The 57,671-nt window shown below is 72.6% G+C and carries 46 protein-coding genes (1 of these 46 running past the window's edge); 19 read left to right on the forward strand and 27 right to left on the reverse strand.

From position 1 onward, the window contains the following. The first annotated feature begins 338 nt into the window (after window positions 1-338). The 3 genes from AB0J71_RS00005 (at window position 339) to AB0J71_RS00015 (ending at window position 3,432) form a co-directional block, all read left to right on the forward strand. Window positions 339-533, forward strand: a complete 195-nt coding sequence (locus AB0J71_RS00005; RefSeq protein WP_352329314.1) for a hypothetical protein — start codon at window positions 339-341, stop codon at window positions 531-533. Window positions 534-581: 48 nt separating this feature from the next. After that, window positions 582-1,583 (forward strand): non-homologous end-joining DNA ligase, encoded by a 1,002-nt coding sequence (gene ligD / locus AB0J71_RS00010; RefSeq protein WP_352329315.1) that lies wholly within the window; start codon window positions 582-584, stop codon window positions 1,581-1,583. A gap of 103 nt (window positions 1,584-1,686) precedes the next feature. Beyond that, window positions 1,687-3,432 (forward strand): trypsin-like peptidase domain-containing protein, encoded by a 1,746-nt coding sequence (locus AB0J71_RS00015; protein WP_364411659.1) that lies wholly within the window; start codon window positions 1,687-1,689, stop codon window positions 3,430-3,432. Here AB0J71_RS00015 and AB0J71_RS00020 read toward each other — a convergent pair. Next, window positions 3,359-4,585, reverse strand: coding sequence for an MFS transporter (locus AB0J71_RS00020; protein ID WP_352329318.1), 1,227 nt, complete (start codon window positions 4,583-4,585; stop codon window positions 3,359-3,361). The two genes, AB0J71_RS00015 and AB0J71_RS00020, sit on opposite strands and share 74 nt — an antisense overlap. A gap of 55 nt (window positions 4,586-4,640) precedes the next feature. Between AB0J71_RS00020 and AB0J71_RS00025 the strand changes: the two genes are divergently transcribed. Together AB0J71_RS00025 and ybaK are read left to right on the forward strand one after the other, a co-directional pair. Continuing rightward, window positions 4,641-5,378, forward strand: a complete 738-nt coding sequence (locus AB0J71_RS00025; protein WP_352329320.1) for a helix-turn-helix transcriptional regulator — start codon at window positions 4,641-4,643, stop codon at window positions 5,376-5,378. 62 nt (window positions 5,379-5,440) lie between these two features. Next, a complete protein-coding gene (ybaK, locus tag AB0J71_RS00030; protein WP_352329324.1) occupies window positions 5,441-5,896 on the forward strand; it encodes a Cys-tRNA(Pro) deacylase in 456 nt (151 codons plus the stop codon). 17 nt (window positions 5,897-5,913) lie between these two features. Here the strand turns inward: ybaK and AB0J71_RS00035 are convergent, their stop codons facing one another. Continuing rightward, the gene (locus tag AB0J71_RS00035; RefSeq protein ID WP_364411661.1) at window positions 5,914-8,154 is read right to left on the reverse strand and encodes a transglycosylase domain-containing protein; all 2,241 of its coding nucleotides are present in this window, start codon (window positions 8,152-8,154) and stop codon (window positions 5,914-5,916) included. Between the two features lie 37 nt (window positions 8,155-8,191). Next, window positions 8,192-9,502 (reverse strand): UDP-N-acetylglucosamine 1-carboxyvinyltransferase, encoded by a 1,311-nt coding sequence (gene murA, locus AB0J71_RS00040; RefSeq protein ID WP_352324923.1) that lies wholly within the window; start codon window positions 9,500-9,502, stop codon window positions 8,192-8,194. A 63-nt stretch (window positions 9,503-9,565) separates the two neighbouring features. On the opposite strand from murA, the gene AB0J71_RS00045 reads away from it, so the two are divergent. Beyond that, entirely contained in the window at window positions 9,566-10,078 is a 513-nt protein-coding gene (locus tag AB0J71_RS00045; protein WP_352324922.1) for a hypothetical protein, read from the forward strand. On the opposite strand, the gene AB0J71_RS00050 is transcribed toward AB0J71_RS00045, so the two are convergent. Continuing rightward, window positions 10,075-11,445 carry an amidase gene (locus tag AB0J71_RS00050; RefSeq protein WP_364411664.1) on the reverse strand — a complete coding sequence of 457 codons (1,371 nt, stop codon included), beginning with the start codon at window positions 11,443-11,445 and terminating at the stop codon, window positions 10,075-10,077. The two genes, AB0J71_RS00045 and AB0J71_RS00050, sit on opposite strands and share 4 nt — an antisense overlap. Before the next feature lie 180 nt (window positions 11,446-11,625). Beyond that, window positions 11,626-15,153 carry a DNA polymerase III subunit alpha gene (gene dnaE, locus AB0J71_RS00055; RefSeq protein ID WP_352324920.1) on the reverse strand — a complete coding sequence of 1,176 codons (3,528 nt, stop codon included), beginning with the start codon at window positions 15,151-15,153 and terminating at the stop codon, window positions 11,626-11,628. 169 nt (window positions 15,154-15,322) lie between these two features. Here dnaE and AB0J71_RS00060 point away from each other — a divergent pair, with 169 nt between their 5' ends. After that, the gene (locus AB0J71_RS00060) at window positions 15,323-16,684 is read left to right on the forward strand and encodes an amino acid permease (protein WP_352324919.1); all 1,362 of its coding nucleotides are present in this window, start codon (window positions 15,323-15,325) and stop codon (window positions 16,682-16,684) included. A 333-nt stretch (window positions 16,685-17,017) separates the two neighbouring features. Beyond that, window positions 17,018-18,028 (forward strand): SGNH/GDSL hydrolase family protein, encoded by a 1,011-nt coding sequence (locus AB0J71_RS00065; protein WP_364411667.1) that lies wholly within the window; start codon window positions 17,018-17,020, stop codon window positions 18,026-18,028. Between the two features lie 74 nt (window positions 18,029-18,102). On the opposite strand, the gene AB0J71_RS00070 is transcribed toward AB0J71_RS00065, so the two are convergent. Next, on the reverse strand, window positions 18,103-18,993 hold the full coding sequence (locus AB0J71_RS00070; RefSeq protein WP_364411669.1) for a chorismate mutase: 891 nt from the start codon (window positions 18,991-18,993) through the stop codon (window positions 18,103-18,105). A gap of 286 nt (window positions 18,994-19,279) precedes the next feature. Between AB0J71_RS00070 and AB0J71_RS00075 the strand changes: the two genes are divergently transcribed. From AB0J71_RS00075 to AB0J71_RS00100, 6 genes are read left to right on the forward strand one after another with little or no spacing between them, the layout of a single operon-like run. Then, window positions 19,280-21,118: a serine/threonine-protein kinase gene (locus tag AB0J71_RS00075; RefSeq protein ID WP_352324916.1), complete on the forward strand. Its 1,839-nt coding sequence runs from the start codon at window positions 19,280-19,282 to the stop codon at window positions 21,116-21,118. 10 nt (window positions 21,119-21,128) lie between these two features. Then, the gene (locus AB0J71_RS00080) at window positions 21,129-22,877 is read left to right on the forward strand and encodes a protein kinase (protein WP_364411672.1); all 1,749 of its coding nucleotides are present in this window, start codon (window positions 21,129-21,131) and stop codon (window positions 22,875-22,877) included. Continuing rightward, window positions 22,874-23,737, forward strand: a complete 864-nt coding sequence (locus tag AB0J71_RS00085; RefSeq protein ID WP_352324913.1) for an AraC family transcriptional regulator — start codon at window positions 22,874-22,876, stop codon at window positions 23,735-23,737. The genes AB0J71_RS00080 and AB0J71_RS00085 overlap by 4 nt, the downstream gene beginning before the upstream one ends. Before the next feature lie 10 nt (window positions 23,738-23,747). Then, window positions 23,748-24,410 carry an AzlC family ABC transporter permease gene (locus tag AB0J71_RS00090; RefSeq protein WP_352324912.1) on the forward strand — a complete coding sequence of 221 codons (663 nt, stop codon included), beginning with the start codon at window positions 23,748-23,750 and terminating at the stop codon, window positions 24,408-24,410. Beyond that, on the forward strand, window positions 24,407-24,718 hold the full coding sequence (locus tag AB0J71_RS00095; protein ID WP_352324911.1) for an AzlD domain-containing protein: 312 nt from the start codon (window positions 24,407-24,409) through the stop codon (window positions 24,716-24,718). The genes AB0J71_RS00090 and AB0J71_RS00095 overlap by 4 nt, the downstream gene beginning before the upstream one ends. A gap of 9 nt (window positions 24,719-24,727) precedes the next feature. Then, window positions 24,728-26,026, forward strand: a complete 1,299-nt coding sequence (locus tag AB0J71_RS00100) for a protein kinase (protein WP_352324910.1) — start codon at window positions 24,728-24,730, stop codon at window positions 26,024-26,026. Window positions 26,027-26,034: 8 nt separating this feature from the next. On the opposite strand, the gene AB0J71_RS00105 is transcribed toward AB0J71_RS00100, so the two are convergent. The 3 genes from AB0J71_RS00105 to AB0J71_RS00115 are packed head-to-tail and all read right to left on the reverse strand — an operon-like array spanning window position 26,035 to window position 27,942. Further along, window positions 26,035-26,964 (reverse strand): RluA family pseudouridine synthase, encoded by a 930-nt coding sequence (locus AB0J71_RS00105; RefSeq protein WP_352324908.1) that lies wholly within the window; start codon window positions 26,962-26,964, stop codon window positions 26,035-26,037. Then, complete coding sequence (gene lspA, locus AB0J71_RS00110) at window positions 26,957-27,514, reverse strand: signal peptidase II (RefSeq protein WP_364412163.1); 558 nt, start codon at window positions 27,512-27,514, stop codon at window positions 26,957-26,959. Before lspA ends, AB0J71_RS00105 begins: the two co-directional genes overlap by 8 nt. A gap of 26 nt (window positions 27,515-27,540) precedes the next feature. Next, window positions 27,541-27,942 (reverse strand): TraR/DksA C4-type zinc finger protein, encoded by a 402-nt coding sequence (locus AB0J71_RS00115; RefSeq protein WP_352324926.1) that lies wholly within the window; start codon window positions 27,940-27,942, stop codon window positions 27,541-27,543. Between the two features lie 428 nt (window positions 27,943-28,370). Between AB0J71_RS00115 and ileS the strand changes: the two genes are divergently transcribed. Next, entirely contained in the window at window positions 28,371-31,511 is a 3,141-nt protein-coding gene (gene ileS / locus AB0J71_RS00120; protein WP_364411675.1) for an isoleucine--tRNA ligase, read from the forward strand. Window positions 31,512-31,690: 179 nt separating this feature from the next. Next, the gene (locus tag AB0J71_RS00125; RefSeq protein WP_364411677.1) at window positions 31,691-32,197 is read left to right on the forward strand and encodes a hypothetical protein; all 507 of its coding nucleotides are present in this window, start codon (window positions 31,691-31,693) and stop codon (window positions 32,195-32,197) included. 140 nt (window positions 32,198-32,337) lie between these two features. Here the strand turns inward: AB0J71_RS00125 and AB0J71_RS00130 are convergent, their stop codons facing one another. The 18 genes from AB0J71_RS00130 to mraZ form a co-directional block, all read right to left on the reverse strand. Next, the gene (locus AB0J71_RS00130; RefSeq protein ID WP_364411680.1) at window positions 32,338-34,104 is read right to left on the reverse strand and encodes a hypothetical protein; all 1,767 of its coding nucleotides are present in this window, start codon (window positions 34,102-34,104) and stop codon (window positions 32,338-32,340) included. Between the two features lie 62 nt (window positions 34,105-34,166). Beyond that, window positions 34,167-35,042, reverse strand: a complete 876-nt coding sequence (locus tag AB0J71_RS00135; RefSeq protein WP_352325076.1) for a DivIVA domain-containing protein — start codon at window positions 35,040-35,042, stop codon at window positions 34,167-34,169. Window positions 35,043-35,150: 108 nt separating this feature from the next. Further along, window positions 35,151-35,444: a YggT family protein gene (locus AB0J71_RS00140; protein ID WP_125630468.1), complete on the reverse strand. Its 294-nt coding sequence runs from the start codon at window positions 35,442-35,444 to the stop codon at window positions 35,151-35,153. Between the two features lie 80 nt (window positions 35,445-35,524). Next, window positions 35,525-36,025: a cell division protein SepF gene (gene sepF, locus AB0J71_RS00145; protein ID WP_125630470.1), complete on the reverse strand. Its 501-nt coding sequence runs from the start codon at window positions 36,023-36,025 to the stop codon at window positions 35,525-35,527. 138 nt (window positions 36,026-36,163) lie between these two features. Then, window positions 36,164-36,856, reverse strand: coding sequence for a YggS family pyridoxal phosphate-dependent enzyme (locus tag AB0J71_RS00150; RefSeq protein WP_352325075.1), 693 nt, complete (start codon window positions 36,854-36,856; stop codon window positions 36,164-36,166). Window positions 36,857-37,007: 151 nt separating this feature from the next. Then, window positions 37,008-38,513 carry a cell division protein FtsZ gene (ftsZ, locus tag AB0J71_RS00155; protein ID WP_364411683.1) on the reverse strand — a complete coding sequence of 502 codons (1,506 nt, stop codon included), beginning with the start codon at window positions 38,511-38,513 and terminating at the stop codon, window positions 37,008-37,010. A 335-nt stretch (window positions 38,514-38,848) separates the two neighbouring features. Further along, on the reverse strand, window positions 38,849-39,511 hold the full coding sequence (locus AB0J71_RS00160) for an FtsQ-type POTRA domain-containing protein (protein ID WP_352325073.1): 663 nt from the start codon (window positions 39,509-39,511) through the stop codon (window positions 38,849-38,851). A 73-nt stretch (window positions 39,512-39,584) separates the two neighbouring features. Then, window positions 39,585-40,982, reverse strand: coding sequence for a UDP-N-acetylmuramate--L-alanine ligase (murC, locus tag AB0J71_RS00165; RefSeq protein ID WP_352325071.1), 1,398 nt, complete (start codon window positions 40,980-40,982; stop codon window positions 39,585-39,587). After that, window positions 40,979-42,055, reverse strand: coding sequence for an undecaprenyldiphospho-muramoylpentapeptide beta-N-acetylglucosaminyltransferase (murG, locus tag AB0J71_RS00170; protein ID WP_352325070.1), 1,077 nt, complete (start codon window positions 42,053-42,055; stop codon window positions 40,979-40,981). The genes murC and murG overlap by 4 nt, the downstream gene beginning before the upstream one ends. 12 nt (window positions 42,056-42,067) lie before the next feature. Further along, entirely contained in the window at window positions 42,068-43,273 is a 1,206-nt protein-coding gene (gene ftsW, locus AB0J71_RS00175; protein WP_352325082.1) for a putative lipid II flippase FtsW, read from the reverse strand. Between the two features lie 94 nt (window positions 43,274-43,367). Next, the gene (gene murD / locus AB0J71_RS00180; RefSeq protein ID WP_352325069.1) at window positions 43,368-44,738 is read right to left on the reverse strand and encodes a UDP-N-acetylmuramoyl-L-alanine--D-glutamate ligase; all 1,371 of its coding nucleotides are present in this window, start codon (window positions 44,736-44,738) and stop codon (window positions 43,368-43,370) included. Then, window positions 44,735-45,793, reverse strand: a complete 1,059-nt coding sequence (gene mraY / locus AB0J71_RS00185) for a phospho-N-acetylmuramoyl-pentapeptide-transferase (protein ID WP_352325068.1) — start codon at window positions 45,791-45,793, stop codon at window positions 44,735-44,737. The genes murD and mraY overlap by 4 nt, the downstream gene beginning before the upstream one ends. Continuing rightward, window positions 45,790-47,220 carry a UDP-N-acetylmuramoyl-tripeptide--D-alanyl-D-alanine ligase gene (gene murF / locus AB0J71_RS00190; RefSeq protein ID WP_352325067.1) on the reverse strand — a complete coding sequence of 477 codons (1,431 nt, stop codon included), beginning with the start codon at window positions 47,218-47,220 and terminating at the stop codon, window positions 45,790-45,792. The genes mraY and murF overlap by 4 nt, the downstream gene beginning before the upstream one ends. Next, window positions 47,217-48,749: a UDP-N-acetylmuramoyl-L-alanyl-D-glutamate--2,6-diaminopimelate ligase gene (locus AB0J71_RS00195; RefSeq protein WP_352325066.1), complete on the reverse strand. Its 1,533-nt coding sequence runs from the start codon at window positions 48,747-48,749 to the stop codon at window positions 47,217-47,219. Before AB0J71_RS00195 ends, murF begins: the two co-directional genes overlap by 4 nt. A 40-nt stretch (window positions 48,750-48,789) precedes the next feature. Continuing rightward, a complete protein-coding gene (locus AB0J71_RS00200; protein ID WP_364411685.1) occupies window positions 48,790-51,516 on the reverse strand; it encodes a penicillin-binding transpeptidase domain-containing protein in 2,727 nt (908 codons plus the stop codon). Then, window positions 51,513-52,004 (reverse strand): hypothetical protein, encoded by a 492-nt coding sequence (locus AB0J71_RS00205; protein ID WP_352326978.1) that lies wholly within the window; start codon window positions 52,002-52,004, stop codon window positions 51,513-51,515. The genes AB0J71_RS00200 and AB0J71_RS00205 overlap by 4 nt, the downstream gene beginning before the upstream one ends. Then, complete coding sequence (gene rsmH / locus AB0J71_RS00210) at window positions 51,994-52,959, reverse strand: 16S rRNA (cytosine(1402)-N(4))-methyltransferase RsmH (protein ID WP_364411687.1); 966 nt, start codon at window positions 52,957-52,959, stop codon at window positions 51,994-51,996. The genes AB0J71_RS00205 and rsmH overlap by 11 nt, the downstream gene beginning before the upstream one ends. Before the next feature lie 219 nt (window positions 52,960-53,178). Then, window positions 53,179-53,610 carry a division/cell wall cluster transcriptional repressor MraZ gene (gene mraZ, locus AB0J71_RS00215; protein ID WP_352326976.1) on the reverse strand — a complete coding sequence of 144 codons (432 nt, stop codon included), beginning with the start codon at window positions 53,608-53,610 and terminating at the stop codon, window positions 53,179-53,181. A 466-nt stretch (window positions 53,611-54,076) separates the two neighbouring features. Between mraZ and AB0J71_RS00220 the strand changes: the two genes are divergently transcribed. The 3 genes in view from AB0J71_RS00220 to AB0J71_RS00230 are tightly spaced (each overlapping or abutting the next) and all read left to right on the forward strand, a layout consistent with a single transcriptional unit that may run on beyond the window. Further along, window positions 54,077-55,054: a MoxR family ATPase gene (locus AB0J71_RS00220; RefSeq protein ID WP_352326975.1), complete on the forward strand. Its 978-nt coding sequence runs from the start codon at window positions 54,077-54,079 to the stop codon at window positions 55,052-55,054. Then, entirely contained in the window at window positions 55,051-56,313 is a 1,263-nt protein-coding gene (locus AB0J71_RS00225) for a DUF58 domain-containing protein (RefSeq protein ID WP_364411690.1), read from the forward strand. The genes AB0J71_RS00220 and AB0J71_RS00225 overlap by 4 nt, the downstream gene beginning before the upstream one ends. Beyond that, window positions 56,310-57,671, forward strand: partial view of a DUF3488 and transglutaminase-like domain-containing protein gene (locus AB0J71_RS00230; RefSeq protein ID WP_352326973.1) — the 5' portion only. 1,065 nt of this gene lie beyond the right edge of the window; only the first 1,362 of its 2,427 coding nucleotides appear in the window; it begins with the start codon at window positions 56,310-56,312; its stop codon lies off the right edge, out of view. The genes AB0J71_RS00225 and AB0J71_RS00230 overlap by 4 nt, the downstream gene beginning before the upstream one ends.

The raw sequence follows: 57,671 nt of genomic DNA on the forward strand, positions 1-57,671 counted from the left end.
TCTGGTTGTTGTTGGTCTCTTTCCCGGTGGGGAGCGGCTGGGGGGGCCCCGCGCGGGGGGCGCCCCCCCCCCCCCCCCCCCGGCCCCGCCAGAGCCCCGGACCGGGCCAAGCCGGGGCCGAGTGGCCGTGGCCGCCACGGGGGCGCGGTCACGGCCGGGAGAATGGCCTGGCCCCCTCCTGCCCGGCCCGCCAGGTGTCTAACACCCTGCGGCAAAGAAAACTCTCGGTGAGTTAAAAATAATCTTGCGGCTGTTTGCCCCGCTCGGCGCGGCGTAGGCAGTTCATAACGCCTTTCGCATTACATGTCCATTATGTCCACTCGCCTACCCTGGGCGGCATGGGACAGTGGCGAGCCCCCGGCGGCATCCTGGTGGAGGCGATCATCCTCGATGATCGCCCACTGCTGCGCGTCTCCCACCGCGTCAACGGCCGGACGTACCTGCGCGGCTACTGCAAGACGGTCTCCGAACTCGACGAACACGGCGTGGACCTCGGCGAACTGGTGGAAGACAGCCCGCTTGACCATTTGTAGACCCCGGCCCGCCACTGTCGATCAACCCCCCGGGGTACGGCATGGTCCATGGTGGGGCTGCCGGCCTACGCGCCGATGATGGCCCAGCTGGGCACCCTGACCTCCGTCCAGGGCGAGGGCTGGGCCGTGGAGATGAAATGGGACGGCGTACGCGCCCTCGCCTACGTCGAAGGCGGCTCGGTGCGCCTGATGTCCCGTAACAACAAGGACATCACCCCCGCCTACCCCGAGCTGCAGCTCATGGCCGGCTCCACCGGCCGGCACGCGGCCGTGATCGACGGCGAGATCGTCGCCTTCGACGAGACCGGACGCCCCAGCTTCGCCGCCCTCCAGCCCCGCATGCACCAGCGCAACCCCGCCACCGTCGCCGAGCTCACCCGGGCGGTGCCGGTGACGTTCATGGCCTTCGACATCCTGCACCTCGACGCCGACAGCCTGATCGGCCGCCCCTACCGCGAACGCCGCGAACTGCTGGAGGGCACCCTGCGGCCCGGCTTCCGCTGGGAGGTGCCCGTGTGGTTCGCCGACCACGCCGACCGCGCCTTCGACTCCTCCCGGCAGCTCGGGCTCGAAGGGATCGTCTGCAAGCGGCTCGGCTCCCCCTACCGGCCCGGCCGGCGCAGCGGCGAATGGACCAAGGTCAAGAACGTCAGCGCCGCCGAGGTCGTCATCGGCGGCTGGCACCCCGGCGGCGGACGGCGGTCCGGCATGATCGGCTCGCTGCTGCTCGGCGCCTACGACCCGCGCGGCCGCCTGCTGTACGTCGGGCACGTCGGCACCGGGTTCACCCAGCAGATGCTGCGCGACCTCCAGGACCTCCTCGCCCCCCTGGAACGCCCCGGCCCGCCCTTCGACGAGCCCGTCCCGCGCGAGCACGCCCGCCACGCCCGCTGGGTCGAGCCCCGCGTCGTCGGCGAGGTCCAGTACGCCGAGGTCACCGGCGACGGCCGCCTGCGCCACCCCTCCTGGCGCGGCCTGCGCCCCGACCGCGAACCCGGCGAGGCGAGCACCGCCGAGTTCCTCGCCCCGGGGGACGCCGCGGCGGGCTGACCGGGCGCAGGACATGGCGCGACACGTCCCCTTCGGCCACGTTGAGCGATGAAGTCATGACTTACAGTGATCGGAATCGCTTCGGACCGCTCAAGAGGACATCGTGTCGAAGACTCTGGTCACCACGCTGGCCGCGTTCGCCGGCGTCTCGCTCGCCACCACACTCGCCACCGTGCTCACCACGGCGCTCACCACGGCGCTCACCACTGCGCTCACCATCGCGCCCGCCACCGCCCTCGTCGCCGCGCCCGCCACCGCCGAACCGCCGCCGCTCAAAGCGCCCGCCGCGCAGGGCTCTGTGCAGAGCCCTGCCCAGCGTCCCGCCCAGAGCCCCGCTCAGCGCTCTGCTCAGCGTCCCGCCCCGAGCCCTGCGCGGAGCCGGGACCGCAGCCCCGGCGCCGCGTCGTCGCCGCTCATGCGCCCGGGGCGCGCCACCCGCTACTGGACGCCCGGCAAACAGGCCAAGGCCAAGGCCGCCGCCCTCCCCCTCAGCACGACCGGCCACGACACGGCCGCCCAGAACGCCACCGACCACAACGCGGCCGACCCCGGCGCCACCGCCCAGAGCACCACTGCCCCCAGCACCACCGGCCTCAGCACGGCCGACCCCAGCACGGCCGGCCCCAGCGCGGCCGAGCGGCGCAGCGTGCCCGGCGCCAAACGGCTCACCCCCGGCGGCGACGCCAACGGCTACGCCCCCGTGCGCCGGCCGTACACCGCCGACGGCACCAGCCGCGTCACCGGGCGCCTGTTCTTCGTCAACGCCACCGGCCGCGACGACTCCTGCAGCGCCTCCGTCGTCCGCTCGGCCAGCAGGCTGCTGGTCATCACCGCCGCCCACTGCGTCTACAGCAGCCCCGACGGCTCAGCGTCCGGCACCTGGCACACCAACTTCGCCTTCGTCCCCGCCTACGACGGCCGCGCCGCCACCGCCGCGCAGCGCGAGCCGTACGGCAGATGGGGCGGACGCCGCGCCTGGAAGCCCGACGCCTACACCGGACGCACCGGCGGCGACTGGAACTCCGTCTACGACGTCGCGCTCGTCGAGGTCGGCGGCCGCAACCGCACCCTGCAGGACACCGTCGGCGCCTTCACCCCCCTGCGCAACGAGGGCGGCCGCTTCACCATCGCCGCCCCCGGCTACCCCGGCGTGCTCGGCCGCCGGCCCTACGACGGCCGCGACCAGCTCTGGTGCCTCGGCCGCACCCAGCAGGCCCGCGGCGAGAACACCACCGGCGACCTGCTCGCCGCCCGGCTGGCCGGCGCCGCCGACCCGGCCGGACGGATGGAGACCTACAACTGCCACCTGGCCAAGGGCCACAGCGGCGGGCCGTGGGTCGTCCGCGGCAGCGACGACCTGGTCGGCGTGCTGTCGGCGGGCAAGGAGGACGGCGAGCCCGACGGCAACTCCGTCGCCACCGCGCTCAACGTGGAGGGCTACGGCGCGATCGTCCGCCAGGCCGACCCCAAGGGCGTCTACGACTCCCTCTCCCTCGACGCCGCCGGCCCCGGCGCGCCCGTCCGCCGCGGCGGCACCGCCACCGTCACCGCGACCGTCACCATGCGCGGGCTCATGGCCGCCGCCCAGGTGCCCGTCACCCTCACGCTCCCGACCGGCGCCACCCTGGCCTCCGTCGACGGCGCCACCTGCCGCCACGGCGACCACCGCGCCGAATGCGTGATCGACGTCATCCACCCCGGCCGGCCGGTCCGCATCTCCGCCAAGGTCGCCGTCGGCCGCGACGCCGACGCCGCCCTGCCGGTCACCATGCACGTCACCTCCACCCGCCTCGACCCCGCCCAGCGCGACAACTCCGCCGTCCTGCGCCTGCGCACCGCCGCCGGCTGAGCCAGGTCCTGCGCCTGCGCACCGCCACTGGCTGAGCCGGGTCCGGCGCCGGCTCCCGCAGCGTCCGCGCCAGCAGCCAGGCCAGCACCGGGAAGGCGATCAGGCAGGCCAGCGCCGTCCTGATCGAGGCGGCCTCGGCCACCGCGCCCACCAGCGGGCTGGTCAGGCCGCCCACGCTCACCGCCAGCCCCAGCGTGACGCCGCTCGCCGTGCCCACCCGGTTCGGCAGGAGATCCTGCCCCAGGGTCACGTGCAGCGAGAACGGGACGTACAGGGCGACCGACGACGCGGCGACGAAGACGTAGACCAGCGGGCCCGGCGCCAGCACCACCCCGGCCACCGCGGGCGCCGCCGCCGCGTACGCCGCCCGCATCGCCCGCACCCGCCCCCACCGGGCCGCCAGCCGGCCCCCCAGCACCGTGCCCGCCGCCCCGCCCGCGAACAGCACGAACAACGCCGCCGCGCCCGCCGCGCCGCCGCCCACGTACAGGGCCACGAACGCGCTCAGACCGACGTACACCACCGACCGGAAGACGATCACCGACGTCAGCCGGGCGAACCCCGGCCAGTCGTCACGGCCCGCCGCCCGCCCCGCCGGACGCGCCCCGCCCCGGCCGCCCGCCAGGGCCCGCACCGCCGGGAGCGTCAGCACGGCCCCCAGCACCGCCGGCCCGGCCAGCAGCGGCGAGGCCCCCAGCCCCCACGCCGACAACAGCGGCGTCACCAGCACCGGCGCCGAGGCGAACCCCAGAGTCCCGCCCAAGGAGAACCAGCTCATCCGCACATGGCCGCCCTCGCTGGCGATCCTGGCCAGCCGCGCCGACTCCGGATGGTAGGCCGCCACCCCCAGCCCCGACACCGCCGCCGCCAGCCACGTCACCGCGTACGACCCCGTCACCCCGGCGCACGCCACGCCCGCCCCCGCCACCACCGTGGCCGACGGGATCAGCCACGGCATCCGCCACCGGTCCGTCAGCAGCCCGAAGACCGGCTGCACGACCGACGACGACAACGTGGCCGCCAGCACGATCCCCGACACCGCCACATAGCCGTACCCCCGCCCCGACACCAGGAACGGCACCAGCGCGGGCACCGCGCCCTGGTAGAAGTCCACGCACGCGTGCCCCGCCGCCAGCGACCGGATCCTGTTCACGCCACCGATGATGTCCCCGGCCCGACCTGGCCTGCTTCCGATAAAGTGCCAACCTATGCCGAATATCCGCCACACCCCCGTGGCGCCCACCGGCCGCCGCCCCCTGGCCCCCGGCACGGGCATCGACGCCCACCGGCACGACACCCACCAGATCGCCTACGCCTGCGCCGGCATGCTCTCCGTCACCACCGACGCCGGCACCTGGGTCGCCCCCGCCAACCGCGCCATCTGGGTGCCCGCCGGCACCGTGCACGAACACCGCGCCCACGGCAGCACCGACCTGCGCCTGGTCGGGCTCACCGACAACCCGCTCGGCCTCGACCGGCCCGCCGTCCTCGCCGTCGGCCCGCTGCTGCGCGAGCTCGTCATGGCCTGCACCGACGACGACGCCCCCGTGGGCGAAGAGCGCGAACGGCTGCTCGCCGTCCTGCTCGACCGGCTCAGACGCGCCCCCGAGCAGCCCTTCCACGTGCCCGCCGCGCGCGACCCGCGCCTGGCCGCCGTCTGCGCCGTCCTGCACGACGACCCCGCCGACGGGCGCACCCTGGCCACCCTCGCCGCCCTGGCAGGCACCAGCGAGCGCACGCTGGCCCGGCTGTGCCGCCGCGAGCTGGGCATGAGCTTCCCCCAGTGGCGCACCCAGGTCCGCCTGCACCAGGCGCTGCTGCTGCTGGCCGACGGCCTGCCGGTGACCGTGGTCGCCCATCGCTGCGGCTGGGCCTCGGCCAGTGCGTTCATCGACGTCTTCCGGCGGGCGCTGGGGTACACGCCGGGCCGCGCCTTTACAATGTAGATTCGCTACACTTGTCAGACGTGAGCAAAACGAAAGGCAAGGGCGGCGGCACCCCGGCCACCATGGCGCTGACCAAGGCCAAGGCCGACTTCACGCTCCACCCCTACGACCACGACCCGAACGCCCAGGCCTACGGCGAGGAGGCCGCCGACGCGCTCGGCGTGCCCTACGACCGCATCTTCAAGACGCTGGTCGCCGAGACCGAGAGCGGCCTCGCGGTGGCGGTCGTGCCGGTGTCGGGCAAGCTCGACCTCAAGGCCCTGGCCTCGGCGCTGGGCGGCAAGCGGGCCGCCATGGCCGAGGCGGCCAAGGTCGAGCGGGTGACCGGCTACGTGGTGGGCGGCATCAGCCCGCTCGGCCAGCGCAAGCAGCTTCCCACCGTGGTCGACTCCTCGGCGCTCGACCACGAGACGATCTACTTCTCGGCCGGCCGGCGCGGGCTCCAGATCGAGACCGCCCCCGACAACCTGATCACCCTCACCCGCGCGGTCACCGCCCCCATCGGCAAGGCGGGCTGAGGCGTCCGGCCGGGCGGCTACCGGGAGCGGTGGCGCGGCCGGCGGAACGACGGGTCGGGCGGGCCCTGCCCGAGCAGCCACTCGAACAACCGCCGGTGATGCCGGAAGAAGGCGCGCTCGCCCTGCCGCCGGTTCTTCTTCTTGTCCTGCTCCAGCGCCTCGGCCTCCTTCAGGCCGGGCGTGAACCCGCCGCCGAACCGGCCCATGTCCGGCCCGGGGAAGCCCCTCGGCTCGGTGTGGTCCAGCGCCTGCTGCATCGACTCGACCCAGATCGGGCCGGGCAGTGACGCCCCCTGCACCGCGCCGTAGTACTGGTCGCCGATCTGCACGCCCTGCAGCGGGTAGCGGTAGGAGCCCCGGATGTCGCCGAGGCTCACCGCCGCCGCCAGGTCCGGCGTGTACCCGGCGAACCAGGCCGAGGTGTAGCCGTTGTTGGTGCCGGTCTTGCCGGCCGCCGGGCGGCCGATGCTCTGCCCCTGCATGGTGCCCTTGTCGAACACCCCGGACAGGACGTGGTTGACGGCGTCGGCGACCGGCCGTTCCATGACCTGCTCGCAGGACGGCGGCACGTGCGCGCGCCGGCCGCTCCGGTCGGTGATCTCCACGATCGCCAGCGGCCGGCAGTGCACGCCGCGGGCCGCGAACGTGGCGAAGGCCCCCGCGACCGTCACCGGGTCCATCTCGTTGACGCCCAGCGTGAACGTCGGCACCTCGCGCAGCGGCCGGCCGTCGGCCCGCACCGCCCCGAGCGCCCTGGCCGTCTTGACCACGTTGCACAGCCCGACCTTGCGCTCCAGCATCATGTAGAAGATGTTCACCGACTTCCAGGTGCCAGTCTCGATGCTGTGCGGGCCGCCCGAGCCCTCGCCGCTGGCGTTGAGTATGCGCGTGCCGGGGTCGTTGACCGGCCGGCCGTCGCAGTTGCGGTAGCCCTGCGCGGGCACCAGCTCCCCCGGCGTCTGGAAGCCGTCGCCGAACCGCCAGCCCTGCTGCAACGCCGTGGCCAGGGTGAACACCTTGAACGTCGAGCCGGCCTGGAAGCCCTGGCCGCCGCCGTGCGCCACGTCGGCGGCCAGGTTGAAGGTGGTCCTCGGGCCGTTCTTCTTGTTGCCGCGGTTGCGGCCGAACTCCTTGCTGGCCGCCATCGCCCTGATCCGGCCGGTGCCGGGCTCGATCATGGCCTCCGCGGCGACCTCGGTGTCCTCCGGCGAGACGTGCCGCCGGATCGCCCGCTCGGCCGCGCGCTGCGCGACCGGGTCGAGGCCGGTCCTGATCACCAGGCCGCCCCTCGCCATCCTGGCCCGCCGCTCGGCCGGGGTGTTGCCGAACGCCGGGTTCGACAACATCTCGTTCTGGACGTACAGGCAGTAGTAGGGGTACGCGCTCTGCCCGCAGCCGCCCGGCTCGGGCTTCAGCCGCAGCGCCAGCGGCGCGCTCTTGGCGGCGTTCGCCTGGGCCTGCGTGATCAGCTTGAGCCCGGCCATCCGGTCCAGCACGAGGTCGCGCCGCTCCTTCAGCCGCGCCTCGTGCGAGCGGCCGAGCGAGGGATCGGTCGAGTACGGCATCCGCACCGCCCCCGCCAGCGTGGCGGCCTGGGTCAGCGTCAGCTTGGAGGCGGTGGTGGAGAAGAAGCGCCGGGCCGCCGCCTCCACGCCGTGGGCGCCGGCGCCGAAGTAGGCGATGTTGAGGTAGCGCTCAAGGATCTCGTCCTTGCGGTACTTGTGTTCCAGGGCCATCGCGTACCGCAGTTCGGTGATCTTGCGGGCCAGGTTGGGGGCGCGCGCCTTGTCCCGTTCGGCATCGGTGCGAGCGCTCTCGACCAGGATGTTCTTGACGAGCTGCTGCGTCAGCGACGAGCCGCCCTGCCGGATGCCGCCCGCCTGCGTGTTGGTGAGCAGCGCCCGCAACGTGCCCCGGACGTCGAGGCCGCCGTGCTCGTAGAAGCGGGCGTCCTCGATGGCCACGATGGCCTTGCGCATCAGGGGCGCGACGGCCCCGAGCGGCACGGCCGTCCTGTTGGCCTCGTAGAACTGGGCGAACTGCCTGCCGTCCTTGTCCAGCAGCCTGGTCACCTGCGCCAGGGGCTCCTCGCGGGGCGCGGGCGGCAGGTCGACGAAGGTGTCGGCGACGTTCTTGGCGGCCAGGCCGCCGCCGCTCACCACGGGAACGGCCAGTGCCGCCGCCAGCACCCCGCCGAGCGCCCCCGCCATGGCGAGGCCACCGATGGATCTGAGTACGGTCACGCAGATGATCTGCAACCAGCAGATCATCGGCAAACGCCCACTTCCCCGGTCTTTACCGTTCTCTTCGGATGTTCAGACCAAGCGAGGCGAACTGCTCGTACGGCCGGTGGTAGCCCCGCTCGATGTGGTGCACGCCGCGCAGCGTGGACGTCCCGTCGGCCACCGCCGCGGCCAGCACGGCCGAGAACCCGGCCCTGATGTCGGGCAGCGTCACGTCGGCGCCCCTGAGCTTGGAGACCCCGCGCACCACGGCCGAGTGCCGGGCGTTGGTGTCGTGGTAGCGGCAGGCCGGCCCGCCCAGGCACTGGTCGAACACCTCGATCTCACAGCCCATCCGCTGCAGCGCGGGCACGTAGACCAGGCGGTTCTCGAAGACCGTCTCGTGCAGCACCGACATGCCCTGGCTCTGCGTGAACAGCACCATGAGCGGCGTCTGCCAGTCGGTCATGAAGCCGGGGTGGGTGTCGGTCTGCACGGCCGCCGAGCGCAGCCCCTCGGGCGGGGCGGTGGCGCACAGGTACTCGTCGTTGATGTCGAACCGGGCGCCCATCCTGGCCAGCGTGGTGATCGCGGTCACCAGGCGGTCCTGGGGGCAGCCGTGCACCCGCACCTCTCCCCCGGTGATCAGCCCGGCCGCCAGGTAGGAGAACGCCTCGATGCGGTCGCCGGTCAGCCAGGTGGAGGCGCCGCGCAGGTGCTCGACGCCCTCGATGACGATCCGGCGGTCGGGCGACAGCTCGATCCGGGCGCCCATGCGCTGCAGGAACAGCGCCAGCTCCACCACCTCGGGCTCCATGGCGGCGTTCTTCAGCACGGTCTTGCCCTCGGCCAGCACCGCCGACATGAGGATCGTCTCCGTCGCCCCCACGCTGGGGTACGGCAGTTCGAGCCGGGCCCCGTTGAGCCGCTTGGCCTTGGCCGAGATGCCGGTGTCGCCCACCTCCACCTCCGCCCCCATCGAGCGCAACGCCTCCACGTGGAAATTCACCGGCCGCCGCCCGATCGGGTCGCCGCCGACCAGCGGCACGAACGCCTCCCCCGCCAGGTGCAGCAACGGCCCGAGCATGAGGATGGGGATGCGGTTGAGCCCGGTGAACGCGTCGGGCACCCGCGGCCTGATCTCCGCCCCGCGCTCGATGCGGATCTCGGGGCCGGCGATCTCGACATGGATGCCGAGCGCCTCCAGCATCGCCGCGGTGATGCCCACCTCGCCCACGTCGGGGGCGTTGTGGATGCTGCTCTCGCCGTTGCCCAGCATGGCGGCGACCATGTGCTTGGACACACCGTTCTTGGAGCCCCGTACGACGACGTCCCCGCGGAGGGGGCCGGAGGGCTCGATCAGCCAGACCTCTTCTGCAATCACGAAGCGAGCCTAACCGGGAGATACCATCGAGCTGGTTCGGATGCAGTTGTGAGGGGGAATGGCGTGACGAGGGAAGTACGCGCTTTTGCGGTAACTGTCCTCATACTCGCCACTCTCGGGGTCGCCGCCGGGCTGAGCTGGTCCGCGATCTCGCCGCGGGCCCCGTACCAGGTGACCGAGCACGGCCTGGTGCTGGCCGACCTCACCACGCAGGCGCTGATCGCGGCCGACGGCTGGTTCGCGGTGATCACGGGCGCGCTGGGGCTGCTCTGCGGCGGTCTGGCGTGGTTCGCCGGGCGGCGCTGGATGCTGGCGGTGCTGCTCGGGTTGTGCGCGGGCGGGGTGGCGGGCAGTTTCCTCACGTTGTGGGCCGGGTCCACGTTCACGATCGGCGCGGTGGCCGTGGAGGCCGCGGCCGAGCCCGGGGTGCGGATCGTCCCCGGGGCGCTGAAGCTGACCGCCGAGGGGGTGCTGGTGGCCTGGCCGCTGCTCGCGGTCGGCCTGTTCGGGCTGCTGGAGGGCATGCACGGCTACCGCGAGTCGCCGCTGCGGCACCCGTACGGCATCGAGCCCTAGAGCGGCGGGCGGCGCAGGCCGTGGCCGGTGGCCTGCTCGAACGCGCGGGCCACGCGCAGCACCCTGGCGTCGGCGAACGGCCGCCCGACGATCTGCACCCCGACCGGCAGCCCCTCGGGCGTGAACCCGGCCGGCACCGAGGCCGCCGGCGCGTGCAGCACGCTGATCCAGTACGCCGAACGCATCCAGGCCAGGTAGTCGGGCAGCGGCTCGCCGTTGATCTCGCTCACGTGCGGCTGCTCCACCGGGAACGGCGGCACCTGGCTGACCGGCGCGAGCAGCACGTCGTAGGTGTCGAAGAAGCCGGCCATGCGCTGGTAGAGGCCGCTGCGCAGCCGTTCGGCGCGGGCCAGGTCGGCGCCGGTGACCGTGCGGCCCCGCTCGACGTTCCAGCTCGTGTTGGGGCCGAGGCCGGTCAGGTCGCCGAAGGACAGGGCGTAGTACCAGGCGCGGTAGATCCGGAAGGCGTCCTCGGCGTCGGACAGGTCGAGCGCGACCTGCTCCACGTGCGCCCCCAGCTCCTCGAACACGGCCGGCGCCGTCGCGGTCACCGCGGCCGTGCGCGGATCGACCGGCAGCCCGCCCAGGTCGGGGCTCCACGCCACCCGCATCCCGCGCACCCCCTGCTCGGGCTCTGGCGCGAACCGCTCCTTAATCGCGAACGGCGAGCGGGCGTCGAACCCGGCGACGGCCCCCAGCATCAGCGTGAGGTCGTCGACCGTGCGCGCCATCGGCCCCGGCACCGCCAGCGTGTACCAGGCGGCCGTGTCGGAGGGGTCGGGGACGCGGCCCGGCGTGGGGCGCAGGCCCACGACGTTGCAGAACGACGCGGGGTTGCGCAGCGAGCCGCCCATGTCCGAGCCGTCGGCCAGCGGGACCATGCCGGTGGCCAGGGCCGCCGCGGCCCCGCCGCTGCTGCCGCCGGCCGACCTGGCCACGTCGTAGGGGTTCCTGGTGGCGCCGAAGACCTCGTTGACGGTGTGCGAGCCGGTGCCGAACTCGGGCGTGTTGGTCTTGCCGATCGTGATCGCCCCGGCGGCGCGCAGGCGGCGCACGATCAGGTCGTCCTTGTCGGGGACGTTCCGCGCGAACAGCGGCGAACCGTACGTGGTGCGGATGCCCGCGGTGTCCACCAGGTCCTTGTGGGCCACCGGGACGCCGTGCAGCGGCCCCTCGGGCTCGGCCGCGTCGGCCGCCCTGGCAGCTTCCAGCGCCTGCTCGGCCACCAGCGTCACGATGGCGTTGACCCGGGGGTTGACCTGCTCGATGCGGTCGAGGTGGGCCTGGAGCAGCTCCACGGCGCTCACCTGCCCGGCCCTGATCAGGCGGGCCATCTCGGTCGCGGTCAGGTAGTGCAGTTCGCTCACCCTGCGATCCTGCCCCACCCGCGCGCCGGGACACGACGGCGACCTTTGCCCACCTCCCCGGCCCGCCTTGGCACCCGCCCACAAGGCGGACCCGGCCGCCCCGGCGCGATCAGGCGCCGAGGCGGGCCGGGCCGCATTCGGAGGGGCAGCCCCTCAGGCGGACCCGGCCGCTCCGGAGGGTCAGGCGCCCAGGCAGGCCGGGCCGAGGAGTTGCTTGAGGTCGCCCATCAGCGCCGGCGACGGTGAGACCCGCAGGCGGTCGTCGACCCGCATGACGGTCGTCTTCGGCCCGTTGTGCACCTGAAGATGCACCTCCGAGGTGCCCGGATGCGTGGTGAGGATCTCCTTCAGCCGCCCGACCACCGGCGGCGTGCACCGGGTCAGCGGCAGGCTCACCAGCAGCGGCCCGCCCGCCTCCTGGGTCAGGTCGGGCGCGGTCACCTCCATGGCGATGACCTTCGCGACGTCCTCCCGCTTGTCGATGCGCCCCTTGACGAAGACGATCGCGTCCTCGGCCAGGATCGTCGAGCACAGCTGGTACGCCGACGGGAAGATCATCACCTCGATCGCGCCTTCGAGGTCCTCGAGCTGGGTGAGCACCCACGTGTCACCCTTCTTGGTGACCTTGCGCTGCACCCCGCTCAGGATGCCGCCCAGCGTCACGACCTGCCCGTCGGCCCGGCTCTCGTCCTGGACGGCGGCGATCGAGCAGTCGGCCCCCGCGGCCAGGATGTGCTCCACGCCGAACAGCGGGTGGTCGGAGACGTAGAGGCCGAGCATCTCCCGCTCGAACTGCAGCAGCGTGTTCTTGTCCCACTCCCCCGGCGGGATCTGCACGTCGAAGGTCTGGTCCTCGCCGCCGTCGATCGCGCCGAACAGGGAGTCCTGGCCGATGGCCTCGTTCTTCTTGATGTCGATGATCGCGTCGACGGCCTGCTCGTGCACCATGACCAGGCCCTTGCGCACGTGGCCGAGCGAGTCGAAGGCCCCGGCCTTGACCAGCGACTCGATCACGCGCTTGTTGCACACGATCGCGGGCACCTTGCGCAGGAAGTCCTTGAAGTCGGCGAAGCGGCCCTTGGACTTGCGCGCCGAGATGATGCCGTCGACGACGTTGCCGCCGACGTTGCGCACCGCCGACAGGCCGAAGCGGATGTCGGTGCCGCGCGGGGTGAAGTCGAAGTCGGAGTCGTTGACGTCGGGCGGGAACACCTTGATGCCCATGCGGCGGCACTCGTTGAGGTAGAGGGCCGACTTGTCCTTGTCGTCCTTGACGCTCGACAGCAGCGCCGCCATGTACGCGGCCGGGTGGTTGGCCTTGAGGTAGGCCGTCCAGTAGGAGACCAGGCCGTAGGCCGCCGAGTGGGCCTTGTTGAAGGCGTAGTCGGAGAAGGGTAGCAGGATGTCCCAGAGCGTCTTGACGGCCTCGGCGGAGTAGCCGTTGCTCTTCATGCCGCTCTCGAAGGACTCGAACTGTTTGTCCAGCTCGGCCTTCTTCTTCTTGCCCATCGCCCGGCGCAGCAGGTCGGCTTTGCCGAGCGAGAACCCGGCGACCTTCTGCGCGATGGCCATGACCTGCTCCTGATAGACGATCAGGCCGTAGGTCGTGTCGAGGATCTCGGCCAGTGAGTCCTTGAACTCGGGGTGGATCGGGGTGATCTCCTGCTGGCCGTTCTTGCGCAGGGCGTAGTTGGTGTGGGAGTTGGCGCCCATCGGGCCGGGACGGTAGAGGGCGCCGACGGCCGAGATGTCCTCGAAGTTGTCGGGCTTCATCAGCCGCAGCAGCGAGCGCATGCCGCCGCCGTCGAGCTGGAACACGCCCAGCGTGTCGCCCCTGCCCAGCAGCTCGTACGTCTTCCGGTCGTCGAGCGGCAGCTTCAGCAGGTCGATCTGCTCGCCGGTGGTGGACTCGATCATCTTCAGGCAGTCGTCGATGATCGTGAGGTTGCGCAGGCCCAGGAAGTCCATCTTCAGCAGGCCGAGCGTCTCGCAGGTCGGGTAGTCGAACTGCGTGATGATCGCGCCGTCGGAGTCGCGGCGCATGATCGGGATGTGGTCGGTGATCACCTCGCGGGACATGATCACGCCGGCGGCGTGCACGCCCGTCTGCCTGATCAGGCCCTCCAGGCCCTTGCCGAGGTCCATCGTCGCCTTGACGTCGACGTCTTCCTCGTAGAGCCGGCGCAGCTCGCCCGCCTCGTTGTAGCGCGGGTGGTCCTTGTCGAAGATGCCCGACAGCGGGATGTCCTTGCCCATCACGGCCGGCGGGAACGCCTTGGACACCTTGTCGCCCAGCGCGTAGGGATAGCCCAGGACGCGACCGGCGTCCTTGATGGCGGCCTTCGCCTTGATGGTGCCGAACGTGGCGATCATGGCGACCTTGTCGGCGCCCCACTTCTCGGTCACGTAGCGGATCACGTCGCCGCGCCGGCGCTCGTCGAAGTCGATGTCGACGTCGGGCATGGAGACGCGGTCGGGGTTGAGGAAGCGCTCGAAGATCAGGCCGTGCGGGAGCGGGTCGAGGTCGGTGATGCCCATCGCGTACGCCACCAGCGAGCCGGCCGCCGAGCCACGGCCCGGGCCGACCGGGATGCCGTTCTGCTTGGCCCACATGATGAAGTCGGCGACCACGAGGAAGTAGCTCGGGAAGCCCATCTGCTCGATGATGCCGATCTCGTACTCGGCCTGCCGCTTGTGCTCGTCGTCGTAGCCCTCGGGCCAGCGGCGGTCCATGCCCTCCCAGACGGTCTTGCGGAAGAACTCGCTCTCCGTCATGCCGTCGGGGATGGGGTAGGTGGGCATGAGGTTCTTGAACTCGAAGAACCCGGTCGGATCGACCTTCTCGGCCACCAGGAGCGTGTTGCGGCAGCCCTCGGCCCACAGGTCGGAGGAGTCGACGGCGCGCATCTCGTCGGCGGTCTTGATGTAGTAGCCGGAGCCGTCGAAGCGGAAGCGGTCGGGGTCGGACAGCTGCTTGCCGGTCTGGATGCACAGCAGGGCGTCGTGGGAGGCGGCGTCGGACTCGTAGGTGTAGTGGGAGTCGTTGGTCACCAGCGGCGGGATGGCGAGCTCTTTGCTGATGCGGGTCAGGCCGTCGCGGACCCGGCGCTCGATGTCGAGGCCGTGGTCCATGATCTCCAGGAAGAAATTGTCCTTGCCGAAGATTTCCTGATATTTCGCGGCGGCCTTGAGCGCCTCGTCGTACTGGCCGAGCCGCAGCCTCGTCTGCACCTCGCCCGACGGGCAGCCGGTGGTGGCCATCAGGCCGTCGGCGTGCTCGGCCAGGATCTCGGCGTCCATGCGGGCCCACTTGCGCACGAAGCCCTCGGTGTAGGCGCGCGAGCTGAGCTTCATCAGGTTGTGCAGGCCGGTCTTGTTGCGCGCCCAGATCGTCATGTGGGTGTAGTAGCCACCCGCCGAGACGTCGTCCTTCTTCTGGTGCGGCTCGCCCCACAGCACGGGCTTCTTGTTGTGCCGCAGCTCCGGCGCGACGTAGGCCTCGATGCCGATGATCGGCTTGATGCCGGCGCCCGTGGCCTGCTTGTAGAAGTCGTACGCGCCGTGCATGTTGCCGTGGTCGGTGATCGCGATGGCGGGCATGCCCAGGTCGCCGACCTGTTTGAACATCTGCTTGAGCCGGGCGGCCCCGTCGAGCATGGAGTATTCGGTGTGCACATGCAGATGGACGAACGAGTCGCTGGACGACATGGAGCGGCGCCTCCCCGGGTCTGGATGCGATGGTGCGCTCCGACTCTAGTGGGCCGGACCGACATCCCGGAGCCGCCTCGCGCGCCCCGCGGGACCGGCGCGCCGGAAGCGTCGCGGCCACCGGCCTCGATATCGTCTCCCTCACTCAAAGTAATGAAGGAGACACCGGGTGCGCACGCAGTCCGACGAGGGGTACAGCCACGCGCTGGGCAACCGCCAGATCCAGATGATCGCGATCGGCGGCGCGATTGGGGTCGGCCTCTTCCTCGGCGCGGGCGGCCGCCTGGCCGCCACCGGGCCCGCGCTCGTGCTCTCCTACGCCACCGCCGGGCTGGCCGCCTTCTTCGTCATGCGGGCGCTCGGCGAGCTGGTGCTCTACCGCCCGGCCTCGGGCTCCTTCGTCGAGTACGCCGGCGAGTTCATCGGCCCGTGGGCGGCCTTCGCCAGCGGCTGGATGTACTGGGTCAACTGGGCCTTCACCGGCATCGCCGAACTGACCGCCATCGCCGCCTACGTCCACTACTGGGCCGGCGGATTCCCCCAGTGGCTGACCGCGCTGCTCGCGCTGGGGTTCGTGCTGGCGGTCAACCTGCTGTCGGTGCGCGTGTTCGGCGAGCTGGAGTTCTGGTTCGCGATGCTCAAGGTGCTGGCCATCGTGATCTTCCTGGTGGTCGCGCTGGTGCTGGTGGTCTTCACCGTCGGCGACGCCGGGCCGCGCAACCTGGTCGCGCACGGCGGCTTCTTCCCCACCGGCTTCCCGCTGGTGCTGATGAGCCTGCAGTCGGTGGTGTTCGCCTACGCCTCGATCGAGCTGGTCGGCATCACCGCCGGCGAGACCGCCCGGCCGCACGAGGTCATGCCGCGGGCGATCAACGGCGTGGTCTGGCGCATCGCGATCTTCTACGTGGGCTCGGTGCTGCTGCTGGCGATGGTCCTGCCCTGGACGGCCTACAGCGCAGGCACCTCGCCGTTCGTCACGTTCTTCGCCGGGCTCGGGGTGCCCTGGGCGGCCGACGCGATGAACCTCGTGGTGATCACGGCCGCGCTCTCGTCCTGCAACTCGGGCCTGTACGCCACCGGCCGCATCCTGCGGTCGATGGCCACCAAGCGGGAGGCCCCCGCCTTCGCCGCCACGCTCAGCTCCCGGCACGTGCCGATCGGCGGGATCGTGTTCACCGCGGCCATGTTCCTCGGCGGCGTGGCGCTGTTCTACTACCTGCCCGAGCGCGCCTTCAACATCGCCACGGCGGTCGCCTCGCTCGGGGTGATCACCACGTGGGGCGTGCTGGTCCACTGCCAGACCCGGCTGCGCGCCACCGGGCACCGGTCGGCGTTCCCCATGCCGGGCTCGCCGTACACAAACTGGCTGACGCTCGGGTTCCTGGCGCTGGTGATCCTGCTGATGCCGTTCGCCGACCGCGATCAGCGGGTGGCCTTCTTCCTCATCCCGGCCCTGGTCGCGGGCATCGCGCTCGGCTGGCTGGTGGTACGCCGCCGCCGGACGCGGGCGGCCGCGCGGGAGGCGGGTTAGTCTCGTCCGGGCAGGAGTCGCCGCTCGGGGGAGGCCACACTGGACAAGCTGGACGACACACTCGATCCCGCGCTCGGCTGGGCGGCGACCGCCGTCCCCGTCGCCGGGCCGCCGCACACCGCGGAGCCCGAGCCCGCAACCGGGCCCGCAACCGGGCCCCTCGCCGTGTCCGCCCCTGGGCCCGCCACCATGCCCCTCACCGTGCCCGCCCCCGTGTCCGCCCCCGGGCCCGCAACCGGGCCCGCAACCGGGCCGTCCAGTGGGCCCGCCGTCGAGCCCGCAGCCCCGGTCGGGGTCGGGGCGGAGCGGCGGGGGCGGCAGGTGTGGCGGGTCGTGGCGGCGGCTGCGGCGGTGGGAGCCGCGCTCGCGCTGATCGGCGTGCCGCTGGGCGTCTACCCGAAGCTCGCCTGCGCCGTGCTCTCCCCCGGCTGCGGGCCGCTCCAGGAGCCGCGCGGCCGGCTGCCGCGGCTGACCCGGCTGACGCCCGTCCAGGCCGCGCTGAGCGGCACGTACGTCGCGCTCGGCGACTCCTACTCCTCCGGCGAGGGCGTCTACGAGCAGGACGCCGGCCCCGTCAACGACGGCGCCGACCGCTGCCACCGCGCCCGCGGCTCCTACGTCCCGCTGGTGGCGCAGGCCCACCCGTTCACCGGCGGCAGCGCCTTCTACGCCTGCAGCGGCGCCACCACCCGCCAGCTCCTGTCCGGCCAGTACGGCCAACAGCCCCAGATCACCCGCGTCGGCCCGTCGGCCAGCCTGGTGACGCTGAGCATCGGCGGCAACGACGCCGGGTTCACCGACGTCCTGACCGGGTGCATCGTCAAGCTGCCCTGGTCGTCGGCCTGCGTCAACCAGGACGCCGCGGTCGCCCGGCGCATCGCCGAGCTGCGGCCCAGCCTGACCAGGGTGCTCGGCGAGCTGCGCGCCCGCGCGCCGGGGGCCCGGGTCATCGTCCTCGGCTACCCCAGGCCGTTCCCCGTCTCGCCGGTCCGCACGGTCGACAACCTGAGCGTGGCCGACCAGCGGTGGCTCAACACCGTCACGCGCCGGCTCAACGACACGGTGGGCGCCGTCACGGCCGAGCACGACCGCGGCCTGGCCGGCCTCGGCGCCCCCGGCAGCGTCGAGTACGTCGACGCCTACGAGGCGTTCACCGGCCACGAGGCCGGCACGCCGCAGCCGTACCTCAACAGCCTGGCCGTGGACATGGACCCGCTGACCGTCAACGCCCGCAGCTTCCACCCCACCGGCGACGGCTACCGCCGCTTCGCCGAGCTGATCAACCAGCAGATCGCCGCCGGCCCCGGCCGCCCGTTGCACAACTACCGCCTCACCACCCCCTGAGCCGCGGGCGGCCCGCCCTCGGCAGGCCGCCGCCCCGCCGCCACACGCCGTCGGCGGGGCCGGCGCACCGGGGTTCAGGAGCGGGCGCGTTCCTCGGCCAGGTGGAGGCCCGCCTCGATGACGGCGTTCATGACGGACGCCAGCCGCTCCTCGCCCAGCTGGGGCGCCCGCGCCGCCATCCGCGCCACCAGCGCCCGCTCCCGCGCCAGGTCGCGCCCCGCGAACCCGCCCACCGGCTTGAGCCGCTGCACGACCCCCGCCAGGGCGGCGCGCCGCTCCAGGAGGGTGGCCAGCGCCGCGTCGACCCGGTCGATCGCCTCCCGGCACTCGGCCAGCGTCGCCGGCGACTCGGGCCGCAACAACGCGCCGACCAGCGTCACGGCCTCCTCGGCCGCCCGCATGTCCGCAGCCTCCTCCGCCCGCCCGGCCGCGCCGGAGCCGCCGGTACCGGCGGGCCCGGCGACCACGAGGCCGTCGGCGCCCGCCGCCACGGCCGCCGCCGCCAGCCCCGGGTCGCGCGAGACGTCGGCCAGCACCGGACGCCCCGACGCGGCCCGCGCCGCCCGCAGCACCCCGAGGTCGAGCCGGCCCCCCTCGCACAGGACCACTTGATCGTTCCCCTCGGCGGCGCAGTAGCCGGCCAGGCCCACCCATTCCTCCACCGACGCCGACGGCCGCCGCTCGACCACCACCGGCAGCCCGAGCCCGGCCGCGGCCCGCACCAGCGGGATGTCGCGCGTCCACGTGGCCCCCACCACCACGGCGTCGGCCAGCGCCGCGATCGCCGGCAGGTCGGCCGCCGAGTACGGCTCCACCAGCGTGGCCCGCTCCCCCAGCGCCTCACGCGCGTCGACCTGCCCGCGATGCGGGCGCAGGCTCACCCGCCCGCCGATCACCACGGCCGGGCCGTGGCCCACGCGCAGCCCGCCGATCGTCACCATGTGCCGCTCCAAGGTCGTTGTCATCTCGACTCCCCACTCGGGCCGGCCCAGCGAAGCCGGCAGGAAAACCAAAAAGGCAGAGACGGGGCGTCTCTGCCTTGTGCCGACTCCAGGTGGTCGCTAGCTGACGACCGGCCCTCCCGGAGCCGGCTCGGTAAAGGTGTAGCGACAAGTCATGTCTGAAACCTTACACCCGCCTCCACCTGCTGGACGTTCCTTCTCATATGGCGGACTGACCTTCCGGCGAGTCGCCGATGATCCCTCGCTATGGGAGTATTTCTTGGCCGAGAGGGAGGGTTTGAGGCCGTTGATGTCGGATCGCAAGCAGGACGGACGCCGCATCGCCGGCCGGTACGAGCTGCTGGAGCCCATCGGCAAGGGCGGCATGGGCATCGTCTGGCGCGCCCACGACGAGCTCCTCGACCGCACCGTCGCCATCAAGGAAGTCCGCTACGCCGCTGCCCTGGGCGACGAGGTGCAGCTGCTCAACCGGCGCACGATGCGCGAGGCGCGGGCCGCGGCCAGGTTCGAGCACCCCAACGTGATCGTCGTCCACGACGTGATCGAGGAGGACGGCCGGCCCTGGATCGTCATGCAGCTGGTCCAGTCGCGCTCCCTGGGGGCGGTGATCAAGCAGGAGGGGCCGCTGCCGCCCGAGCGGGTGGCCGAGATCGGCGTCGCCGTGCTCGACGCGCTGCACCGGGCGCACGAGGCCGGGGTGCTCCATCGCGACGTCAAGCCCGAGAACGTGCTGCTGGCCGACGACGGCAGGGTCGTGCTGACCGACTTCGGCATCGCCACGCTGGAGACCGAGACGCAGCTCACCGTGACGGGCCTGGCGGGCACCCCCGCCTTCATCGCGCCCGAGCGGCTCAAGGGGCTGCCCGCGCGCCGCGAGTCCGACCTGTGGTCGCTGGGCGCGACGCTCTACACGGCCGTGGAGGGCCGCTCGCCGCACGAGCGCGGCATGGCGCTGGCCACCATGCACGCCGTCCTGACCGACGAGCCCGACCCCGCGCCGCACGCCGGGCCGCTGGCCGGGGTGATCAGCGGGCTGCTGGTCAAGGAGCCGGTGCAGCGCCTGACGTACGAGGAGGCCGCGCGGATGCTGCGCGAAGCCGCCACCGCGTCGAGCCCGGCGGAGACCAGGCGGTTCCCCAGCCGGAAGCTGCGCGCCGCCGTCCCCGCCCCGGATCCCGTCGAGGACGAGGACGACACCCCGACCGACCCCGACCTGGCCGTCCCCCCGCCCAGGTCCGCCCCCCGCACCACGCCCCGGACCACGCCGAGGCCCGCGCCCCGGACCGCACCCACGCCGAGGAGCAGGGCCGCCGGCACGCCGCCGCCCGTCGGGACCGGCCGCCGGATCCCGCCCGCGACCAGGGACTCCGCGCTTCCCGACGAGCCCACCGGCGAGCCCACGGTGGGCAGCCGCCAGGAGGGCCGCAAGTTCGGGCCGATCGCGCTGGCCGCCGCGGCAGTCGTGCTGGTCGCCGGGGTCGGCGGCTATCTCGGCCTGCGCTCGGCCCCCGAGGACCACTCCGCCAGGCCGCCGCAGGCCAGGCAGTCGGCCAAGGCCCACACCTCGACGTCCGCGCCCGCCTCGGGCACCGAGTCGAAGCCGCCGGCCACGAGCACGCCCTCGTCCTCGCCGTCCTCCTCGCCCTCGGCCACGCCGGACAAGACCGAGGACGCCGACCCGCTGCCCAGCGGCTGGAAGATGTACAAGGACAAGGAGCTCGGCTTCTCCATCGGGCTGCCCAAGGGCTGGGACGTCTGGGACCGCGGCGGCCGGCAGGTCAAGTTCAAGGGCCCCGGCGCGGCCTCGAACGCCTACCTGATGATCGAGGAGGCGGCCAAGCCCGGCAAGGACCCGTACAAGGACTGGAAGAAGCAGGAGCCGTCGCTCAAGCACAACTTCGGCGGCTACAAGAAGATCGGCATCAAGAAGGTCGACTACATGAAGGCCGCCGCCGACTGGGACTTCACCTGGAACACCAACACGGGCAAGACCCGGGTGCGCGACCGCGGCTTCATCACCGAGAACGGGAAGGCGTACGCCATCTACTGGCACACCCTCAACAGCCACTGGAAGAAGGACTACCACTTCTTCGAGGGCTTCGCCGCGACCTTCAAACCCGCCAAGTAGGCTTCCCTGCGTGGAAAGGCAGGTCAGCAACCGGTATCGCCTCATCGAGCCCCTCGGGGAGGGCGGCATGGGGGTGGTCTGGCGTGCCTACGACGAGCTGCTCGACCGTACGGTGGCGATCAAGGAGGTCCGCTACACGGGCGTCGGCGACGCCAAGCGGGCCGACCTCAACCGCAGGACCATCAGGGAGGCCAGGGCGGCCGGCCGCCTCGACCACCCGTCGGTGATCGTCATCCATGACGTCGTCGAGGAGGACGGGCGGCCGTGGATCGTGATGCAGCTCGTCCGGTCCCGTTCGCTGGCCGAGGTGATCGGCGAGCGCGGGCCGCTGCCGGCGGCGCTGGTGGCGATGGTCGGCGGCCGGGTGCTCGACGCGCTGCGGGCCGCCCACGCCACCGGGGTGCTCCATCGTGACGTGAAGCCCGAGAACGTGCTGCTGGCCGACGACGGCAGGGTCGTGCTGACCGATTTCGGCATCGCCGCGCTGGAGGCCGAGTCGGGGCTGACGGCGACCGGCGGGCTGGTGGGCACCCCGGCGTACATGCCGCCGGAGCGGCTCAACGGCGAGGCCGCCCGTCCGGAGTCCGACCTATGGTCGCTGGGGGCCACCCTGTACGCGGCGGTGGAGGGGCGGCCGCCGTTCAAGCGCGACTCGTGGGCGGCCACGGTGGCGGCGGTGCTGCGCGACGAGCCCGAACCGCCCGTGCGGGCGGGGGCGTTGCAGCCGGTCGTCATGGGGCTGCTGCGGCGCGACCCGGCGGCCAGGATGCCGGCCGGCGAGGCGGCGCGGCTGCTCCACCAGGTGGCGACCGGCCAGCCGCTGCTGGCCGACCAGACCCCCATGTGGTCGGCCCCCTTCCCGGCCCCCGCCCCGACTCCCGCCGCCCCCGGCCCGTACCCCCAAGGCCGACCCCCGCACGGCCCGCCCGCCGCCCCCAGCGGCCCTTACCCGCCGCCGCAGGGAGCGCAGCCCGTCACCGGCGACGCGCGGCCGCCGCACCGGACGGTCCCGGGAGACCCGCGGCGGCGCGGCCGGACGATGTGGATCGCGGTGCCCGCCACGGTGGCCGCCCTGGCGCTCCTGGGCGGCGGCGGCGTGCTGCTCTACGACCGGTTGTCAGGGTCCGCCACGCCCACCCCGACGGCCGGCGCCCAGCCGCCCGCCACCGGCGAACCGGTCCCCGCCCCCTCGACACCGCCGTCGAAGTCCCCGTCGAAGTCCCCGACGCTCGAGCCGAGCCCGCAGCCGACCGAGGAACCCACCGGCGAACCCACCGGCGAGCCGACCGCCACGGCCCCGGCGGTGCCCGCCGGCTGGCGGCCCTTCACCAGCGCCGCCGGCCACTTCTCCATGGCCATCCCCAAGACCTGGACCGCCGCCAAGAACCCCACCAGGGACAGCATCCGCCTGTCCGGCCCCGGCACCCCCGGCGCGATGATCGTCGAGTGGACCGTCCCCGACATCCCGTGGAAGGACCCGCAACAGCACTGGCTCGGCCTGGAGAAGGAGATCAAGGCCAAGGGCGAGTTCGACCACTACACCAGGATCGGCATCACCCCCACCGAATACCTCGGCCTGCGCGCCTCCGACTGGGAGTTCACCCAGATGCGCAAGGGGCAGCTCATCCACGTCATCAACCGCGGCTTCCACACCGCGGCCGGCCGCCCGTACGCCCTGTACTGGGAGACCCTCGACTCCCGCTGGGCCGCCGACCGGCACTGGTTCGACACCTTCGTCAAGACCTTCCGCCCGGAATGACGCCGGAGCACGACGGCGAGCGCGAGCGGGCCCGGTTCTGGCGGCATCCGGCGGTCCCCGAGACCGACCTGCTCAAGGCCCGCTACGTCACCCACCGCTTCTCCCGGCACGTCCACGACGGGTACGCCATCGGGCTGATCGTGGCGGGCGTGGAGGAGTTCGACTACCGCGGCACCCTGCACCGGGCGGGCGCGGGCGAGCTGGTGCTGGTCAACCCGGACTCGGTGCACACCGGCCAGGCGGGCACGCCGGGCGGGTGGGCGTACCGGATGTTGTATCCGTCGGTCGAGGCGCTGGCCGGGATCGCGGCCGAGCTCGACGCGCCCCTGGCCACCCCGTACTTCCCTCAGCAGGTGGTGCGCGACCCGGAGGTGGCGGCGCTGCTCGGGCGGGCGCACCAGGCGGCCGAGCGCGGCGACGCGCTGGCCGCCTCCACGTTGTCGCGCACGCTGTTCGCCCGGCTGCTGAGCAGGCACGCCGCGCCCAGGCCGGACGCGAGCCCGCCGGGCGCGGGCCGGCGGGCGGTGCGCGAGGCGATGGCGCTGCTGCACGAGAGCCTGCTCGACCCGCCGACGCTGGAGGCGCTGGCGGCGGCGGTGGGGGTGCGGCCGTTCCCGCTGCTGCGCGCGTTCAAGGCCGTGACGGGCCTGCCGCCGCACGCCTATCTCACCTCGCTGCGTGTGCGGCAGGCCCGCCGGCTGCTCCTTGAGGGGGTACGTCCGGCGCAGGTGGCGGCGGACGTGGGCTTCACCGACCAGGCCCACCTGAACCGGCACTTCAAGCGCGTCGTGGGCGTGCCACCCGCCGCCTACCAAAAGGCCGCAGGAACGTACAAGACCGGATATTTGCCCAGTTCATAAGCTGTTTCCCATGGAAACGACAACTCGCCGTTCCGCCGCGGTGCGTGACGGCCTCGGTGTGGGTCTGGCCGTGGGGTTGTCCGGTCTCGCGTTCGGCGCGGCGGCGATCACCGCCGGGCTCAGCGTGCCCCAGGCGTGCGTGCTGAGCCTGCTGGCCTTCACCGGCGCCTCGCAGTTCGCGCTGGCCGGGGCGATCGGCGCGGGCGGCGACCTGACGGCCGCGGCCGCGGGCGCGCTGCTGCTCGGCGGCCGCAACACCCTTTACGGCCTGCGCCTGGCCGACCTGCTGAACGTCCGCGGCCCGCGCCGGCTGCTGGCCGCCCACGGCGTGATCGACGAGACCACGGCCGTCACGCTGGCCCAGCCGGACGAGCCGTCGGCGCGCACCGGCTTCCTCACCACCTTCGCCAGCCTGTACGTCACCTGGAACCTCACCACCCTGGCCGGCGCGGTCGGCACGTCCTTCCTGGGCGACCCGCGGGTGCTCGGGCTCGACGCCGTGGGCCCGGCCACCTTCCTGGCCATCCTGTGGCCGCGGCTGGCCGGCAGCGGGCGGCTGCGGGTGCTGGCGGTGGCCGGGGCGGCGGTCGCGCTGGCGGCCAGCCCGTTCTTCCCGCCGGGCGTGCCGGTGCTGCTGTCGGCGGTCGCGGTGCTGGCGGTGATGGTGCGATGACGGTGTGGTGGGCGATCGTCGCGGTCTGCCTCGGCTGCTACGCGCTCAAGCTGGCCGGGCTGGCCGCGCCGCGCCGGGTGCTGGACCATCCGGCGGTGCGCAGGTTCGCCGAGCTGGTGCCCGTGGCGCTGCTGTCGGCGCTGATCGCGGTGCAGATGTTCACCGAGCAGGGCAGGCTCGCGTTCGACCCGGCGCGTACGGCGGGGCTGGTGGCGGCCGTGGTCGCCCTGGTGCTGCGGGCGCCGTTCCTGGTGATCCTGGCGGCGGCGGCCGTCGTCACCGCGCTTGCCCGGATGTTTCTTGGGTAGTCGCCGTGCATGTCCGATTCTGCGGGGATGGTCGGTGGCCGCTACCGGCTGCTCAGGACGATCGGCCAGGGCGGTATGGGAACCGTGTGGCAGGCGCACGACGAGGTGCTCGGCCGTGACGTGGCCGTCAAGGAGGTGCTGCCGCCGCCGGACCTGAGCGGCCCTGAGCGCGAGGTGTTCGCCGTGCGCACGTTCCGCGAGGCGCGGGCGGCCGGCCGGGTGGCGCATCCGGGGGTGGCGGCCGTCTACGACGTGCTGGAGGAGGGCGGGCATCCGTGGATCGTCATGCAGCTCGTGCACTCCCGTACCTTGGGCGAGACCATCCGCGCCGACGGCCCGCTGCCGCCGGCCAAGGTCGCCGCCATCGGGTTGCAACTGCTGGAGGCGCTGCGCGCCGCGCACGCGGCGGGCGTGCTGCACCGTGACGTCAAGCCCGACAACGTGCTGCTGACCGAGGACGGCCGGGCGGTGCTCACCGACTTCGGCATCGCCACCACCGAGGACGAGGCCCCCGTCACCAGGACCGGCATCCTCATCGGCACCCCCGCCTTCATGGCCCCGGAACGGGCGGCCGGCGGCCAGGCCAGGCCCGCCTCCGACCTGTGGTCGCTGGGCGTGACGCTGTACATGGCGGTCGAGGGCCACTCCCCCTTCCACCGGGACAACGCCCTGGCCACGCTCGGCGCGGTCATGCACGCCGAGCCGGAACCGCTGGCCCGCGCGGGCGTGCTCGCCCCCGTGCTGCTCGGGCTGCTGCGCAAGAACCCCGCGCAGCGCATGTCGCTGGAGGAGGCCGAGCAGCGGCTGAGACTGGTCCTGACCGGCGGGCCGCTGGAGCAGACCGGCCCGGTGCCGGTGCCCCCCATGGCCGTACGCCGTCCGCGCAGGACGCCGATCCTGGCCATCGCGGCGGGCGCGCTGCTCGTGGGCCTGGTCACCGGCGGCGCGGCCTGGTGGACGAAGCAGTCGGACCAGCCGGTGCAGGGCCGCGCCCCGACGATCCCGGCGGTCGTCACCCCGCCCGGCAGCGACGCCCCGACCGACGCCCCGACGGACGCGCCGAAGACCGCCGTCACCGACTCCGAGCCCGCCCCCGCGACCTCGCCTCCCTCGCGGTCCGCCGCGCCCCGGCGCAGCGCCCCCTCGCCCACCAGCGGTGAACGGACCAGCACCCCCGCGAAGTCCCCGGCGAAGAAGCCGACGCCGACCAGGTCGGCGGCCCAGCGGGACGAGCAGGAGGACAAGAAGGACGACGCCCCCTCCAGGACCCCCGGCCAGGTCGACCCGTCGCAGGACGGCGAGGAGTAGCGGCCGGCTCAGGTGTCGGCGGCGACGGCGTCGAGCGCCTTCTGCAGGTCCTCGGGGTAGTCGGTGCTGAAGGACATCCACTCGCCGGTGGCCGGGTGCTCGAAGCCGAGCGAGACCGCGTGCAACCACTGCCGGGTGACGCCCAGCCGGGCCGCGAGCGTGGGGTCGGCGCCGTAGAGCATGTCGCCGACGCAGGGGTGGCGCAGGGCCGACATGTGCACGCGGATCTGGTGCGTACGGCCGGTCTCCAGCTTGATGTCGAGCAGCGAGGCCGCCCGGAACGCCTCGATCGTGTCGTAGTGGGTGACCGACGGCTTGCCGCCCGCGACCACGGCGAACTTGCCCTCGCCCGAGGGGTGGCGGTCGATGGGCGCGTCGACGGTGCCCCTGAACGGGTCGGGGTGGCCCTGGACCAGCGCGTGGTAGCGCTTGTCGACCGTGCGTTCCTTGAAGGCCCGCTTCAGCGCCGAGTACGCGTGCTCGCTCTTGGCCACGGCCATCGCGCCCGTGGTGTTGGCGTCGAGCCGGTGGACGATGCCCTGCCGCTCGGCCGCGCCGCTGGTGGCGATCGTGTGGCCGGCGCCGAGCAGGCCGCCGATCACGGTCGGGCCGGTCCAGCCGACGGTGGGATGGGCGGCCACCCCGATCGGCTTGTTGACCACGATGATGTCGTCGTCCTCGTAGACGATCGTCATGCCGGGCACCGGCTCGGCCACCGGCATCGGCGTGCTGACCGGGGGCGGCAGCGTCACCTCCAGCCAGGCGCCGGCGTGCACGCGGTCGGACTTGGCCGGCTGCCCGCCGTCGACCTGCACCTCGCCGGCGGCGATCAGCTCGGCCGCGCGGGTGCGCGAGAAGCCGAACAGCCGCGAGATCGCCGCGTCGACGCGCTCGCCCTCCAGCCCGTCGGGGACGGGCAGACTCCGCCGCTCAGCCATCCTGGGGCTCCTTCCCGGTCCCCGCGGTGTCCCCCGCGGTGGTGTCGGTCTCCCTGGTGCCGTCGATCTGCACGTTGCGCCAGGCCAGCAGCACCGCCAGGATGCCGCCGCAGACGATCGCCGAGTCGGCGACGTTGAACACCGGGAAGTAGTCGATCACCGGGAAGCGCCCGGGCAGCACCTCGATGAAGTCCACGACGTGCCCCTGGAGCTGCGTCGAGCGGCCGAACCCCGACGGGTAGCGCAGCAGCCTGTCGGTCAGGTTGCCGAGCGCCCCGCCGAGGAGCAGCCCGAGGGTGATCGCCCACGGCAGGCTGTGGAGCTTGCGCGCGGTGCGCACGATCGCCACCACCACGCCCGCCGCGATGAACGTGAACACGAACGTCATCCCCGTGCCGATGCTGAACGCCGCGCCCGAGTTGAAGATCACCCGGAACTGCAGGACGTCCTGGAGGACGACGAGCGGCGCCTTGCCTTCGAGCGTTCGCAGCACGATCGTCTTGCTGATCAGGTCAGCCGCGTAGACGACGACCGCCAGCGAGGTGAGGATCGCGAGGAGACGTCCGCGTGGCCTGCCTAGCGGCGTTCCTCCTTCTGCTTGCAGGCCACGCACAGCGTCGCCCTCGGGAACGCCTGAAGACGTTCCTTGCCGATCGGCTTGTGGCACGATTCGCACACTCCATAGGTCCCTGCGTCGATCCTGGCGATCGCACGTTCGTTCTGCGCGACCAGATCGCGCGCATTCAGGGTAAGGGCGATCTCGCGTTCGCGCTCGTACGTCTTGGCGCCGGCGTCCGCCTGGTCGTCGCCCGCGCCCTGGGTGACGTCACCAGAGGCTATCTCCGACTCGTGGCGGAGGATGTCGGCCTCGAGCTCGTCGATCTCGGTCCGCAGCCGGCCGCGTACCTCGGCCAGCTCCTCTTCCGACCACATCGACGGTGTAGCGGTCTGCGTGACTGCCGCCATGGCTGCCTCCATGCTGATCAAGGCCGTGAATGGTGCGGGCAGCTTAGGATCCTCATAACGGAACGGCAAACGACCCGCCGGATGGTTTACCTCACCCGTACTATCCCGCCTCGCCCGTTCAACTCCTCCCCGGGGACGTCCATTCCCACAAATTTCCTCCTTGCCTACCAACGCCGCCGCCTGCGGGAGGAAACCTGGAAGTCTTCGGCTCCACTCTGCGTTATGGTTTGAGACTGCAAGGCGTTGATGGGGCCCCGCTGTGAGGGATATCACCCCGGAGCCGCCGGAAGAACGGCTCGGCAGAGCTCACTAGACCCGGCAGCAAGCGAATGAAGAGGGCCTCCTCCGGAGGCCAAGAAGGGTGGTACCGCGGAGCCGCGAGGCTTCGTCCCTTCGCGCACGCCACAACCGGCCGACGACGCGTGGAGGTCCCGCCCGACATGTCTTCCCCATCATTCCGCTCTCTTCCCGCGCAGGTCGACCTGCCCGCGCTCGAGCGCGAGGTCCTCGACCGCTGGCGGGACGGGAAGATCTTCGAGCGGTCCGTCGAGCAGAACGCCGGCAACCCCGCCTGGGTGTTCTACGAGGGCCCGCCCACCGCCAACGGCCTGCCCGGCGTGCACCACGTCGAGGCCCGGGTGTTCAAGGACCTGTTCCCGCGCTACAAGTCGATGCGCGGCTTCAGCGTCCCGCGCAAGGCCGGCTGGGACTGCCACGGCCTGCCCGTCGAGGTCGGCATCGAGCGTGAGCTGGGCCTGACCGGCAAGAAGGACATCGAGGACTACGGCATCGCCGAGTTCAACGCCAAGTGCCGCGAGTCGGTGCTGCGGCACGTCGACGCGTTCGAGCAGATGACCGAGCGCATGGGCTACTGGATCGACCTGTCCCAGGCGTACCGGACGATGGACCCGTCCTACATCGAGTCGGTCTGGTGGTCGCTGAAGGTCGTCTTCGACAAGGGGCTGCTGTTCCGCGACTTCCGCATCACGCCGTACTGCCCGCGCTGCGGCACCGGCCTGTCCGACCACGAGCTGGGCCAGCCGGGCGGCTACGAGAACGTCTCCAGCCCGTCGGTCTACGTGCGCATGCCCGTGACGTCCGGGCCGCTGGCCGAGCTGGGCGCGGCGCTGCTGATCTGGACCACCACGCCCTGGACGCTGGTGTCCAACACGGCCGTCGCCGTGCACCCCGACGTCACCTACGTCGCGGCCAGGACCGCGGACGGCGAGGTGCTGGTGGTGGCCGAGCCGCTGCTGTCCGTCCTCGGCGAGGACGTCACCGAGGTGGCCCGCTGCACGGGCCGCGAGCTGGAGCGCACCCGCTACAGCCGCCCCTTCGACCTGGTCGACATCCCCGGCGCCCACTACGTCGTGCTGGGCGACTACGTCACCGTCGAGGACGGCACCGGCCTGGTCCACCAGGCCCCCGCCTTCGGCGCCGACGACATGGCCGTCATCAAGCGGTACGACATGCCGATCGTCAACCCGATCGGCCCCGACGGCCGCTTCCTCGACGACGTCCCCATGGTCGGCGGCCGCTTCTTCAAGGACGCCGACGAGGAGCTCACCGAGGACCTGCGCCGGCGCGGCCTGCTGTACCGGGGCACGCACTTCGAGCACGCCTACCCCCACTGCTGGCGCTGCCACACCGCGCTGCTGTACTACGCGCTCCCGTCCTGGTACATCCGCACCACCGCGGTCAAGGACCAGATGTTGTCGGAGAACGCCAACACCAACTGGTTCCCCGAGACCATCAAGTGGGGCCGGTTCGGCGAGTGGCTGCGCAACAACGTCGACTGGTCGCTGTCGCGCTCGCGCTACTGGGGCACGCCGCTGCCGTTGTGGGTGTGCTCGGCCGACGAGAGCCACGTCACCTGCGTCGGCTCGCTGGCCGAGCTGGGCACGCTGGCCGGCCAGGACGTCTCCGCGCTCGACCCGCACCGCCCCTACGTCGACGACGTGACCTTCGACTGTCCCTCCTGCGGCGCGCTCGCCACCCGCGTGCCCGACGTCATCGACGCCTGGTACGACTCGGGCTCGATGCCGTTCGCGCAGTGGGGCGAGCACGGCAAGCCGGAGGGCGTCTACCCCGCGCAGTTCATCTGCGAGGCCACCGACCAGACCCGCGGCTGGTTCTACTCGCTGATGGCGGTCGGCACGCTGGTCTTCGGCCAGTCCTCCTACGAGAACGTGCTCTGCCTCGGCCTCATCCTGGCCGAGGACGGCCGCAAGATGAGCAAGCACCTGGGCAACATCCTGGAGCCGATCCCGCTGATGGACCAGCACGGCGCCGACGCGCTGCGCTGGTTCATGGCCTGCTCCGGATCGCCGTGGGCGGCCCGCCGGGTGGGGCACAACGCACTGGAGGAGATCGTCCGCAAGGTCCTGCTGACCCTGTGGAACACCTCCTCCTTCTTCACCCTGTACGCCAACGCCGAGTCCTGGAGCCCGTCCGAGCCCGCTCCCCCGGCCGCCGAGCGTCCGCTGCTGGACCGCTGGGTGCTGGCCGAGCTGCACCGGACGGTCGCCGAGGTCACCGCGTCCCTAGACGAGTACGACACCCAGCGCGCCGGCCGCCGCCTGGCCGACTTCCTCGACGACCTGTCCAACTGGTACGTCCGCCGCTCCCGCCGCCGCTTCTGGCAGGGTTCGCGCGAGGCGTTCGCCACCCTGTACGAGTGCCTGGAGACGGTCACCCGGCTGATGGCGCCGATCACGCCGTTCGTCACCGACTACCTCTGGGACGTGCTGCGCGCGCCCGGCGCGCCCTCCTCGGTCCACCTGACCAGCTGGCCGCAGGTGCGCGAGGACCTGCTCGACCCGGCGCTGTCGGACCAGATGGCCCTGGTGCGCCGGCTGGTCGAGCTGGGCCGCTCGGCGCGCGCCTCCTCCGGCGTGAAGACGCGGCAGCCGCTGCGCCGGGCGCTGGTGGGCGCGCACGGCTGGCCGTCGCTGCCCGCCGAGCTGCGGGGGCTGGTGGCGGACGAGCTGAACGTCCAGGCCCTTGAGGACATGTCCGGATTCGACGCCGATCTCGTGTCGTACACGGTGAAGCCGAACTTCCGGGCGCTCGGGAAGCGGTTCGGGTCGCGTACCAAGCTGGTGGCCGCCGCGGTGACCGCCGCCGACGCCACCCGCGTGGCCCGCACGCTGCGTGGCGGCACCCCCGTCATGATCGAGGCGGACGAGCTGGGCGAGATCATGCTCGGCCCCGACGAGGTGATCGTCACCGAGCAGCCGCGCGCGGGCTGGGCCGTGGAGACCGGCGCCATCGGCACCGGCACCGGCGAGACCGTCGCCCTCGACCTGGAGCTGTCCGACGAGCTGCGCCGCGCGGGCCTGCTGCGCGAGGTGATCCGCCTGGTCCAGGAGGCCCGCAAGTCCTCCGGCCTGTCGATCACCGACCGCATCGACCTGTGGTGGACGGCCTCCTCGCCCGACCTGGCCGCCGCGCTGCGCTCCGGCGGCGGCACGGTCGCCGAGGAGGTCCTGGCCGCGTCCCTCACCGAGGGCGCCCAGGAGGACCTCCCGGCCCACCGCGACGAGGACCTGGGCCTGATGTTCCACCTCCGCCGCGCCTGACCCCGGCCTGCGCGGAGCCCTCGCTCCCGGACCGGCCCGCGGAGCCCTCGCTCCTGGACCGGTCGACGGCGTGGCGGGCACGGTCCGACCGGCCACCGCGCGGGGCGCCACCGATCACCTCGGTGGCGTCCCCGACGCGTGTGGCCGCCTCCTGCCGCGTGACGAAGGGATCCGGTCCCGTGCCGAGTCTGATCCGCCGTGCTTCCGCTCAGGTGTTCGTCGACGCGTCCACCGTCGATCTGACCGGCGAGGAGCTCGTGGCGGAGTTCGAGTGGGACATGACCGCGACGGGCCTCGTCCAGGCCGATGCCGGCGGTGACGGCGCGCGCGTCGTGTGCGGCCAGGAGATCGGCGACATCGGCGTCACCGCCGAACTGTGGGACGCCGCCCCGCCGTTGGCCGCCGACGACTGGCAGGACGTCGCCGAGGTGTCGGTGGCCTGGCGCTCCGCGTTCATGGACTTCGCGACGACGGGCGGCGGGGAGAACCCGGCCGCACAGCTGGAACTGCCCGGCCCCGGCGACTACCGGCTGCGCGTCCACGGACGCAACCGCGACGACGGCGACCCCCGGGACGACGACGCCCCCGTCGAGGAGTACCTGATCCAGGTGTGGCCCGCCCCCCAGGCCGGTCCCGTCACAGCCAAGTCCACCAGCCGGACGGCGGCCGCGTGGAGAGCGCGGTGAGCTCCGCCCGGTCGCGGGGGCGTTCGGGCCTTCCCGGCGGTACCTCGTCCAGAGAAGGGCGGACAAATGGCCAGATGGACGTGGACGTCCCTGAGCCCGGCCCGCCGGCGGATGCGCAGCGGGGCCGGGGTGGGCGGGTGTTACTCGGCCGGGTCGCGGTCGTGCTGGCACACCGGGCAGCTGGTCAGGCCGGCGTCCTCGGCCTCGGGGATCGTCATGGTCTCCACGCCCGTCTCCCCCGCGCCCCTGATCAGTGGGCAGGTGGCGCTGTGGTAGCGACGGGTGCCGGTGATGACCTTGACCGTCCTTGAGCTCCCGGCGGGCCCGGACGTGCCGCCGGTCTCGCCCTTCGAGCCCTCGCCCGTGTTGCCGAGCTTGCCGCCGGACGTCTCGCCCTTCGCCGCGCTCTCCTTGCCGGCGGCCGTGCCGGGCTTGGCGTCCTTGCCCTCGGCCTTCGGCGCCGGGGCGGCCGTTCCCGCCGGACGGGCGGAAGGGGCCGGCGCAGCCCCAGAAGGCCGCTCGGACGCCCCGGCAGCCCCACCCGAGGATTCCGGCTGCACAGGCAGCCCGGAGGCCGTCACGCGAGGCTGCGGCGCCGTGTCGGGATCGGACATGTCGTCGCCGTCGTCGGCGGACGCTTCGGCGGGCCGTCCGGGCCGCTCAGCAGCCGGCGCTGGCCGGTCGGCGGGCCGGTCAGCAGCCGGCGCTGGCCGGTCGGCGGGCCGGTCGGCGGGCGACGGCCGGGCGGCCGAGGACGGCTTGCCCGGCTTGCTCTCAACCGCCGGCTTGCCGGAAACAGCCGCGTCACCGCCCGTCTGCCCTGAAGCCGCCGCACCCGCACCGGCCTTGGCGGGAGCCGTGCCCTTGGCCGACGAAGCCGGAGCCTCACCCTCAACCGCCCCAACAGCCGACGGCTTCTCGGACGGGCTCTTGGGCGCGCTCCTGGACGGGCCAGGGGCCGGCGAACTCGTGGAGGCCGCAGCAGGGCTCGAAGGGGCGGCCGACGGGCCCTTGGCGTCGTCCGGCGAAGGCGAAGAGGGACGCGCGGGCCGCTCGCGCTCCGACGGCGGCCGGAAGTAGGAAGTCTGGATCTCCCCCTGCTCGTCGTCCGGACCGGCCTCGGAATCGGGCGCGGCGGCGGAGGAGGGGGACTTGGCCGGGTCGCTCGCCTGCGCGGCGGCGGCCGGACGGCCGAACCACCCGGTGGCGCCCTCCTCGCGGGGGGCGGCGGGCTCCGGGGTGGGGGTGGAAGCCTTCGTGTCGGGCTTCGGCGGTACGACCGGCGGGCGCAGGTCCCGGGTCTCCGCGGAGGTCTCGGCCCGGCTCTCCGCCACGGCGGAGGGGGTGGCACCGGGGCCGGGGGCGACGACGGGCTCGGGGTCGGCGGCAGGCGGCAACTGCCGTCCGCCGAGCGCGGCGTCCGGAAGGCACGTGGTGCAGGGCGTGAAGCCCTCCTCGCGTGCCTCCTCGTGGGTGAGCTCCTCGTGATCCCGTCCGGCCAGCTGGCGGCAGCCCGGCACGTGGTATCTCTTGCGGCCCGGGATCACCAGCACGATCGCGTCCGGCGAGATGCCGCTCGCCGCGGGGCGGCGAGGCGCGGAGGCCGGAACGGCGGTCCGCTGAAGCGTCTGCGGGTGCGGATGCGGGTGGGGTTGTGGCCGCGGGTGCGGCTGGGGCCCGGCAGGACCGGTCTGGTTGTACGGCAGGCCGGGCGGCGGGAGCGGGGCCGGAGGGGTGGCCGGCGCAGCGGCCCGCCCACCACCGGGAAACAGCTCGTGACGCCGCAGCAACGCCCCGATCACCAGGAACAGCGCGGACAGCACGCTGACCACGATGGACCACATGATCAGGAACGGCTTAGCCAGTACGAAGCCCGCGATCAGCAGCACGACCGCCGCGAGCACCAAACCAGCACTGATAAGGATCACAGGGGGCTCTTTCGAGTGACAGGTCCTAGTGACCCGCTACTTTACCGGCGGTCGTTGTGCGGACCGTCGCCGCCGGGGAAGGCGCCCTGCGGAGCCTCGCCGCCGAACGGGTTGGGACCACCGGGAAGAGGCTGCTGACCACCCTGGGGAACCGCGTGCGACATGGCGGGAGCCTGACCCTGCGGACCGGACATGACCGGGAACCCGCCGCTGCCCTCCGCGGAGACGTTGAGCTCGGCGAGCTGGTTCTCCAGGTAGAGCTTGAGGCGGCTGCGGTATTCGCGCTCGAAGCTGCGCAGCTCCTCGACCTTGCGCTCGAGCTCGTCACGGGTCTGGACCAGCGAGCCCATCGCCTGGCGGTGGCGCTCCTGCGCGTCGCGCTCGAGCGTCTCGGCGCGGGCACGGGCGTCGCCGATGACCTGCTCGGCCTGGCGGCGGGCCTTGGTGAGGATCTCGTCGGCCTCACGGCGGGCGCGGGTCACCGTCTCGTCCGCCTCCCGGCGGGCGTCGGCGATCGCCTGGTCGGCGGTCTGCTGGGCGAGGGCCAGCACGCGGGCCGCGGTGTCCATGTTGTCCTCGGCGGGAGGCATGCTCATGGCCACGGGCTGCGGCTCGGGGGCGCGCATCGGCTGCGGCTCGGGGGCCCGCATGGGCTCCGGCTGCGGCGGCGCCATCATCTCCGGCTTCGGCTGCTCCTGGACGGGCGCGGAGGCCATGGGCATGCCCATGCCGCCCGGCACCTTCCCACGCAGGCACTCGGCCAGTTTGGCGCGTAGCTCCTCGTTCTCTTGGATCAGGCGGTCGAGCTCAGCCTCCACCTCGTCGAGGAAGGCATCGACCTCCTCCTCGTCGTAGCCCGGCCGCAGCCGGGTGGTACTGAACTGCTTGTTCCGCACATCAGCGGGCGTCAGCGGCATTTTTTGGTCTCCTTGGCGCGCTTGGAGTCTGTCCGGAGGGACGGTGAACCCGAATCACTTCAGCGCGGACACGAGTTGGATCACGACCGGCCACCCCACCAGCCCGCCTCACCGGCCGCCCAGTGACCCAGCGATCTGGATCAAGATCAGAACGACGATGAACAGGACAGTGAAGCTTAGGTCAAAGGCCACCGTACCCAACCGGAGCGGAGGAATGAAACGGCGGAGGAATTTGAGAGGTGGGTCTGTCGCGGTGTACGTGGCCTCCGCCAGCACCAGCACGACCCCGGAAGGCCGCCACTGCCGGGCGAACGCCTGCACCGTCTCAAAGATCATCCTGCCGATGAGCAGTACCAAATACAGAGACAGGACTACGACCAAGATCCCACTCACGATCTCCACGGCCCGGCCGCGCCTCCACTTCTGGTGTGCCCTCCCGGCCGCGCGTGGACCCGGTTGGGTGCGATGGACATACAGAGACTCTAACTCTGGTTGAAGAACCCGCGTTCCGCGATTCGGGCCTTGTCCTCGGCGGTCACCTCGACATTGGCAGGGGACAACAGGAACACCTTGTTGGTAACACGTTCAATGCTTCCATGTAGGCCGAAGACCAGACCTGCCGCGAAATCCACGAGCCGCTTCGCGTCGCTGTCAACCATTTCGGTCAGATTCATGATGACCGGGGTGCCGTCGCGGAAGTGCTCTCCGATGGTTCGGGCCTCGTTGTAGGTCCGGGGATGGAGGGTCGTGATGCGCGCCAGGTCGGTCGTACGGCGCTCCAGGATCGTCGTGGCGGGCCTGGGCGCGGGGACCCCGGAGTCGGCCTCCTCGTCGCGGTCCTGGACCGCCACGGGCCGTTCCTCGCCGGTCCGCTGGACATCGTCGTCGTAGGCGTACTCGTCGGTGTAGGTCTCGTACCTCTCGTAGCGGTCGTCCTCCACGAGACCGAGGTAGACCGCCATCTTGCGCATCGCGCCGGCCATCGCTACGTCGTCCTCCTGCTCATGGTCGCACTGGCTCGGACCCGTCGCCGGGGCCGAGGCGGCAGCCGTACCCCCTTGGAGCTCACCGCGGATCGACCTCTACTTGATCATGGGCCTGAAGACCCACTTGAGGGGACATTACCTGACGAAGGGCTTGCGACGGCCGAGCAACGCCGTACCGATCCGCACGTGTGTCGCACCGTACGCGACCGCCTCGTCGAGGTCCTGGCTCATGCCCGCGGAGACCATCGTGGCCCGCGGATGCTGCTCCTGGACGCGGGTCGCGACCTCGCGCAGCACGGCGAACGCGCGGCCGGGCTCCACCCCCAGCGGGGCGACCGCCATGACGCCGCCCAGCCACACCCCGTCGGCCAGCGCCACCTCGTCGGCCAGCGCGAGCACGTCGGCGGGCCGGGCGCCGCCCCTGGAGGGGTCGTCGTCGAGCGCCACCTGGATCAGGCAGCCGACCTTGCGACCCTGCCGCACGGCCTCCTTGCTGATCGCCTCCAGCAGCCGGAGGCGGTCGAGCGAGTGGATCACGTCGGCGTACCCGACGACGGACCGCACCTTGTTGGTCTGCAGCTGGCCGACGAAGTGCCAGGTCAGCGGCAGGCCGGCCAGCTCGTGCGCCTTGGGCGCGGCCTCCTGGTCGCGGTTCTCGCCGACGTCGCGCACACCCAGCTCGCACAGGATGCGCACGTCTTCGGCCGGTCTGGTCTTGGTGACCGCGATCAGGGTGACCTCGCCGCGGTCGCGGCCCACCGCGTGGCAGGCCGCGCCGATGCGGGCCTCGATCTCGGTGAGACCGGCCGCGATCTCGTCCCTCCGCACGCCTGCCTCCCTCTCCCTGCCTCCATCGCCTCGCAGTTCGGCCTGCACGCCGTACGCCACGATGGCCCCCTTTCCGTGCCGCGGGTCGGATCCCGGCACACACGACGGCGCCGCTCCCGGATGCCTGCGGGGAGCGGCGGTGGGTGGTGAGCTACTTGAGGAAGTCGGGGACGTCGAGCTCCTCCTCCTGCTCCTCGAAGATCACCCGAGGACGTTTGGGAGGCTCCGACATGCGGGAGGTGATGGGCGTGGGCGGGTTGGCCGGTTCGGGCGTGGGCCTCGGGATGGAGACCGGGGCCTGCGGCTCGTCGTCGCCGAGTGCGGCGACGGGCTCGGCGGGCTGGACCGACTCCACCGGGCGCACCGGCTCCGGACGCGGCTCCGGGCGGGACTCGGGACGCGGCTCCGGCCTGAACTCGCGCGGCTCCGGACGCGCCTCGGGACGCGGCTCGGGCCTGAACTCCTGCCGGGGCTCCGGCCTGAACTCCTGGCGCGGCTCGGGCCTGAACTCCTGGCGCGGCTCCGGCCGCAGCTCGGCACGCGGCTCAGGACGCGGCTCCGGCCTCGGCTCAGGGCGCGGCGCGGGCGGCTCGGACTTCACGCTGGGCGAAGCCGGGACCCCGGGCCGCAGTGCCGAGGACGACACCGGCGCCGCGGGCTGCGCGGCCGGCCGGGCCGCGGGCCTGGGCAGCGGCTTCTCGACCGGCGGCGGCACGTCGTCGAAGCCCGCCGCGATCACGGTGACCCGCACCTCGTCGCCGAGCGCGTCGTCGATGACCGTGCCGAAGATGATGTTGGCGTCGGGCGCGGCGGCCATCGAGACGAGCTGGGCCGCCTCGTTGATCTCGAACAGGCCGAGGTCGGAGCCGCCCGCGATCGACAGCAGCACGCCGTGGGCGCCGTCGATGCTCGCCTCCAGCAGCGGGCTGGAGACCGCCATCTCGGCGGCGGCGACCGACCGGTCGTCGCCGCGCGCGTGGCCGATGCCCATGAGCGCCGAGCCCGCACCCGACATGACCGACTTGACGTCGGCGAAGTCGAGGTTGATCAGGCCGGGCGTGGTGATCAGGTCGGTGATGCCCTGGACACCGGACAGCAGCACCTGGTCGGCCGCCTTGAACGCGTCGAGCACGCTCACCTGGCGGTCGGAGATCGACAGCAGCCGGTCGTTGGGGATCACGATGAGGGTGTCGACCTCGTCGCGCAGTGTCTCGATGCCGGCCTCGGCCTGCGAGGCGCGACGCCGTCCCTCGAAGCTGAAGGGCCGGGTCACCACGCCGATCGTCAGCGCGCCGAGCGAGCGGGCGATGTTGGCCACGACCGGCGCGCCGCCGGTGCCCGTGCCGCCGCCCTCGCCGGCCGTGACGAAGACCATGTCGGCCCCCTTGAGGACCTCCTCGATCTCCTCACGGTGGTCTTCGGCCGCCTTGCGCCCCACGTCGGGGTTGGCTCCGGCGCCCAGTCCGCGCGTGAGCTCGCGGCCCACGTCGAGTTTCACATCGGCGTCACTCATCAGCAGCGCCTGGGCGTCGGTGTTTATGGCGATGAACTCGACGCCCTTGAGTCCCTCTTCGATCATCCGGTTGACGGCGTTCACTCCGCCGCCGCCGATGCCGACGACCTTGATGACCGCGAGGTAGTTCTGCGGTGCTGCCACGACGAGGGGCCTTTCCGCTCGTTGACTTGCCATTTCGGTGCGGATCGTCTCCGCTTTTTCTCAGTTTTCGTAACTCTCAACCTCAGGTTGAGATTTAGATTTATGTCAACCTGAGGATTGATACGGACAGTAGGAGGCCCCTACCAGGCGGGTCAACTAACCGCGCCGCAAGCACGTCCGGCGTGTCGCGGGCTGTCCGATTCGCTCCGGAGTCGCGCCTGGTCGGGGCCTTCCTGTGCCGAAGCTCCGATCTACAGGCTCTCACGCCGCGACCCCCACCTCGCACAGGCACGCGATGCCCTTGCCACGGAGTTGCCAGACCCTGACACTCGTGATCACTTCAAGGTGACGACGTCGGGAGAGCTGACGTCGTACAGGGTGGCCTTGCGGCTCAGGAGCGAGACCAGGATGCGGCCTTTCTCCTGCGGCCTGTCGGCCCCGCCCCACAGGACGGTACGGCCGTCGGACAGCTCCAGCGTCACGCCCTCGGCCGAGGCGGCGCGCACCTGACGGACCTTGCCCGCCACCACGGGCGGCAACGCCTGGACGACCTGGAGCGCCGCCATGGTCGCCGGGTCACCGGCGGCCGGCCGGTCGACCTTGAGCAACGGCAGCATGAACGGCGACGTGTCCTTGACCTCGATCACCACGCCCTGCTTGTCGACCACCGCGAACCGGCCGCCCGCGGGGATCACCGCGACCGGCTCGCGCTCGACCACCTCGATCCTGAGCGTGCCCGGCCACACCCGGTCGACCTTCGCCGTCGCGAGCTGCCGGATGCCGAGCACGCGCGCCTGGACGTCGGCCAGGTCGACCGTGGCCAGCGGATGCAGGTCGGGCACGGCGGCCTGCTGCTTGATGCGCTCGCTGGTGACTGTGAGATTTCCCACGATCTCGATCGACCGCACGCCCAGCACCGGCGAGAAGAACACCAGCCAGGCGGCCGAGCCGACCACCCCCGCCGTCAACAGCACCAGGAACGCGTTACGCGCCTTCATCGCCCTCCTCGCACGCCGGCTTCGAACGTACGCCGCCGGACCGCCCGGCGCCCGCCCGCCACGCCCGCACGGCTCAGGACAGGCGCGCCACGAGCTGCGGCCCGAGCTCGGTCACGTCGCCCGCCCCCATCGTGAGCACGATGTCACCCGGACGCGCCCGCCCGGCCACCAGGTCGGGCACCGCCGCCCGGTCGGGGGCGTAGGCCACCCGCTCGGCGGGCAGCGGCACGCGCCCGGCCACCATCGCGCCGGACACGCCGGGCTCGGGGTCCTCCCGCGCGCCGTAGACGTCGAGCACGATGACCTCGTCGGCCAGCCCGAGCGCGGCGCCGAACTCGTCGGCGAAGAACCGGGTGCGCGAGTACAGGTGGGGCTGGAAGATCGCGATGACCCGGCCGGTGCCCGAGTAGGAGGCCACGACGTCGCGCGCGGCCCGCAGGTCGGCGGCCAGCTCGGTCGGGTGGTGGGCGTAGCTGTCGAACACCGCGACGCCGCCCGCCTCGCCCTTGGCCTCGAAGCGCCGCTTGGCCCCCGTGAAGGCCGCCAGGCCGTCTCTGATGTCCTCGAACGCCAGCCCCAGCTCGTCGGCCACGGCGATGGCGGCGGTGGCGTTGAGGGCGTTGTGCGCCCCGGGGACGGCCAGCCGCACGTCTCCCCTGCCCTCGATGGAGAAGACCGTGCCGAAGCCGTCGGGGCGCACGCCGGTCACCCGGTAGTCCTCGCCCCGCTCGCCGTAGGTCCTGACCCGCAGCCCGCGCTCGCGCGCCCGCCCGGCCAGCTCGGCGGCGCCCGGGTCGTCGGCGCAGACGATGAGCAGCGAGCCCACCCGGTCGGCGAAGCGGGCGAAGCTGTCGTGCACCGCGCGCGGGTCGCCGTAGTTGTCGAGGTGGTCGGCCTCGACGTTGGTCACCACGGCGATGTCGGGGGCCAGCATGAGGAAGGAGCCGTCGCTCTCGTCGGCCTCGGCCACGAACACCCGGCCCGCGCCCTCGTCGGCGCCCAGCCCGGTGGTGACGAGCTGGCCGCCCACGCAGTAGGACGGCTCGGCGCCGCACTTCTGCAGCGCCACGGTCAGCATGGAGGTGGTGGTGGTCTTGCCGTGGGTGCCGGCGATGGCCACGCCGGTGCGGCCGCCCATCACCGAGGCCAGCGCGGCGGCCCGCGGGATGATCCGCAGGCCCTGCCTGAGCGCCTCGCCCAGCTCGGGGTTGGAGTCGCGGATGGCGGTGGAGACGACCACGGTGTCGACGTCCCGGATGTGCGAGGCGGCGTGCCCGATGTGCACGGTCGCGCCCAGCTCGCGCAGCTCGGTCACCAGCTCGGAGCTGCGCGCGTCGCTTCCGGTGACGCGGACGCCGCGCTTGAGCAGGATGCGGGCGATGCCCGACATGCCCGCGCCGCCGATGCCGATGAAGTGCACGCGGCCGAGGTCTTCGACGGCTACGGGATCGACCAGCTTGACGAGACTCATCGGGCTATCTCCAACACTTTCCTGGCAAGCATGATATCGGCGTCCTTGCGCCCCAGCCGGGAGGCGGCCTCCGACATGACGGCGACCCGTTCGGGGTCGTGGAGCATGGGCAGCACGTTCTGGATGATCCAATCGGGTGACAGGTCGGCGTCGCCGACCATCAGGCCGCCGCCGCCGCGCACGACGCGCTCGGCGTTGACGGTCTGCTCGCCGTTGCCGTGCGGCAGCGGCACGTACGCGGCCGGCAGCCCCACGGCTGTCAGCTCGGCGCAGGTCAGGGCCCCGCTGCGGCACAGCGCGACGTCGGCGGCGGCGTAGGCGAGGTCCATGCGGTCGACGTAGGGCAGCAGCACGTACTGGGGGTCGCCGGGCGGCGGCTCGTGCTCGACGGTGTTGTTCAGGCCGAGCACGTGGAGCACCTGGATGCCGGCCCCGCGCAGCACCGGCGCGGCGGCCAGCGCGGCCTCGTTGAGTGACCTGGCGCCCTGCGAGCCGCCGAACACCAGCAGCGTGGGCCGGTCGTTCTCCAGCCCGAACCAGGAGCGCGCCTTGTCGCCGGTGGACAGCCGGTCGAGGGTGACGATCTCGCGGCGCAGCGGGGTGCCGATGAACTCGGCCTTGGGCAGCGCGGCGTCGGGGAAGCCGGTGAAGACGTGGTCGGTCAGCCGGGCGCCCAGCCTGTTGGCCAGACCGGGACGGGGATTGGCCTCGTGGACGACGATCGGCAGGCCCTTGCGCTTGGCCGCCAGGTAGGCGGGCGTGGCGACGTAGCCGCCGAACCCGACCAGGATGTCGGCGCCGACCCGGTCGAGCACGCCCGACACGGCGTTGATCGCCCCGGCCAGCCGGCCCGGCACGGTCAGCAGGCTCGGGGTGATCGCCCTGGGCAGCGGCACGGCCGGCACCAGTTCGAGATCGTAGCCCCTGGCGGGCACGAGCCGCGTCTCCAGGCCGCGCTCGGTGCCCACGCAGGTGATGCCGACGCTCCGGTCAAGATGGCGCAGCGCGTCCGCAAGGGCGAGCGCGGGCTCGATGTGCCCGGCCGTCCCCCCACCGGCGAGGACCACCCTCATCTCGGTCACTCCCTAACGTCTCACTCGGCCTCTGGACGTACCCCCCAGGCCCAGCCAGCTTAGGCCCCGTGCGGCGGGTCCGGGGCCACGCGCGGCCAAGGCTTCGCGCGCGCCGGGCTCGCGTTTGGCGAACGACAGCAGGATGCCCAGCGCGGCGAGCGTGGGGAGCAGGGACGATCCGCCGTAGGAGACCAGCGGCAGCGGGATGCCGGTGATGGGCAGCACGCCGAGCACGGCGCCCATGTTGACGGTCGCCTGCCCGACGATCCAGGCCACCATGGCAGCCGCGGCCAGGCGGACGAAGCCGTCGTTGACCCGGACCGCGACCCGCAGCCCCGCGTAGCCGAGCAGGCCGAACAGCGCCACCACGATCAGCGTGCCCATCAGGCCCAGCTCCTCGCCGAGGATGGCGAAGATGAAGTCGCTCTCGCCGTGGGGCAGCCAGCTCCACTTCTGGCGGCTGCTGCCCAGGCCGAGCCCGAACCAGCCGCCCGAGCCCATCGCGATCTGCCCCTGCACGGCCTGGTAGCCGGCGCCCTGGGCGTCGGCCCACGGGTCGAGGAAGGCCCCGATGCGCGCCATCCGGTACGGCTCCACCTTGATCATGATGACCGCGGCCAGCACCGCCAGCGCGAGGATGCCGCCGAACAGCTTGACCGGCGCCCCCACCACCCACAGCAGCGCCAGGAAGATCATGAAGAGCACGAGGGTGGTGCCCAGGTCGCGGCCGAGCAGGACCATGACGACCAGGATCGCGGTGCCGGGCATGAGCGGGATCAGCATCTGCCGCCACTCGATCCGGCCCTGCCTGGCCCGCCTGGCCAGCAGGTCGGCCCCCCACAGCACGAGCGCCAGCTTGGCCGGCTCCGACGGCTGGAGGGTGAACGGGCCGAGGTAGATCCACCGCTGCGCGCCCAGCTCGGACTCGCCGATGAACAGCACCATGACCAGTGCCAGCACCGCCAGCGCCATGAGCGGGTAGCCCGCCCAGCGGAAGAACTTCGGCGGAAGGCGCGAGCAGGCGTACATCACGGGCACGCCGACGCCGGCCGACAACGACTGCTTGATGAACCACGAGAACGGGTTGCCGGTCTTCTGCTGGGCCTCGATCGCGGAGGCCGACAACACCATCATGAGCCCGAGCGCGAGCAGCAGCGCGCTGCACATGATGATCAGGTAGTAGGTCGTCAGCGGCTTGTCGAGCAGTTCCTTCAGCACGGCGCGCTGCTCGCGGACCCAGCTGGCCGGGCCCTCCTGGGCCTTGGACCGGGCGGGCTCGCCGGCGGCCGGACGGGCGCCGGCAGTGCCGGTGCTACTGCTCACGCCGCCGCCTCAGCTCGTGGACGGCACGGGCGAAGGCCTCCCCTCGTGCCGGGTAGCCGGGGAACATGTCGAGCGAGGCGCCCGCTGGGGAGAGCAGCACGGTGTCCCCGGGGGAGGCCAGGCGCGCGGCTTCGGTGACGACGGTGTCCATCACACCAGTGTCTTGGCCCGGGATGTCCACGACGGGGACATTCGGCGCGTGTCGCGCGAGTGCTTCGGCGATCGCCGCGCGGTCGGCGCCCAGCAGCACCGCGCCGCGCAGCCGGGACGCCGCCCGCCGGACCAGGTCGTCGACGTCGGCGCCCTTGAGCTGACCGCCCGCCACCCACACGATCGAGGGGTAGGCGCTCAGCGCGGCCGCGGCGGCGTGCGGGTTGGTGGCCTTGGAGTCGTCGACGTAGTCGACGTCGCCGACCCGGTCGACGTGGGCCAGGCGGTGGGGGTCGGGCTTGAAGGCGCGCAGGCCCAGCCGCACGGCCTCGGACGGGACGCCGAGCGAGCGGGCCAGGGCGGCGGCGGCCAGGGCGTTGGCCACGTTGTGGGGGGCCAGAGGCCGGATGTCGGCGAACGTGGCCAGCTCTTCGGCCGCCTCGACCGGGTCCTCCACGAACGCCCGGTCGACCAGCAGATCCTCGACCACGCCGAGCTGGCCGCTGCGCGGCGCCCGCAGCGTGAAGCCGACGGCGCCCTCGTACGGCTCGGCCAGGCGGGCGCACTCGGGGTCGTCGGCGTTGTAGATCACGGTGCCGGCGCGTTCGTAGATGCGGCCCTTGGCGGCGGCGTACTCGGCCATGGAGCCGTGCCAGTCGAGGTGGTCAGGGGCGATGTTCAGGATCGCCGCGGCGTGCGGGGCCAGGCTGCTGGACCAGTGGAGCTGGAAACTCGACAGCTCGACGGCCAGGGCGTCGTACGGCTCGGCGACGGCTTGGACGACCGGGACGCCCACGTTCCCCACGGCCAGGGCGTCGAGCCCGGCGGCCTGGAGGATCGAGGTGAGCATGCGCACGGCCGTGGTCTTGCCGTTGGTGCCGGTCAGCGCGAGCCAGGGGGCGGCGTGCGAGGGGCGCAGCCGCCAGGCCAGCTCCACCTCGCCGACGACCTCGACGCCGGCCGCCAGCGCGGCGGCCACCAGCGGGTGGTGCGGGGCCCAGCCGGTGGTGACGAGCCTGGTCGTGCCCTCGGGCAGCACCATCTCGCCGAACCTGGTCTCGACCCCGGCGCGGGCCAGCTCGGCCGCGGCGGCCAGCTGCCGCTCACCCTCCACGGCCTCCACGACCACGACCCGCTCGCCGCGCGCGGCCAGCGCCCCGGCCACCGCGGTGCCGGAGACGCCGAGCCCGGCCACGCACGTCAACGTCATGGCTTGGGCATCCACTCGACGTAGAACAGCCCGAGCCCGAGCGCCGCGCAGAGCCCGGCGATCAGCCAGAACCGCACCACGATCGTGGTCTCGGCCCAGCCCTTCAGCTCGAAGTGGTGTTGCAGCGGCGCCATCCTGAACACCCGTTTCCCGGTCATCTTGAAGAACCCGACCTGGATGATGACGGACGCCGTGATGATCACGCACAGCCCGGCCAGGATGATCAGCAGGAGCTGCGTACGGGTGGCGATGGCCAGGCCGGCCAGCACGCCGCCCAGGGCCAGCGAGCCGGTGTCGCCCATGAAGATCTTCGCCGGCGGGGCGTTCCACCACAGGAACCCGACCAGCGCCCCCAGCACGGCCGCGGCCACCACCGACAGGTCGAGCGGGTCGCGCACCCAGTAGCAGTTGGGCCCGAGCTGGTCGATGCAGTTGTTGCGGAGCTGCCAGTTGCCGATCAGCACGTACGCGCCGAGCACGACGCCGGTCGCGCCGCTGGCCAGGCCGTCGAGGCCGTCGGTGAGGTTCACGGCGTTGGAGAACCCGACGATCATGAACAGCACCCAGATGGTGAAGCCGACGATGCCGATCGAGGGGCCGATGTCGCGCAGGAACGACAGCCGGGTCTCGGCGGGGGTGATGCCGTAGACGTTGGGCTGGCGGGTGATCAGCACGGCGAACACGGCGCCGACGACGAGCTGGCCCAGGGCCTTGGCGCCGCTGCGCAGGCCCAGGCTGCGCTGCTTGTAGATCTTGATGAAGTCGTCGAGGAAGCCGACCGCGCCGAGGCCGGTCATCAGGAACAGCACGAGCATGCCCGACACCGTCGGCGGCGACAGCGTGGCCAGGTGGGAGCCGCCGTAGGCCAGCAGCGCGGCCAGCACGAAGACGATGCCGCCCATGGTCGGGGTGCCGCGTTTGCCCAGGTGGGCCTGCACTCCCTCCTCGCGGATCTCCTGGCCGTAGCCGCGCCGCGAGAACAGCCTGATCGCCAAGGGGGTCCCCAGCATCGACAGGACCAGGCCCACCGCGCCGGCGATGACGATGTTGATCACTGAGCGGCACCTCCGAGAAGGAGCTCCGCCGTGCGTTCCAGGCCCATCGCGCGGGGGCCCTTGACGAGCACCGCGTCGCCGGGGCGCAGCAGGCCGGCCAGTGCGGCCGCCGCTGCCTCGGCATCAGGGACGTGTACGATCCGGGTCATCTGGGGAGCATATGGCCCTTCGCCACCTGGCGGTCCCGCGGCGGCCGAGGCCGCCTCGTTCGCGCCCTCCAGCACCGGGCCCGCGTCGGGACCGACGACGACGAGGCCCGTCAGGCCGGAACCGCCCGCCAGCCGCCCCAGTTCGGCGTTGAGCGCCGCGCTCTCCTCGCCCAGCTCGCGCAGCGCCGCGATGACCGCGAACCGCCGCCGCTGCTGCCCCATCACGCCGAACATGTCGAACGCGGCCCGCATCGAGTCGGGGTTGGCGTTGTAGGCGTCGTTGACCACCGTGACGCCGTCGGGCCGGTCGGTGACCTCCATGCGCCAGCGGCTGCGCGGCGTGGCCTCCGACAGCTCCTCGGCGATCGTGGCGACCGGCAGGCCCAGCTCGTAGGCCGCGGCGGCGGCGGCCAGGGCGTTCTCCACCGCGTGGGCGCCGTAGAGCTGGAGCGTGACCGGCGCGGCCCCGGACGGGGTGCGCAACGTGAACGAGGCGCGCCCGCGCCCGTCGACCGTCTCCTGCTCGGCCCTGATGGCCGCGCCCTCGCCGCGCCCGAAGTACGTGACGCGCGCGTCGGTGCGCGCGGCCATCTGCGACACCAGCGGGTCGTCGGCGTTGAGCACCGCCACCCCGGTGCGCGGCAGCGCCTCCACCAGCTCGCCCTTGGCCTTGGCGATGGCCTCCTTGCCGCCGAACACGCCGAGGTGGGCGGTGCCGACGTTGAGCACCACGCCGATCGTCGGCGGCGCGATGCGGGTGAGGTCCGCGATGTGGCCGATGTTGCGGGCGGCCAGTTCGAGCACCATGAACCGGGTGTCGACGTCGGCGCGCAGCACGGTCAGCGGGTGGCCGAGCTCGTTGTTGAAGCTGCCGACGGGCGCGATGGTCGGGCCCATCCGGCCGGCCAGCCTGGCCAGCAGGTCTTTGGTGCTGGTCTTGCCCGCCGAGCCGGTCACGCCGATCACGGTGGCCTGCGGCAGCGCGGCGGCCTGGGCGGCGGCCAGCGCGGCCAGCGCGACCGCGGCGTCGGGGACGATCACCGCCGGCGCGTCGACCGGCCTGGAGGCCAGGACGGCGACCGCTCCGGCCCTGATCGCCTGCGCGGCGTAGTCGTGGCCGTCGACCCGCTCGCCGGCGAGGGCGACGAACAGCGATCCCGGCTCCACCGCGCGTGAGTCGATCACTACGGGCCCGCGCACCACGGCGCGGGGGTCTGCCATGCCCGACAGGGCGCCCGAGGTTATCTCGGCGATCCTGGCCAGCGGCAACGGGATCATCGGTGCTTCCTGCTTTCCTTGCGTGCGTCGATCGCTTCGGCGACCACTTCGCGGTCGTCGAACGGGATCACTTCGCCTGAGACGTACTGGCCCTGCTCGTGACCCTTGCCCGCGACGACGATCACGTCACCGCGGCCGGCCCGGCCGACGGCCAGGTCGATCGCGGCCGCGCGGTCGGGCTCAATGATCACATGGGCGCGGTCGCGGGGCGGAACGCCGAGCGCTCCCTCCATCATCGCGGCCAGGATGGCGAGCGGATCCTCCGAGCGCGGGTTGTCGTTGGTGAAAATCGCCACATCGGCCAGCCGGGCGGCGATCTCGCCCATGAGCGGGCGTTTGCCGGTGTCGCGGTCGCCGCCGCAGCCCAGCACGATCGTCAGCGTGCCCGCGGTCACCTCCCGCAGCGAGCGCAGCACCGACTCCACGGCGCCCGGCTTGTGGGAGTAGTCCACGAGCGCCTGGAACTCCTCCTCGGCGGAGGTGATGCGCTGCATGCGCCCGGGCACCCCGGTGAGGCTGCCCACGCCGTGCACGGCGGTCTGGAGCGGCACCCCCGACTCCACCAGGCAGACGATCGCGCCGAGCGCGTTGGCGACGTTGAAGGGGCCGGGCAGCGAGATCTGCGCGTCGGCCTCGACCCCGCCAGGACCGGCCACCCGGAACGCGCTGCCGTCGGCGCCGAGCCGGACCTCCAGGGCCCGCCACTCCGCCTCCGGGTCGCCGAGCGCCGAGAACGTCGTCATCGGCACCTTGGCCCGGTGCAGCAGCTCCCGGCCGTGCGGGTCGTCGATGTTGGTCACGCCGACGCGGCTCAGCTCGGGCTGGAACAGCCTGGCCTTGGTGGCGAAGTAGTCCTCGAAGTCCTTGTGGAAGTCGAGGTGGTCCTGGGAGAGGTTGGTGAACAGCGCGACGTCGTAGAAGATGCCGTCGACCCGGCCGAGCGCCAGCGCGTGACTGGAGACCTCCATGGTGGCCGCGGTGACCCCCTGCTCGCGCATCAGCGCGAACAGGGCGTGCAGCTGCGGAGCCTCCGGCGTGGTCAGCGTGGGCTCGAAGCGGAGGTCTCCGGCGGCGATCTCGACGCCGCCGACCAGGCCCGTCGTGTGGCCGGCCGCCCGCAGGCCGGCCTCCACCATGAAGGTGGTGGTGGACTTGCCGCTGGTGCCGGTCACCCCGATGACCTGGACGTCGTGGGCCGGCTGGCCGTAGACCCAGGAGGAGACCTGCCCGAGCAGCGCGCGCGGGTCGGGCACGATCAGCACCGGCAGGCCGGTGGCCACGGCGGCCTCCCGCCCGGCCGGGTCGGTGAGGACGGCCACGGCTCCGCGCGCCATCGCCTCGGCGGCGAAGGTCGCGCCGTGCACGCGGTTGCCCGGCAGCGCCACGTAGAGATCGCCGCGCTGCACGGCGCGGGAATCGATGGTGACGCCGGTCAGGGCGGCATGGGGCGACCTCGACGTGCCGGAATCGGCGTCGAGCATGGTCGCGAGCCCGGTCAGCGGACGGGGCGGGCTGGTCTTGGGACGCATAGACGACGGGGGACGCACGGCGAGAGCGTACCTTCCCTGCTCACTGTCCCGCGCGCGTACGCACCGGCGGCGCGTCCGAGCCTGTGGGAGGAATCTTCCTGCTCTTGATGGCGAACGTCATCACATCCTTGAACACGGGGGCCGCGAGCTGGCCGCCGAAATGGCCGTTCTTGGGGTTCTGGAGCACCGAGAGCACCACCAGCCGGGGCGCGTCGGCGGGCGCGAACCCGACGAAGGAGGCCGTGTAGCCGTCGTAGCGGCCCAGCTCGGCGTCGTAGCGGTCGGCCGTGCCGGTCTTGCCCGCCACCCGGTAGCCGGGGATGGCGGCCAGCGCGCCGGTGCCCTCGGCGCTCACCGCGGTCTCCAGCATCGTCGTGATCTCCTTGGCCGTCGTCTCGCTCACCACTCTGGTCTGCCTGCCCGCGGGAGCCGGGACGAACCTGCCGGACGCGTCGGTGGTGCCCGCCACGATCTGCGGATCGACGCGGACGCCGCCGTTGGCGATGGTCTGGTAGACGCTGGCCGTCTGCAGGGCGGTCACCGACACGCCCTGGCCGTAGGCGACCGTGCAGCTCTGGCTGCCCGACCAGTTCTTGTAGTTGGGCAGCAGGCCCGCCTCTGCGTTGGGCACGCCGCCCGCCGGGGTGGTGCCGAACCCGAACGCCCTGAGCATCGCGTACAGGCGCTCGCTGCCGACCTTGCGGGCGGCCATGATCGTGGCGACGTTGCTGGACTGGGCCATGGCCTGCCGGAAGGTCATCGCCTCGGGCTTGTGGGCGTGGGCGTCGCGCAGCACCCGGTCGGCGCACCTGATGTTGTCGGGCACCTGGAACACCGTGTCGGGGGTGACCTCCTTGGCCTCCAGCGCGGCGGCGGCGGTGATCACCTTGTTGGTGCTGCCGGGCTCGAACACGTCCGCGGCGGCCTTGTTGACGTAGGAGGAGGCGGGGGCCCGGCGCCAGTTGCCCAGGTCGAGCTCGGGCGCGTTGGCCATGGCGATGATCTGGGCGGTCCTCACGTCCATGACGATGACCGCGCCGCTGCTCGCGCCCGACTCGCGCACCTGCTCGGCGACCGCCTTCTGGGCGGCCCACTGGATGTCGCGGTCGATGGTGAGCCGGACGTCCTGGCCGTTGACGGGCGCGGTGCGCTCGCTGCTGGTCATGGGGATGCGCAGGCCGTCGCGGCCGGTCTCGACCCGCTGCTTGCCGTCGCGGCCGGCCAGGATCGTGTTCTTGGCCTGCTCCATGCCGCCCAGGCCGTTGCCCTCGTCGCCGACGAAGCCGATGAGGCTGCCGGCCAGGTCGCCGGCCGGGTAGTCGCGGCGGTAGGTCTTCTTCGCGCTGAGCGCGGGCACGCGGGCCTGCAGCAGGCGGGTGGCCACGACCGGGTCGACGTCCCGGGCCAGGAGCTGGTAGCGGCTGCCGGTCCTGGACAGCTTGGCGGTCATCTCCTCCACGGTCTTGCCGAGCTGCCTGGCCAGGATCGCGGCCACGTTCGCGCGGGCGGCCGCGGGGACCTTGGAGGGGTCGATGGACACCTCGCGGGCCTCCGACGTACGGGCCAGGGCGTTGCCGTTGACGTCGGTGATCGTGCCGCGCTTGGCGGGGATCTCCTCGACGTGCTGGCGCTGGCCGACGGCGGCGGCCTCGTAGACCTTGGAGTCGAGGCCCTGCATCTGGATCAGCCGGCCGGCGAAGATCGACAGGATGAAGGTCATGCCGATCAGGCCGATGTTGATGCGCCGGCGCGGGCTGCCCAGGCGCAGCACCAGCGGGGGCCTGGGCGGGCGCGGCGGGGCGGGCGGGCGGCGCGGGCCCCTGGGGGGCGGCACGTCCGCGCCGCGGCGCAGCAGGCCGCGCTCACGCCCGCGTGCCTGGTCCAGCCCTGAGGCGCGCACCTGGCCGGACGCCGGGCCGCGCGCCTGACCGGCCCTGGGACCGCGGGTCTGGTCGGGCCTGCCGCCGCGCCCCTGCTCGGGCCGGGATCCGCGGCTCTGGGCCGGCCCCGAGCCCGGCCGCGCCGCTTCGGACCGCGAGCCGCGCGCCGGGTCGGACCGCGAGCCGCGCCCCTGGTCGGATCGCGAGCCGCGCGCCGGGTCGGGCCGGGAGCCACGGGACTGGTCGGATCTCGAGCCGCGGGCCTGGTCGGGGCCGGGACCGTCGCCGCGGCGGCGCGGCCCCTCCTGCGGCGCCCGGTCCCGGGCGCCGTCGTCGCACCCCTGGGCGGCGCGCCCGCGCGCCCGGTCGCCCTCGTCCCGGGCGGCACGGCCACGCGAACGGTCTTCGCCGTCGCGGCTCTGCGGGGACCGCCCGCGTGGGCGGTCGTCGTCGCGCCCCTGGGCGGCGCGGTTGCGGGAGTCGTCGCGCGGGCGGCGGCGTGGGCCGTCGCCCGGGTCGCGGCGCGAGCGGGCGCCCTCGTCGTCGTCGCGGGGCCGGGCGCGGTCGCCGTCGTCGCGGCGCTGCCGGCCGCGGGAGCCGCCCGCGGAGTCGCGGCGGGCGCTGCCGCGCGCGTCGTCGCCGGGGTCGTGGGGCCGGCGGCCCCTCAGGTCGTCGTCGAACGGCAGGTCGAACGGGTCGGGAGGACGCTTGCGCGGCGAATCGTCCGGCGCCGCCGGGCGGCCGGCCCCGTCGGAACGGGCAGAGCCCCCTCGCCCTGACCGCCCCGGACCCCCCGGCGTACGACGAGCGGCGCCGGGCCCTCCGGGAGAGCCGGCGCCGCCAGCGCCGCGGCCGGGACCCTGTCCCCTGCCGCCTGAATCCCTCACCGCTCCGGGACCGCCTGGGTACTCGGCTCGCCCTTGTCCCAGGGCCGCAGGTTCTTGTCCAGGTGGTAGCCCTGCGCCTCGGCGCGGTCGGCGATGTTCTGGGGCTGCATCTTGCGCTCGTACTCCAGCCGGAGCGCTTCCTTCTCCTGCTGGGCCACCGCGATCTCCTCGCGCAGCTTGGCGTCGGTGATGGCGTCGCGGTTGAGCATGATGTTGAGCAGCAGCAGGCTCACCAGCCCACCGCACATCAACCCGACGACGAGCAGCACGAACGGCGCCCGCTGCCGCTTGGTCGAGGTTCGCCGCGCGGCGGGACGGCGCGCGGGCGCGGCGCTCTCGCCGGGACGCGCGGCCGCAGGCCGCCGGCCGGCGGTGTCAGGACGGGGCCGCGGCTTGGTCTGGTGCGAGACGCCCGGCCTGCGCGTGCCCGGCTTGGGCATGGCGCGGCGGACGGGCGCGACCCGGCCGGTCTCCTGCTCAATCGTCAACGCGGATCCTCTCTGCCGCCCGTAGCCGGGCCGAGGCCGCCCGCGGGTTACGGGCGAGCTCTTCATCGCTGGGGAGCTCGGCTCCCCTCGTCAGCAGGCGGAACCTCGGCTGGTGTGCCGGTAGCGGGACGGGCAGCCCTGGCGGGCTGGTGTCCTTGGTTCGCGCCGTGAGGGCCTGCTTGGTGAGCCGGTCCTCAAGGGAGTGGTAGGCGAGCACGACGACCCGCCCACCCAGCGCCAGCGCGTCGAGCGCCGCGGGCAGCGCCGCCTCCAGGGCGGACAGCTCCGCGTTGACCTCGATGCGCAGCGCCTGGAAAGTCCTCTTGGCGGGGTTGCCGCCGGTGCGCCTGGTCGCCGCGGGGATCGCGTCGCGCACGATGTCGGCGAGTCTCTTGGTGGAGGTGATGGGCTCCTTGGCGCGTTCCTTGACGATAAGCCCCGCGACCCTCGGCGCGAAACGTTCCTCGCCGTAGTCGCGCAGGATTCGTGCCAGGTCGGCGGCCGGATAGGTGTTGACCACCCGCTCGGCCGTCAGCTCCTGCTCGGTGTCCATGCGCATGTCGAGCGGGGCGTCGTAGGAGTAGGCGAAGCCGCGTTCGGCCTCGTCGAGCTGCGGCGAGGAGACGCCGAGGTCGAACAGCACGCCGTTGACCGTGGGATGCCCGGCCTCGGCGATGACCTGGGCCAGGTCGCCCGAGGAGGCGTGGACCAGGGTGGTGCGGCCGGCGTAGGGGGCGAGCCTGCGGGTGGAGAAGTCGATCGCGAACGGGTCGCGGTCGATCCCGATGAGACGAAGGGAGGGGAAGGCGGCGAGCAGGGCCTCGGAGTGGCCGCCGAGCCCGAGATTGGCGTCGACGACGACCGGCTCCGGCCCCGACAGCGCCGGGCCCAGCAGCTCCAGTACGCGCTCGAGCATCACCGGAACGTGACCGCCCGTGCCTGCGTTGTCGTCCATCTCCAACCCCCCTCTCGCGTCCTGCTCGCGGATGAACGCGTATCGGTCAATCGTCAGTCATTCCTGGGTCCCCACCCGGCGCCGCCCGGCCAGGTCCCCATCCGCACCCTCTTCGTGGACGCCCGCCCTCTGACACCGGGGAAGGTGCATCAGTTGGCAGGCAGTGGTTGCGGGTGGAGACCTCGCCGAACGACATCACCGACGGATCGACCGTGGTCACTACAAGATCCCTGGCAGCACCTCCTCCGACAGATCGGCGAACGCCTGCTCCTGCGCGTTGAGATAGGTGTCCCAAGCCTGGGAGTCCCAGATCTCCAGCCGGGTGTTGGCCCCGATGACGACGCAGTCACGTTCCAGGCCGGCGTACTGGCGCAGGCTCTGCGGGATCGTGACGCGTCCCTGCTTGTCTGGTTTCTCGTCGGACGCGCTGGCGAAGAAGACGCGGCTGTAGTCACGCACCGCCTTGGCGGTGACCGGGGCGGTGCTGAGAGCCTCGGTTATGCGCTGGAACTCCTCTACTGGAAAGACGTAGAGGCATCGCTCCTGGCCTTTGGTGATCACAAGACCCTCCGCCAGCTCCTCACGGTACTTAGCCGGCAGGAACAGCCGTCCCTTGTCGTCAAGACGCGGTTGATGGGTGCCGAGGAACATCGGCGCCACCTCCCGTGCCTCAGTGAAGCGCTCAGCACTGGTGCACCGGGCCCTCCACTGCGCACCACCATACTCCACTTCTCCCCACCGTCAACTGATTCGAACCGTCTTCATCATCAGTTTCCGTTGCGTTACCGCAGGTCAGGGCGGTGGAGCGGGGGTGGGGGGCGCCGGGGGGCGGGCCAACCCTCATGGGCGTGTCGAGGGTTCGAAAGACCGGCGGTATAGGGGCTCGCGGCGGGCGCGAAGGCGGGGGTGGAGGAAAGTGGGGCGGCCAAGGGGGTCAGTGTCACGGGATTCGCACTGCTATGCGACAAGAACAGGAACATCAGCGGGGTTCCCTGGAATATCCACAAATGTCGCTCAAGAACCCGCAGCGTCGTAGGGTCGTACAGACAATGGAAAAGGAATGGCATGGCTCCCGTAATGGCACCGTGCGGGACAGCCGTCGCACTATGGAGGCCTGGTGGCACTAACCCATGACGTCCCTCCCCAGCTTGACGAGCTGGTCTCCACCGCCCACCGAATCCGGCAGGCCATCGAGTCGGTGATCGAGGGAAAGAGCGACGCCGTCCGTCTCACGCTGACCGTCCTGCTCGCCGAGGGCCACCTTTTGATCGAGGACGTGCCGGGCGTCGGCAAGACGATGCTCGCCAAGGCGCTGGCGCGGTCCATCGACTGCCCGGTGCGCCGCGTGCAGTTCACGCCCGACCTGTTGCCCAGTGACATCACCGGGGTCAGCGCCTACAACCAGCAGACGCGTGAGTTCGAGTTCAAGCCCGGACCGGTGTTCGCCAACATCGTCGTGGGCGACGAGATCAACCGCGCCTCCCCCAAGACGCAGTCGGCGTTGCTGGAGTGCATGGAGGAGCACCAGGTCACCGTGGACGGCGTGACGTACCCCCTGGACGCCCCCTTCATGGTGATCGCCACCCAGAACCCCATCGAGATGGAGGGCACCTATCCCCTCCCCGAGGCCCAGCGCGACCGGTTCACCGCCCGGGTCGCCATGGGCTACCCCGAGCCGACCGCCGAGCTGGAGATGCTCGACGTGCACGGCAGCACCTCGCCGCTGGACAAGCTGGAGCCGGTCGCCACGACCGCCGAGGTGCGCGCCCTGATCGAGGCCGTGCGCGGCGTGTACGTCTCGCAGCCGGTCAAGAAGTACGCCATCGACCTCGTCGTGGCCACCCGCCACTCCCCCGACCTGCGGCTGGGCGCCTCCCCCCGGTCCACGCTCCAGCTCGTCCGCGCGGCCAGGGCGCACGCGGCGCTGGCCGGGCGCGACTACGTCATCCCCGACGACCTGCAGGACCTGGCCGTGCCTGTGCTGGCGCACCGGCTGCTGCCCAGCGTCGAGGCCCAGGGCCAGCGCCGTCTGCCCGAGCAGGTGGTGACCGACCTCGTCAGGCGGGTGCCGGTGCCGGAGACGCGAGCGTCGTGAGGGCCGGACTGCGGGCGCTGACCTCCCGCGGCAGGTCGTTCCTGGCCTCGGGGATCGCGGCGCTGCTGATGGCGCTGATCCTGGGCGAGAACGACCTGTTCAGGATCGGCGTGCTGATCACGGCGCTGCCACTGCTGGCCGCGCTGGTGGTGGCGCGCACCAGGTACCGGCTGAGCTGCGCGCGGAGGCTGGACCCGCCCAGGGCGGAGGTGGGCGGGGAGGCCACGGTGACGTTGCGCCTGGAGAATGTGACCAGGCTGCCGACCGGGCTGCTGCTGATCGAGGACACCGTGCCGTACGCGCTGGGCGTGCGGCCGCGGTTCGTGCTCGACCGGGTGGAGTCCAAGGGGGTGCGGGAGATCGACTACCGGGTCCGGTCCGACCTGCGGGGCAGGTACACGATCGGGCCGCTGTCGGTGCGCATCGCCGACCCGTTCGGGCTGGTGGAGCTGACGCGGGCGTTCACGATCAGCGACACGCTCGTGGTGACGCCGCAGGTGGTGGCGTTGCCGCACGTACGGCTGTCGGGCGAGTGGACGGGCGGCGGCGACAGCCGCACCCGGAGCGTGGCCGCGGCCGGCGACGACGACGTGGCGCCGCGCGAGTACCGGCAGGGCGACGACCTGCGCCGGGTGCACTGGCGCTCGACCGCCCGGCACGGCGAGCTGATGGTGCGCCGCGAGGAGCAGCAGTGGCAGAGCCGCGGCGCGCTCCTGCTGGACACCCGCAGGCACGCCCACCGCGGCGAGGGCCCGCGCTCCTCCTTCGAGGTGGCGGTCTCGGCCGCGGCCTCGATCGGCGTGCACCTCGCCCACGAGGGCCTGGGCCTGCGGCTGGTCACCGACCAGGGCGCCGAGCACCTGACCGACCAGGGGCTCAGCTACTCGCTGCTGGACACGCTGGCCGTGGTGCGGCACAGCTCGGCCCGCTCCCTGGAGATGGGCATCTCCGCCCTGCGCCAGGGCGGCGGCGACGGCCTGATCGTGGCCGTGCTCGGCGCGCTCGACCCCGAGGAGGCCAGGGAGCTGGCCAGGCTGCGGCACAGCGGCGTCACCGGTGTCGCGGTCCTGCTCGACGCCGGCACCTGGGAGGGCGCCGGCCGGGGCTCGCACGAGAACTTCGACGCCGTGCAGGGCGTCCTGGCCGGTTACGGCTGGCGGATCGTCCGCCTGCCCGCCGGCACCTCCATCGCCTCGGTCTGGCCGGACGCCGCCAACCGCGGCAGGTACGCGCTCAACCCCACGGGAGGTGCGGCATGAGGCTGACGGCCGCCTCGGGTGTGGCCGCGTTCGCCGCGGCGATCCTGCTCTATCCGCTCTTCCAGGGCGGCGCCTGGTTCTGGACGTCGCTCGGCGCGGTGCTGGCCGTGATGGCCGCCGGGCTGATCAGCTCGCGCCTGTCGCTGCCCGCCTGGGCCGCGCCGCCGGCCGGGCTGGCCGCGTTATGGATCTTCCTGACCGTGGTCTTCGCCTCCGGCAAGGCGTGGGCGCTGGTGATCCCGACCAAGGAGTCGGTGTGGGAGCTGGGCCGGCTGCTCGGGGCCGGCTGGGCCGACATCCAGCGCTACGCCGCGCCCGTGCCGCCCACGGACGGCATCACGCTGCTGACCGCGGGCGGCGTGGGCGTCATCGCGATCGCCGTGGACCTGCTCGCCGCGCGGCTGCGGCGGGCGGCGCTGGCCGGGCTGCCGCTGCTGGCGCTGGCCACCGTCCCGGCGACGATCCTGGCCGAGCCGATCAGCTGGCCCGCCTTCATCATCGCCGCGCTCGGCTTCGTCAGCCTGCTGATCGCCGACGGGCGCGAGCGGGTGGGCCACTGGGGACGGGCGGTGCTCGTCCGCCGGACCAGGGCGGCGACCGGGCCGCGTCCGGACACCGGCGGGGCCAGGGCCGACACCAGCGGCCTGCGGCTGTCGGGCAAGCGCATCGGGTTCGCCGCCATCGCGCTGGCCGTGCTGCTGCCGGCCGCGCTGCCGGTGATGGAGCCGGTCTCCTTCTTCCAGTTCGGCGTCGGCGGCCGGGGCGGCGGCAAGGGCAACTCGATCAGCATCGCGAGCCCGATCGCCAGCCTGCGGGGGCAGCTCGAACTGCCCGAGCGGCGCGTGGTGCTCACCTACAACAACAACGACAACAAGCCCAGGTACCTGCGGATCTACGCACTGGACACCTTCGACGGCCAGCAGTTCGGCATGACCGAGCCGAAGGGCTCGCCGGACAACAGGACGGACAACGGCCCGCTGCCGCCGCCTCCCGGCCTGAGCGCGAGCACGAAGGTCAGCAACGTCGTCACCCGGATCCGGATGAGCGACGAGATCGAGCGGCTGCAGTTCCTGCCGCTGCCGTACCCGCCGCGGCAGATCCGGGTGGACGGCGACTGGCGCGCCGACGTGGGCACGCTGATGGTCTTCTCCATCCCCGACGAGGCGGCCGGCCTGGAGTACGAGGTGGCCACCAGTGAGCCGGCCGCCACGCCGGAGCTGCTGGAGTCGCTGGAGGGCGTCCAGCCGAGCGTGGACCGGCGGTACCTGAAGCTGCCGGACAACCTGCCGCCGGAGATCGTCCGGCTGGCGCGTTCGCTGACGGCGCAGACCAACTCCAACTACGAGGCGGCGGTGAAG

Source organism: Nonomuraea sp. NPDC049637, from assembly GCF_040675235.1.
Taxonomy (GTDB): domain Bacteria; phylum Actinomycetota; class Actinomycetes; order Streptosporangiales; family Streptosporangiaceae; genus Nonomuraea.

What these genes read in the sequence shown, in the direction of transcription:
- AB0J71_RS00085 (WP_352324913.1), top strand. Translation starts at nt 22,874, where the DNA reads ATGACGCCGGAGCACGACGGCGAGCGCGAGCGGGCCCGGTTCTGGCGG.
- AB0J71_RS00195 (WP_352325066.1), bottom strand. Translation starts at nt 48,749, where the DNA reads ATGCGTCCCAAGACCAGCCCGCCCCGTCCGCTGACCGGGCTCGCGACC.
- AB0J71_RS00005 (WP_352329314.1), top strand. Translation starts at nt 339, where the DNA reads ATGGGACAGTGGCGAGCCCCCGGCGGCATCCTGGTGGAGGCGATCATC.
- murF (WP_352325067.1), bottom strand. Translation starts at nt 47,220, where the DNA reads ATGATCCCGTTGCCGCTGGCCAGGATCGCCGAGATAACCTCGGGCGCC.
- sepF (WP_125630470.1), bottom strand. Translation starts at nt 36,025, where the DNA reads ATGGCCGGCGCGATGCGCAAGATGGCGGTCTACCTCGGTCTCGTGGAG.
- AB0J71_RS00105 (WP_352324908.1), bottom strand. Translation starts at nt 26,964, where the DNA reads ATGGCTGAGCGGCGGAGTCTGCCCGTCCCCGACGGGCTGGAGGGCGAG.
- AB0J71_RS00115 (WP_352324926.1), bottom strand. Translation starts at nt 27,942, where the DNA reads ATGGAGGCAGCCATGGCGGCAGTCACGCAGACCGCTACACCGTCGATG.
- ybaK (WP_352329324.1), top strand. Translation starts at nt 5,441, where the DNA reads ATGGCGCTGACCAAGGCCAAGGCCGACTTCACGCTCCACCCCTACGAC.
- AB0J71_RS00095 (WP_352324911.1), top strand. Translation starts at nt 24,407, where the DNA reads ATGACGGTGTGGTGGGCGATCGTCGCGGTCTGCCTCGGCTGCTACGCG.
- AB0J71_RS00025 (WP_352329320.1), top strand. Translation starts at nt 4,641, where the DNA reads ATGCCGAATATCCGCCACACCCCCGTGGCGCCCACCGGCCGCCGCCCC.
- dnaE (WP_352324920.1), bottom strand. Translation starts at nt 15,153, where the DNA reads ATGTCGTCCAGCGACTCGTTCGTCCATCTGCATGTGCACACCGAATAC.
- AB0J71_RS00100 (WP_352324910.1), top strand. Translation starts at nt 24,728, where the DNA reads ATGTCCGATTCTGCGGGGATGGTCGGTGGCCGCTACCGGCTGCTCAGG.
- AB0J71_RS00070 (WP_364411669.1), bottom strand. Translation starts at nt 18,993, where the DNA reads ATGACAACGACCTTGGAGCGGCACATGGTGACGATCGGCGGGCTGCGC.
- rsmH (WP_364411687.1), bottom strand. Translation starts at nt 52,959, where the DNA reads ATGGACGACAACGCAGGCACGGGCGGTCACGTTCCGGTGATGCTCGAG.
- murC (WP_352325071.1), bottom strand. Translation starts at nt 40,982, where the DNA reads ATGAGTCTCGTCAAGCTGGTCGATCCCGTAGCCGTCGAAGACCTCGGC.
- ligD (WP_352329315.1), top strand. Translation starts at nt 582, where the DNA reads ATGGTGGGGCTGCCGGCCTACGCGCCGATGATGGCCCAGCTGGGCACC.
- murG (WP_352325070.1), bottom strand. Translation starts at nt 42,055, where the DNA reads ATGAGGGTGGTCCTCGCCGGTGGGGGGACGGCCGGGCACATCGAGCCC.
- mraZ (WP_352326976.1), bottom strand. Translation starts at nt 53,610, where the DNA reads ATGTTCCTCGGCACCCATCAACCGCGTCTTGACGACAAGGGACGGCTG.
- AB0J71_RS00135 (WP_352325076.1), bottom strand. Translation starts at nt 35,042, where the DNA reads ATGCCGCTGACGCCCGCTGATGTGCGGAACAAGCAGTTCAGTACCACC.
- AB0J71_RS00090 (WP_352324912.1), top strand. Translation starts at nt 23,748, where the DNA reads ATGGAAACGACAACTCGCCGTTCCGCCGCGGTGCGTGACGGCCTCGGT.
- murD (WP_352325069.1), bottom strand. Translation starts at nt 44,738, where the DNA reads ATGACGTTGACGTGCGTGGCCGGGCTCGGCGTCTCCGGCACCGCGGTG.
- AB0J71_RS00075 (WP_352324916.1), top strand. Translation starts at nt 19,280, where the DNA reads ATGTCGGATCGCAAGCAGGACGGACGCCGCATCGCCGGCCGGTACGAG.
- AB0J71_RS00160 (WP_352325073.1), bottom strand. Translation starts at nt 39,511, where the DNA reads ATGAAGGCGCGTAACGCGTTCCTGGTGCTGTTGACGGCGGGGGTGGTC.
- ileS (WP_364411675.1), top strand. Translation starts at nt 28,371, where the DNA reads ATGTCTTCCCCATCATTCCGCTCTCTTCCCGCGCAGGTCGACCTGCCC.